We start from the raw sequence: 57,017 nt of genomic DNA, 5'->3' as shown, positions 1-57,017 counted from the left end.
GATGCCAGGTGATCGCCTTGTGGTCGATGTACTGGAAGAGGCTATGCTCAGGCTTGGCGATTTCTGTCCCCAGCGTTTCACCCGGCGTCAGCCACCACCAAAAATTGGTCGGGCAGGGGTCAAAGCTAACGTTCGGCAGCCACTGCTCATTCTTGCTGCGGCCACTGGCGAACAGCGTCCCACCACGCTCCAGAAAATCGAGTAGAACTTGCTGCTTGGCCAAGATGCGATGCACCGGCGTGTGGCATGGAATGATGAGCACATCATGCCCTTCTAGCGCTTCTGCGGAGAGCTCTTCCGGACGCAAGGCCAGATCAAAATACTCGCGAAAGCGCGGGCCTTCGAGGCATTCGAGCTGGAAGCAGGCACCGGAGTTTACAAACACAACGCCCACTACATCTCTCCCTTACACCAAGCCACGAGCTTGGGTGCCATTGCCTTGCGCGCATCGGGCTGGTTGCCCACCACCCAAAGGTCATTGCCGGAGTGGTTGAACACCACGCCCCCCTGTGGACGTTCCCAAATCCAGTCGACGGGAACCTGTCGCTCACCAAAAACCTGAATGGCTTCTGCCCCTTCTGGCATGGGATTGTGGCCGCGCCCATAAAAGCCCACCACGCCCTTATTGGACTCAAGCGCTTCCGTGGGCACGTCCGCAAAGATGGCGTGCTCGCGCAGGCGGATGAGCTTAAAGTCTGGACGCTTCGGCTTTTCCATCGGCACGAAAATACCCGGACCATCGATGAAGGGGCGCAGCATGTGGCACATGATGGCGATGCGGCCGCCACGATCCAGCAGCGCCTCGAGCGCAGGCTTGATTTCCATCAGGGCAATCTGATCAACCGCGAGCGGCAGGATCAGACCTTTGGCGTCGGCGAGATCATCCGCTGTAACATCGGATTGACGCAGCCAGCGCAGATCACCGGCCGCAACGCTTGGCTCAAAGCTGGAGGCAACGCCTCCGTCTCCATTGTGCAGGAGGACCACTGGCGCTCTGGTCATTGTGAAAGCTCTCGTAGAATTTGAGTGTATTTAGGCGCGATCAGAACATCGCCATCGGCCGTGACGGATTTCGAAACCGGCACTGAGAACGTGTCTTCAAGCAACTGCTCGGTGAGGGTCGTGCCCACCGGTCCGAACACCGGTCCGCGTGTTTTGGACAAGACCAAAACCTGCCCGCCGCAAACCAAGGCATGCTCTGGATCATGGGTGGTGACGATCACGGTATTGCCGCGCTCGCGCAGGCGCTGGATTGCCGCGATCACCTGCATCTGATTGGCAATATCGAGGTGCGACGTCGGCTCGTCGAGCACCACCACTTGCGATTGTTGCGCCAACGCGCGCGCAATACGTACCATCTGCCGCTGACCACCGGACAAGGACGGCAGCTCACGATCGGCGAGGTCGGCAACGCCCATCACCTCGAGCACCGCCGAGGCGATTTCTTCGTCCTTCTTACCGGGGCGCTCAAACAGCCCCAAGTGCGGTGCGCGCCCGGTGAGCACGGTTTCGCGTACAGTCAGCGCAAAGGTCATGTTCTCACTCTGCGAAACCAAGGCAATGGCTTTGGCGCGATCGCGAATGCTCATATCTTTCAGCGGCTTGCCGAGAAGTGTCACGGTGCCGCTGATGGGGTTGGAGAGCCCGGTAATGGCGCGCAGCAGCGTCGTTTTACCAACGCCATTGGGCCCGAGAATATTGAGAACGTCGCCTTTTGCGAGTTCGCAATTGAGGTCGCGGACCAGCACGTTCTTGCCATAGCCGGTGGCGACTTTGCTGAGGCCGAGGGCGGTCATGACCACCCCTTTCCGCTACGCGCCAAAAGCACGGCAAAGAACGGCGCGCCGACGAGGGCGGTGACGATGCCTAGCGGAATTTCCGCCATGACGAGGGTGCGGGCGAGCGTATCGACGATCAGCAAAAACGTCGCGCCTAGGGCCATCGACATCGGAATGAGTTTGACGTGGTCGGGGCCAACAATCATGCGCGCCAGATGCGGGGCAACAAGCCCAACCCAACCGACGATCCCGCAGGTCGAAACTGCGGCAGCACAGAGCAGGGTGCCAAGCGTAATGTGCAAAATGCGCTCGCGCTTGACGTTCACGCCAAGCAGCTGCGCCTGTTCATCGCCAGAGGTGAGCAGGTTCAGTCGCCAGCGCAGCAGATAGACCAGCACCATCGCCGGGATCGCCACGACGGCGATATTAATGAATGCATCCGTGCCAGCAGCGGAGAGCGAACCGAGTAGCCAATATTCGATCACCGGCAGCTTGTTCTCGGTGTCGGCGGTATATTTCAGAAGGCCGAGGAGGGCGGTGAAAACCGAGCTCGTAATCGTGCCGGAGAGGATCAACACCAGTGTGTTGGAATTCTTATAAAGCCGCGCCAGAAGCACAGCCGCAATCACTGCCAGACCGCCAAAGGCAAAGGCATAAAGCTGAATGGTGAGCGTGCCGCCGCCCTGCAAAATCGCGACAGCCGCACCAAAACCGGCACCGGCGGAAACGCCGAGCAAGAAGGGACTGACCAGCGGATTGCGGAAGACGCCTTGGAAGCTCACGCCGCTCGACGCCAGACACGCGCCAACCAGCAAAGCCACACCAATGCGCGGCAGGCGAATATTGAAAATGACCGTTTCAACGCGCGCATTCCAATCGACGGGAATGTCGATGAAGCGCGACAGGATCACTTTGATAACAGTAACAGGATCAATGCCGTAGCGGCCTGCATTCATGGCGAAAAGGCTCGCCGCGATCATGCAAACGCAGGTGATAGGCAAGGCGGCGCCGGACAAAGTCCGGCGCACAAGGCTGTTGCGATTAGTCACGCGCGTAACCGATGCGGTAGAAGGTCTGGTAATAGTCCTGAACCATCGCTTCTAGGTCGAGATCGGCGTAGAGTTCTGGATAGAACAGCGAGCCGAGATAGGCTTCGCCGAGGCCAAGGCTTTCTGGAGCCGGATGGCCATTCGGACGCACGAATTCTGGCAGCAGGTAAACCTTGCCGTTCTTGACGGCGTCGATTTCGGCCCATTCGGCCTTGGTGGTGATCGCCTCATAGGCTTCCACCGAACGCTCTTCGACGATGATCACTTCCGGATTCCACGCCAGAACCTGCTCAAGCGTCACGGTTGCGTTGCCGTGCAACTCGCCAGCGACGTTAAAGCCCCCCGCCTGTTCAATGATCAGGCCGGTATACTTGCCCGCGCCACGGGTGCTGGTTTCGGACGAGGCGAGATAGACGCGGGTGCGGTCTTCTTCAGGGATGCCTGCGGTGCGTTCATCCGCAATCGCACGACCCTTTGCCATCGCCGCAACAAGCTTTTCGGCCTGGTCTTCCTTGCCGTAAATCTCGCCGAGCAGTTCCACAGCCCCGGTCACGCCAGCGGTGTAGGCGGCCTTCTCGTCTTCCAGCTCTGGGTCGGTCTTGCCATATTGGCTTTCCGGCAGGTCCGCAAAGGCAAGCGCGATGGTTGGGATATTGGCGTCTTCAAGCTGCTTGATAACGGCCGCATCCATAAAGTGCGGGATGATCACCAGGTCAGGGTCCAACTCTAGCAGGCTTTCCATGTTCACTGCGCGCAGCTCGCCCGGCTTGGCGATGTCGATGAACTCGGGCGTGATCTTGCGGAAGCCGGGGCTCAGGCGCTTGTCCCAATCAACCAGAACGCCCGCCACCTGCGCTGTCGCATCCAGCTGTGCAACCACATCGAGCGCCTGATGGAAGAGAACGACCGAGCGCTCAATCTTATCAGCGACAACAACTTCACGACCCATCTGATCGGTAAAGCTACGGTCGGCGAAAGCCGGGGTGGAGATCAAAGCGATGGCAGTTGCGAGCGTAAGGGAGCGTGCGAAGGGGAGACGCATAATACAAACCTGATTTAGGAACTCAGATTTGCGTGCTCTAGTGCCATTCGCCGCCGAGTCCAAGCCCCGGCCTAGCCGATTTAAGCCATTGGTTTTGAAATGATTGTTGATAACATGATGGAGTGGTTCATGTTTTCGGTCGACAGCGCCCCGCGCCGAGACCTTCTGACGCACAAACACTACGCAGCGTGGAAAAGCCCCCGCGCCATAAAAATAGCCCCGCCGTTGGGCGAGGCTAAAAACCTTGTGGTGCCGTGCGAGCGGGGTGGCCCGCGAAAGGTTTGCGTTATTCAGCGGCGAGAATGTTCAGGCTGATGGGCTCGAGGCCTTCAACGCCGCCTTCGATGCTCTGACCGGCAACGATAGCGCCAACACCGGCAGGGGTGCCCGTGTAGATCACGTCGCCGGGCTGCAGGTGATAGTAGTGCGAGAGGTGCGAGAGCAGCTCTGGAACCGACCAGACCAGATCGGAGAGCTTTGCGTCTTGGCGGGTTTCGCCGTCGACCTTGAGCCAGATCGACTGCTCGCCAATCGCACCAAATTCCGCAGCCGGGGTGATCGCTGTCAAAACAGCTGACTGTTCAAAATCCTTGCCGAAATCCCACGGACGACCCTTGGCGCGTGCGACGAGCTGGAGGTCGCGGCGGGTCATGTCGAGGCCACAGGCGTAGCCGAACACCGCATCACTGACCTCATCGATAGACGCCTTAAACAGCGGCTTCCCGATGACCACGACGAATTCCATCTCGTAGTGGTAGTTCTCAGTGCCCGGCGGATAAGGGATCGACGAGCCATTGGCTGTCAAAGCCAGTGGGTTCTTGAGGAAGTAAAATGGGGTCTCGCGATCGACCTCAACACCCATTTCCTTGGCGTGGTCGGCATAGTTGCGACCCACGCAGAAGATACGGTGAACCGGATAGAGATCGTCGGTTCCGAGAACTGGAACTGCCGGGAAAGACGGGTCAGCAAAGAGACGATTAGACATAGAAAACCTTATTTATCAGTCGTTTCCGCGACGGTTCTGCCAGAAGACAACGCGCTTCTCGGTGAACATGACGATGGCGTACATCGATAGCCCGACGAGGCTTAGATAGATGATGAGGGCAAACACGCGCGCCGTATCAAGCTGCGATGCGGCCACACGGATCAGCTCACCAAACCCCTTGCCGCCACCGAGGAATTCCGCGGTGATTGCGCCCGCCATGACCGACAGAGCCCCGATCTTCAGACCCGTAAAGATCTGCGGCAGACCAAAGGGGAACTTCATGCGGATGAGCGTTTGCAGGCGGTTAGCGCCCATGGTGCGGAACAGCATGTGAGCATTTTCGTCCGCAGATTGCAGGCCCGAGGCCGTGCCGACGATGATCGGGAATACCGACACGAAGGTTGCCAGAGCAATCTTGCTTTCAAGGCCGAAACCCAGCCAGGCGACAAACAGCGGCGCAAAGGCAATCTTGGGCATGGTGTCGATGGCAACCAGATACGGCATCACCGCGCGTTCGCCGAACTTGGTTTCACCAACCAGCGTGCCGAGCCCGATACCGATGATTGCGGCGAGCAAAAATCCGATCAGCACTTCCTGAGTGGTGATCCACAGCGCGGCCAGCATATAGCCACCCGTCGCCAAATTGAGCCCGACGGTGATGATCTGGTTCCACACCTGAAACGGCGTGGGCAGGATGACAGTGTTGATCAGGCCCGACATGGTCACGAGATGCCAGAGCGCAAAGATAATCGCGCCCAAGCCGAGAATGGCGACAGAGCGGGGCAGGCGGTCGATGAGCGATACTTTTTCGGTCCAAACGGTCGAGGGAAACTCAGTTGTATCAACCAGCGGCGGGAGGACCTTGATATTACTTGCCATGGTTCACACCCATATCTAGTCGGTTGCGGATGTAAGCAACGAGCTCGCCAAAATGAGGATCAAGCATCATCTCCAGCGTGCGCGGACGCGGCAGGTCGATGATCACTTCTTCCATGATACGACCAGGGCGTGCGCCCATGACAAAAACCTTGTCCGACAGCAGAACCGCTTCGGGGATCGAGTGGGTGATCAGGAATGTCGTGGCATTGCGCGCCATGCAGATGCGCTGCAATTCCATGTTCATGTGGTCACGCACCAATTCGTCGAGCGCCGAGAACGGCTCGTCGAGCAGCAGGATTTGCGGTTCCGTGATCAGCATTCTGCAGATCGAAGCGCGTTGCTGCATCCCGCCCGAAAGCTCTTTGGGATAAGCGTTTTCAAATCCCTGCAGACCAACCAGCTCCATCAGCGCTTCGGCATTGCTCCGCTGGGCGCGTGCAGCAGCTTTCCCGTGACGGATTTCAATTGGTTGAAGAATGTTCTCGATCGTGGTCATCCACGGCAGTAGCACCGCCTGCTGGAACATCATCCCGATGTCCGGGCGCGTGCCCAAAACGGGTGAGCCAGCCAGCATCACTGAGCCCGCCGTTGGCGAAACCAGACCAGCCATGATCTTGAGCAAAGTAGATTTGCCGCAACCCGACGCGCCGATCACCGAGGTGAAACTGCCACGCGGCAGGTCAAAGCTCACATTTTCAAGCGCGGTAACGGCCTGTCGAGCGAAGGCCTTTTGGAGGTTGCGGACCTGATAGACCGCAGGAGCCGAAGCTCCTGCGTTTGTTGTTTCCAGACCCACAGAAGGGGACTGCGTCATTTGCCGTTCCAAGTGTCGATGAAGTCATTGGTGTAGACGACGCTGAGGTCTTCCAGTGGCTTTTCCAGCTCGCCGGAAGCCACAAGGCTTTCTTCCCAGGCCTTCCAGGCGTCGAGGTCCTGATAGCCATAACCGAGCGAAGCATCGAACGGGGTCTGACGAATGATGATCTGGTCGATCAGCGCATTCGCGAACTCTTTGTCCTCAACTTCCTGCGGGTTTTCAGCGCCAATGTGCTGGATCAGAGCTTCGCGGTTTGCCGGATCAGCAGCCCACTTTGCACCCTTGACCAGAGCGCGGCCGAAGGCTTCAACGTCCGACTTGTTCTCATCCAGATACGGCTGCATGGCTGCGAGCGCGTTGCCGAAGAAAGTCTTGAACTTGTCCGGTGTGATGTTGGTCAGCTTGACGCCACGCGCGTTCAGAATTGCCGCGTCGTTGGTCGCTGCCGCATAGGCATCAATATCGCCGCGCAGGAAACCGGCCGTTGCCTGGCCGCCATCACCAACCACGAGGAAGGTGAAGTCCTTACCTTCTTCAAGGCCGGCTTCGGTCAAGATCGAGCGCGCAAACGCCGATTCAGACCCGTCAGCGGTACCGATACCGATGACTTTCCCCTTCAGCTGATCAGCCGAAGTGATTTCCGAACCTTCTTTGACCACGATCGAGAACGAGCTGAGTGGGTTGAGGCGGTAGATATTGGTGATTTCTACGCCACGCGAACGCGCCTGCAGCAGCGGGCCTGCACCCGGATTGCCGATCTGTGCCTGACCTGCGGCCAGTGCCTGAATAACGGCACCCGAGCCGTTCAGGGCTTCGATGGTGACGTTGACGCCTTCGTCTTCAAAATAGCCTTCGCCCTGCGCGGCAATAATTGGCAGGAGCAGAACAGCCGATGGATTAGGGACCGCAACGGTGATGTCACCGGCAAATGCTGCTTGGCTGCTCAAAATTGCGAAAGCCGATGCAGCGATCCAACCCTTGAAATGATCCATGATTTCTCCTCCAAACAAGATAATGGATTATTCTTATAAATTCGAATAGAATTCCATTTTGCGACTTTGTCAACCTGCGCTAGAACAGATCTGTCTGGGGGACGCCATGAACGAAGAAAAACCTGATGAGCCGACCAAGCTGACGGCCGCGAGCCAAATCGCCTTGGAGTTACGTCAAGAAATATTGCAGGGCTCATTGCCGCCCGGCAGTCGTTTGCGCATAGAAGTGCTTCGCCAGCGCTTTTCGACTGCGATCAATCCGGTTCGAGAAGCGCTCAATCGCCTTGTTGCAGAAGGCTTAGTTGATTTGCAGGACCACAAAGGGTTCTCGGTCAGCCAGGTATCTTTGGAAGTATGGCGTGATCTGCTCGAGGCCCGGTGTATTCTCGAGGTTGAGGCGCTTCGCCGGTCCATCGCCAATGGCACCGAAGAGTGGCGCGACGAGATTGTCGTAAGCCTGCATCGGCTGACCCGCACGCCGCGATTCTTGGATGATGCGCGCAAAGTCCGGAATGATAAGTGGGAGGTCTACCACCACCGGTTCCACCGGGCGCTGGTGTCCTGCTGTGGCTCAGACAAAATTATGGCGATCTGCGACGACCTTCGGGAACAGTCGGACCGCTATCGCGCGGTCGCCGCTTCTTCCCATAAGCCCCGCACCGATTATGATGATGAGCACAAAGCGATCGCTGAAGCCGCAATGGCCGGAAATGGTGATGAGGCCGCAGGGCTATTGGAGCGTCACTACCGAAAAACGCTCAAGGTTATTGAGCAATATTTCTCTGAGCAGCACTGATCTCAATCGGCGCGGACGGCTGTTTCGTCCAGAACAAAAACCGCGTTGATCACCACGTCGATAGACTCGGCAATTTTCTGCATCACCGGATTATTGCCGGTGAGCATGGCGGTCATCAGATTGACGCTGCAGGTCGCGCCGAACAGCATCCCAGCGATGAGGTTGGAGCTGAGAGCAACGCGTCTGCGCTGTTCGGGTATCCGGTCAATCGCCTCCACCAGCGACGCGCGACTTTGATAAATACCCAGCTCCAGAAACGTATCCGCAATCCCGTTCTTGGAAATGCTCTCTCCAACAGCGAGCCGACACAAATTGATGTGGCGGGGCGACAGCACATGTTTTGAAATAATGCGCAATCGTTGGCGCACCTCGTCAACCGGGTCATGTGCCACGGCTTGCGATGCGCCGGCGTCCCACAAGTAAGAGGACGACACCAGCTCGCGCAGCAGTTCCTCTTTATCGGCGAACATCACATAGAGCGTCTTCTTGCTCATGCCCGCTGCCTTGGCGATTTCGGTCATCGTTACGCCGGAATAGCCCTTGTCACAGAACAGACGTTCCGCATGTTCAAAGACCAGTTCACGTCGTTCTTCTGCTGCCATCGTCACTGGCCGGCCGACACGTGCCATACTCACTGCCTTCGCTTTATTCGCCGCTCTTTTCACCGACTGTGCACGGTAAGACACCGCCCGAACCTATTCTTGTCCATATACTGGAAAAGTCTCAAGATCGTTGGTGAAGACCCAAAACTTTGTGTGTCGCCAAACCTGACACTCCGACCTCTCCTATAAGTATCTGAAATTAAGATATTTTCTGTCCATCCTTTGAGGCGCTGCATCTGCTCCCACAGATGGACTTTCAGGCCCATGGTTTTGCCTTTTCGTCCGCGAAATCCGCGCGGAAAATACGGAAATCCAGCCAGTTTTTCCGCGCTGCACCCGCACCTTAGCGCCAAAACCCACCCTCACTCGATCCAAAGAATTCCCCGATACCCGATACTTGACTTGGGAAACTGTCAGGTTTCCTAATGGCGGCAACAAAGGAACTCTAGGGAGGAGGTTTCCGATGAAGGAAATCAAGGTTCTCGTTGTCGGGGGCGGGATCGGTGGACTCGCAACGGCTATTGCAATGCGTGGCAAGGGCTTTGCTGTCGACGTTATCGAACGCAGCTCAGACATGCATGCATCGGTTTTTGGCGTCGGCATTATTCAGCCATTCAACGCCTTGCGCGCTCTGGACGCCATTGGTTGCGCACAGCAGTGTTTAGAATTTGGCTATTCCACTCGCGCATGGGGCAAGACCCTCAATGCCGAAGGCGTAGAAGTTCGTCAGATGCCGGGTGCGACCATTCCGGGTTCTAACCTTCCGCCCATGAATGGCATTACCCGTCCAAAGCTGCACGAAATTCTGACCACGCGGGCCAATGACGTCGGCGTCAACATTGCCTATTCGACCACTGTTTCCAGCTATGAGCAGGGCGCGAATGGCGTTGACGTGGTGTTCTCGAACGACACAGCTGCCCATTATGATGTGATGGTTGCGGCGGACGGCACCTATTCCAAGCTCCGTGAAGACATCACCGGCGACGACACCAAGCCCGCGTACAACGGCCAGTCGGCATTCCGCGTCAACATTCCACGCGTCATCGACGGCGAGATGGAGATTGACCGCATCATTCTGCAACACGCATCCCACGGCATGGCCGGGTTCGTGCCCATTGGTCCAGACTTGGCCTACATGTTCTTCAACACCAGTTGGGACAAGTCGGTTCGCTATGAGGCCGCGGAATTGCCAGCGGTCCTGCGCGAGCAGCTTAAGGGCTTTGGCGGCCTGACCGGCGCGGTGCGCGATCGTTACATCTCCGATGATGCCAATATCGTGCTGCGCCCCATCGAGTGGATGATCGCTGATGGCCCATGGCACCGCGACCGTCTCGTGATGATCGGCGATGCCGCGCACGCATTCCTTCCGCACATGGGGCAGGGCGCTGCTCAGGCCATCGAAGATGGCGTCGTGCTCGCGGAAGCACTCGCCGAACACGACGATTACGAAGCCGCTTTCGCCAGCTACTTCGGGCGCCGTTACGACCGGTGCCGCCGGGTTATTCAGGCCTGTGTGGACATCGGCGAATGGGAGAAGGGCCGTCTTAAAGACTTCGACAACGTGGCCACCACGCAGTCGATCATCGAGACCTTGGTCCAGCCCATCTAAATCCATCAACCTGTCATTCAAGGAGGAGAGAATGACACTACTAAAGCGCTTGGCTGTTTTGGCTGCGCTGGGGGCGTTTTCGTCCCCAGTCGCTGCCCAAACGGAAATTATTTTCAACACTTACCTGCCGGTTTTTGAAGTCACTCAGCAAGTCGCTGTGCGCGAATTTGCTGAGCGTATCGAAGCGGAAAGCAAGGGCGACATCGACATCCACATCCCTGATGTGTCGTTGGCCCCGATTGATCGCCAGTATGAGATGATCCTTGATGGCATCTCCGACATGGCCTTCATTCCAACCAATACCGTGCCGCAGATCGTTGCGCTCAATCGCATTGCCGATCTGCCCGGTCACGCCCCATCGGCAACAGCCGCTTCGCAGGCGCTTTGGGCGACCTATAAAGAGCACTTTGAAGCCCTGAATGAATATCAGGGCCTCGTTGTTCTCTCGGTCCATGCCCTCCCAGGTCGCCAGTTCATGTCGATCAAGAAGCCTCTGGAAGAGGTTGCCGATTTCCAGGGCATGAAGCTGTGGACCCCACCGGGCGCGATGAGCGAAATCGTCACCGGTCTTGGTGGCGTGCCGGTTATGGAGCCCTTCACCAGTCTGCATGAGAACGTCAGCAAGGGCACTGTAGAGGGCTTGGTGATCACACCAGACTCGGCCAACTCGGCCCGCGTTCTCGAAGAAGCCCGGTTCCAGACCAAGATCGACGGTGGTCTGGGTTCGATCTCCTTCGCGGTGGTTATCCGTGAAGAGCGTTGGAACGAGCTGAACGACGAGCAGCGTGCTGCAATCGTCCGCGCTGCCGAAGGTCTACCCGCCCGCACCGGCGCTGCCGTTGACGCGCGTGAGGCTGAAGTCGCCGCCAAGTTTGATCACCTGGCCCAGGTTGAGCCTTCGGTTGAACTGGCAGAAGCCATTAAGCCGATCTTGGCCGGACAGATTGAGACGTGGAAGCAATTGGCCAAGGATAAGGGCTTGGCCGATCCAGACGCTGCAATTGCGACCTACCGCGCGGCCCTCGCTGCCGCCCAATAAGAACAAGCTCCCTCCCGGAGCTCGGGGCTCGATCTTCGGATCGGGCCCTATTCGTCTTTCTGGCAGCCAAAAGAGAAAGGCCCGATCTTCCGATCGAGCCCTGAGTGTCTACTTGCTGGCGACGGCCACAAAATCACATTGCACCAGCATTCCCCCTTGCAAATCCGCCTGCACAGCTTGCCGGGTTGGGCGGTTCTGCGGATCGGGGAACATCTTCACCCAATGCGGATTGACCATGTCGCGCTGCGAGCGGTCCTTCATCAAAATGGTGATTTTGATGATGTCATCGGTGGTCAGGCCAGCCGCTTCCACGATGCTCCGCACATGGCCGAACATCAGCTCGCATTGCTTTTCCATGCCCTCAGTCGAGGTTGCCATTGTTTCGGGGTCGAAGCCATGGATACCGCCCGAGTAAACAATGTCACCGATCCGGCACGCAGCCGGTGTGGGGTTTTTATGGACGAAGCTATCGACGTAGATGCTCTGACGTTTCGACACGTTTAGGGCTTCCTCTTCCCAATCTTGTTTGGTGCCAGCAGCAGTCACATTCGTTGATTGTTCAAGGCAAAAGCCCACGCTTTTTCACAATACGGACAGGCTCTTGTCGGTTGCGGGTAGCGAAAGGCCTGGTGCCAATTTAGTTTTCGCTATGTGAACAAAAACGCCAGCTTCAGTTGAGGCAAACTTCAGCACGGGCTCAACGTGCCTTCCAAGAAAAGTCAGCAATGACCCTGGGAGGCAGGTCCATGAGCATGGACGATATCGTTCTTCATCCGCCGTTCAACATCACGCGTTCGAGCCACATTGTGCTCACCGTGGCGGATCTCGACGCGTCTAAGGCATTCTACACCGATCTTTGCGGCTTGGTGGTCAGCGATGCCGATAGCGAAGCGGTCTATCTGCGCGGCATGGAAGAAGCGGCGCATCACTCGCTGGTTCTGCGCAAAGGCAATGATCCAGTCTGCCAGCGCGTTGGTTTCCGCGTGCAGACCGATGACGATATCCGCGCTGGTTATGACTACTTCCAGTCCAAGGGCGTTGAATCGTCCATCGTTGAAGTCCCGTTTCAGGGCCTGACCTTGCATGTGCGTGACGCGGTGGGCGTGCCACTGGAGTTCACCTCTAGCATGGAACTGCGTCCGCGCCTGATGACCGCTTACGATCAATACCGCGGTGCTTCGGCCCAGCGCCTTGATCACTACCAGCTGCAGTCGGCCAAGGTTCGCAAGAGCTACGAATTCTATCAGCCCCTCGGCTTCCGTACCTCCGAATACACCTTCTCGGAAAACGAAGACGGCTCTGAACACCTCTGGGGCGTGTGGATGCAGCGCAAGGGCAATCCGCACGATATCGTCTTTACCCATGGTCCTGGCCCGCGTCTGCACCACTTTGCCTACACCCTTCGCGATGCCTCGGACATGATCCGTGCTTGCGACGTTGCCGGTGCTCTTGGTTTGGGCCAGCGCCTCGAACGCGGTCCGGGTCGTCACGGCATTTCCGGTGCCATGTTCATCTACTTCCGCGATCCGGACGGGCACCGCATCGAGCTCTTCAATACCCATTACCAGCACATCGACATCGAACCCGCTGTGGGTTGGTCACTGTCCAATCCCAAGCGTGCGGATCAGTGGGGCCTGCCGGCTCAGGAGCAGTGGTTTGCAGAAGCCACGCGCTTTGCTGGCGCCGACCCGAGCCAGCCAGACGAAAACATCCCGCTGCCAACTCTTGAAAAGTTCTTGGCGCGCAAGGCGGCCGAACGCGCCTGACGCGCGGCCAATAGAGGAGAAATGACATGCTGAACATTGCCATTATCGGCGCTGGCCCCGGCGGCCTCGCACTGGCTCTGCGCTTGCAGCAGAAGGGTTTTAACCCCACGATTTATGAAGGCGCACCCGAGCTGAAGCCGCTCGGCGTTGGTGTCGACATCAAGATCTATGGCGTCAAGGAAATCACCGAAATGGGGCTCCTTGAAGAGTTCCAGTCGATCTCGGTGGAAGCCATCGACAGCATTTTCTACACGCGCTACGGCCAGATGATCTATGGCGAAAAGTGCGGCAAGCACATGGGCTATCCCCATGAGCAGCGCTTCGTTCATCGCGGCGATCTACAGATGATGTTCTACCGTGCGGTCCTGGATCGTCTCGGCCCGAACTCTGTTCAGCTGGGCAAGCGTTGCACGGGCTTCGAACAGAATGAAACCGGCGTCACCATTCACTTCGAGGGTCTGGACGGCACCAAGTCCTCGGCCCGCCACGATGTGCTCATCGGCGCCGATGGCATCAAGTCCGCTGTCCGTAACCAGCTCGTTCCCTCGTCCTCGGCCAGCCACTATTCGGGCGTTGCCATGTGGCGCGGCGTCACCGTCATGCCTCCATTCCGCAATGGCGGCACCATCCTGCACATCGGCGATCCAATCGCTCAGGGTTCGATGATCGTTTATCCGATCACCAACAATGTCGACGGCAAGGGCAACCAGCTCGTCAACTGGGTGGTCGAACAGAACGGCCAGCCAAAGTCGCTGGAAGACTGGAACCAGCGCATGGACCAGGGCGAAATCGCCCACAATTTCGACGAGTGCAAACTCGATTTCGTCAACGTGGGTGAGATCATCCGCAATGCGCGCGAAGTCTATCTGTATCCGTTGATCGACCGCGATCCTCTCGACCAATGGTCGTTTGATCGTGTCACCCTCATCGGCGACGCCGCCCACGCCATGTATCCGCGTGGTGGCAATGGCCTGTGTCAGGCGCTGGTTGATGCCCGCGTTCTGGCTGAAAAGCTCGCTGAGATCGACAATCCCGCTGAAGCCTTCAAGGCCTATGAAGGCGTTCGCCGGGAATTCGCCAACCGTCTCGTCATTGCCAACCGCGGGGAAGGCCCCGAGGTCGTCCGTCGCATTGTCGAAGAACGCTCTGGCGGCAAGCCCTTCGACAATATCGAGGACATTTTCCCCATCGCCGAATGCGAGAAAATCTTCCTCGAATACCACCGCATGGCCGGCATGCAGCGTCCCGACGACGCTGGCCCGCTCGGCTTCCGTGACGAGGGCTTCTTCAACGAGGATCGCGCCAAGAAAGCCGCTGTCGAAAACGACATCGCTGGCGCCAAGGGCTCGGCGCGCGCTTAACGCGCGCCCTCCCGCTGTAGAGATTTGAAAGGACCACCCATGACCGTTATCGACGCCAATATGCACTGGCTGCCAGACACGCTCTTCACCGATGAGAGCCTGCGTGATCTGATGATGAGCTGCATTCCACGCCAGCACGGCATCCACGTTTCGATGGTGCCAGTTGAAGGCAAGGACATTCGTCAGATCATAATCGAAGAGCCAAAGGGCGTAGTGAACATCAACTACGCTGAAGGTCAGTACAACATTGAAAGCCAGCTGGCGGACATGGACAAGGCTGGCATCGACCAGGCTGTGTTCCGTATTCCAGTGTGGCAGGAATGGCTGAACCTTGAAGCCTCCAAGCGCCTCAACGATGGCCTTGCCGAATACATCTCGCGCTCCAATGGCCGCTTCACCGCGCTGGCGGTTTGCCCACCTTGGGGTTCCAAGGACATGATCCGCGAAGTCGAACGTTGCGTTGACGATCTCGGCTTCAAGGGCGTTCAGCTCGCTTGTAAGTATGGCAACATCTACCTCGATGACGAGGCCTTCTTCCCATACTTCGAATTCCTCAACGACCGTAAGCTGCCAGCAGTTGTGCACCACACCCCGCTGCCAGTCGATCACGGCTCGATCCTGACCTTCAACAACATGCGTCGCCAGTACGGTCGTTCGATCGCACAGGGCACCGCTATCGGTCGCGAACTCTTCTCGGGTCTGTTCGATCGCTTCCCAGAGCTGCGCCTGTCGCACTCCATGCTCGGCGGTGGTTTCTTCGCTTTCGTCGACATGCTGGTACCAAAGCCAAAGCACACCTATGGCGATGCTGTTGATCGTTTCGACACCGGTCGTTCCGATCTGCGCGCCCAGCTGCGCAAGAACCTCTTCTTCGATATCTCGGGTGCACCGCAGTGGGGCAAGGCCCAGCTTGAATGCGCTATCGAAGTGCTTGGCGAAGACAACATTCTGTACGGCGGTTCCTACCCGATCCGTAAGGACTGGTTCTTCGACGGCGTTCCAACCGTCAATGGTCTGAACGTTTCTGACGAGATCAAGACCAAGGTTCTGTCGGGCAACGCCAAGAAGCTCTTCAATATCTGATAAAAATACAGCCGACGCCTGCTTTTGGGCGGGCGTCGGCGTTATGTTTTCCTTTGGAAACACGAAACACCTCCCAAAGGAGCGGGATATGACCCTGAAAGATCCGAGCCTTTTCCGTCAGGCTGCCCTTGTTGGCGACCGTTGGATTGAAGGCACAGCCGAAAACGGCTCTCCGGTAAATAACCCCGCCACCGGGGAAATCATTGGCTACACGCCAAAGCTGGGCGTTGCCGAAACGCGCGAGGCCATTCTTGCCGCCGAAAAGGCGCAGAAGGCTTGGGCCGCCCGCACCGCCAAAGACCGCTCGAACATATTGCGCAAGTGGTTCGACCTGATGATCGCCAATAAGGAAGATCTCGGGGCGATCCTGACCATGGAGCAGGGCAAGCCGCTTGCTGAAGCCATTGGCGAAATCACCTATGGCGCAAGCTTTATTGAGTGGTTCGCCGAAGAAGCGCGCCGCGTTTACGGCGATCTCATTCCCGGCCATCGTCCCGATGCGCGCATCATGGTGATGAAGCAGCCTATTGGCGTTGTCGCGGCCATTACCCCATGGAATTTCCCCAATGCCATGATCACCCGCAAGGCGGGTCCGGCATTGGCCGCTGGCTGCGCTATGGTGCTCAAGCCCGCAGCCCAAACCCCATTCTCCGCCATTGCCCTCGCCGTTTTGGCTGAGCGCGCAGGGCTACCGTCGGGCCTCTTCTCGGTCATCACCGGCTCCTCGCGCGAAATTGGTGGCGAACTCACCGCCAGCCCAATCGTGCGCAAGCTCACCTTCACCGGCTCCACCGAAGTCGGCGCTGAACTCTATAAGCAAAGCGCCCCGACCATTAAAAAGCTCGGCCTCGAGCTGGGCGGCAATGCCCCCTTCATCGTCTTCGATGATGCCGATGTGGACGCCGCCATCGAAGGCGCTTTGATCGCTAAATTCCGTAACAATGGGCAAACCTGTGTCTGCGCCAACCGCATCTATGTGCAGGATGGTGTCTACGAAGAATTCGCCGAAAAGCTCGCCAAGGCGGTGGGTGGTCTCAAGGTCGGCAATGGCTTTGACGAAGGCGTCAACCTCGGCCCGCTGATCGACGAAAAAGCTATGGCCAAGGTCGATGAACACGTCTCTGACGCGGTCAGCAAGGGCGCTCGCCTCCTCCAGGGCGGCAAGGCCCATAAGCTTGGCGGCACCTTCTATGAACCCACCGTCATCGCCGATGTGACGCAGGACATGGCCGTCGCCCGCGAAGAAACTTTTGGGCCACTGGCCCCGATCTTCCGCTTCACCGACGAGGCCGATGTCATCCATCAGGCCAACGACACCGAGTTTGGTCTGGCGTCCTATTTCTACGCCCGCGATCTCTCGCGCGTCTTCCGCGTCGCCGAAGCGCTCGAATACGGCATGGTCGGGGTCAACACCGGCCTTGTCTCAACCGCCGAAGCGCCCTTTGGCGGGGTCAAGGCATCCGGCCTTGGCCGCGAAGGCTCGCGCTACGGCATCGATGACTTCGTTGAAATTAAATACGTCTGCTTGGGCGGCATCGCCTAAGCCTATACTTCCCAGGGGGGACCCGATGAGGCCGAAATTTGCCAGCTTTGTAACACCAGAGGGGGCGTCTTTCGGCCTCGTCAGAGATGACGGTGTCGTCGACATTGGTCGTCGTGACCAGCGCTATGCTTCGCTCAAAACCGTTGTCGAGGCGGGGGCTCTGTCCTCCCTCGCAACCCAATATGCCGATATGCCTGTCGACCACGCGCTCGACGCGATCACCTATTCCATCCCGCTCGCCGATCCAGAAAAGATCATCTGCGTCGGCGTCAATTTCCCAGATCGCAACGAAGAGTACAAAGATGGGCAGGACAGTAAGCCCAACCCGTCGCTGTTCATCCGCTTCCCGCGCAGTTTTACGGGGCACGGCCAGCCGCTCATCCGCCCGCCCGAAAGTGTTCAGCTCGATTACGAAGGCGAAATCGCTATCGTCATTGGCAAAGCGGGCCGCCGTATCGCTGAGGCAGACGCTTACGATCACATCGCCGCACTAACCCTTTGCAACGAAGGCACGCTGCGCGATTGGGTCCGACACGCCAAGTTCAACGTTACCCAAGGCAAGAACTTTGACAATTCCGGCGCTATCGGCCCATGGCTTGTCCCCTTCGAGAACGCCGACCAGCTTGCAGACGTTCGCCTGACCACCAAGGTCAATGGCGAACTCCGTCAGGAAGATCGCACCAGCCGCATGATCTTCACCTTCCGCAAGATCATCGCCTACATCTCGACCTTCACCACACTCGTACCCGGCGACATCATTGTCTGCGGCACGCCCACCGGCGCCGGCGCACGCTTTGATCCCCCGACCTGGCTTAAGCCCGGCGACATCATCGAGGTCGAAGCCGAAGGCATCGGCCTGCTCCGCAACACAGTTGCCGATGAGGTATTTCCATGATGAACACGGCAGACGTCATCGACGCCGCTCAGTCGCTTGATGGGGCCGAAAAGTCCCGCCAGCAGATCGGCCTTTTGTCCCTAAAATACCCCGACATGACCATGGACGACGCCTATGCCGTCCAGGCCGAATGGGTGAAGCAAAAGATCGCCGCTGGCCGCAAGGTGATTGGCTGGAAGATCGGCCTCACCTCAAAGGCCATGCAATACGCGCTGAACATCGACATCCCGGATTCCGGCGTGTTGTTCGATGATATGCTCTTTGAAGACGGCGCGACCATCCCGCCAGATCGTTTCATCCAGCCACGCATCGAAGCCGAAATCGCCTTCATCATGAAGTCCGATCTTTCCGGCCCCAATGTCTCGACCTTCGACGTTCTCAACGCCACCGATTACATCACCCCGGCGCTTGAAATCCTCGACACCCGCATTCTGCGCGTCGATCCTGAGACCAAGAAAACCCGTACCATTGTCGATACCATTTCCGACAATGCCGCCAATGCTGGCATCGTCCTCGGCGGCCGCGCCATGCGTCCCAATGAGGTCGATATGCGCTGGATGGGCGCGATCGTCTCGCGCAATGCCGAGGTCGAAGAAACCGGCCTTGGGGCAGGGGTTCTCAATCACCCCGCGCGCGGCATCGCCTGGCTGGCCAATCGCCTGCACCAATATGGCGACAAAATTTCCGCTGGCGAGATCGTGCTCGCGGGCTCATTCATTCGCCCCGTCGAAGCGCGCCACGGCGACACCATCACCAGCGATTACGGTCCATTTGGCACCGTCAGCTGCCACTTCAAATAAGGCGCGCCATGCCCGCACCCATCAATAAATTTAAGCAGAACATCCGCTTAGGCAATCCGCAGATCGGCCTCTGGGCCGCTCTCGCCAATCCCTACACCACCGAAATCCTCGGCGGTGCCGGATATGATTGGTTGCTCTTGGATGCCGAGCACGCGCCCAACGATGTGCCGGTCCTCATGGCGCAATTGCAGGCTCTGAGCGCATCGCCCAGCCACGCCATTATTCGCCCACCGATCGGGGAAACCTGGGTCATCAAGCAGCTCCTCGATATTGGCGCGCAGACCCTGCTCGTGCCCATGGTCGAAAGCGCTGCTCAAGCCGCTGAACTGGCTCGCGCCATGCGTTACCCACCCTTTGGCGTGCGTGGCGTTGGCGCTGCCTTGGCCCGCGCCTCCAACTTCAATCGTATCCCCGATTATCTGCAAACCGCCAATGATCAGGTCTGCCTTCTCGTCCAGCTCGAAAGCCAAAAGGGCATCGCCGCGCTCGATGAAATCGCCGCTGTCGACGGCGTCGATGGCGTCTTCATCGGCCCCTCCGATCTCGCCGCTGACATGGGCTTTTTAGGCAAACCCGGCGCGCCGGAAGTGCAAGCCGTGGTCGAATCCGCAATTCTGCGCCTCGTCAAACTCGGCAAGCCAGCGGGCATTCTCATCGGCGATCAGGCTCTCGCCCGCCGCTATCTCGAACTCGGCGCCACATTCGTTGCTATCGGCAATGACGTCACCCTGTTCTCGACCGCCGCCTCAAAGCTGCTCACTGAGTTCAAAGCCGGAGCGCCCATCGTCTCCGCAGGCTCCAAAGACCCTTACGGCTAAGGCGAGCACTCCAAATGCAAAAGGCCTCCAACGGGAGGCCTTTTTCTTTGTTGAAATGACTACTTCCCCCACCGTCATTGCCGGGCTTGTCCCGACAATCCAGTCAAACTTAGCGCCGCACTGGATCACCGGGACAAGCCCAGTGATGACGAGAGCTCGCAACCGAATATACCCGAAAAGTCAGCCCTGCCTGAGCATTTCTCACCAGCCCCTCGTTCCTTCGTCTCCCTCCCCTTTGAGGGGAGGGACTAAGGGTGGGGGTAAATCCCCCCAACAGAACTCTCCTCGTGACGACAAAAATTCGTCACCAGCCCAGCGCTCCTTCGTCTCCCTCCCCCTTGAGGGGAGGGATTAAGGGTGGGGGATAAAATCCCCCCAAAACGACTACCCCTGTTTCGCTTCCCAAGCCCGCAGCAGCGCCCGTCCATAATCATTCCCGTTCGGAATACGGGTAATGTGATGGATATGGAATTTGGCTGGCTGTTCATTGGTCAGCCACATGCCGGAGTGATGGTCAAATTCCAGCATGATCACCGGGCTCTGGATACGGAAATAGAACGGGTCTTCGTCCCCGTGTCCGCCGATCCAGCACCAATAGGTTTCATCCAAATGTTTGGAGATCAGCGCCATCTGCGCTTCACGCGCCGCATCCGGCACATGTTCGATAAATGTCTCGATCAGCTTGAGCAGTGCAGCCTGTTGTTCTGCTGAGAACTCACTGGCCCTCACCCCCTCATAGGGGATCACGCGGTTGTCCTGAAACGCCCCGCCAAGGTGGCGTTGGTCGGCGAAGTTGAACCGATCCGGCCCCATCTTTGGGTCTTCCATCAGCTCAAAAATCGTCGCGCGCTGCTTCTGCTCGGCGCTCAGCGATTGCATCAGCGCTAGGCCCTGCCGCTCTTCTTCGGTGAACAGCGCAAAGCAATTGCCATTGCCGCGATCGATCACATTGGGCTCAACGCCCATGAACGTCGGTGAAATCACCATCTGATTGCCCACGATCAGACAGTTGAAGGCAACGTGGTGGCCATAGATATTCCAGCCCCAAGGCGCGGTAAGCGACGGCGTACCAAACATCAGGAAGTGGAAGCTCCACTCGTTCATGATGTTGAGCAGGTCATAAATCTCGCCCAGATAGCGATTGGCCGAGAGCAGGTTCTGCACCTTGGTAAAGCCTACTTCACTCGTGCAGGCCTTAAGCAGCTCTAGGAAAGCATCGCGCGCCGCCTCCGGCATATATTCAAGCCGGACCCCATGGTCGTTGAATGGGATTTCCGGATTATACCAGCCGCGCCATTTGTCATCGTCGCTCTTGTGCGCAATTCCGGCCTGATGCTCGGGCGATAGCGCTGCCAGCATCTTTTCCATAGCCGCGACAGCAGGGGCGGGGTCGAACCCCTGATCTTCCAGCGCAAACAAATCTTCAATGACCGTGCCGTCGGCCGTTACGCCTTTGAACGGCTGGTTGTATCGGCTCTGCCATTCGGCATTGAGCGCAATCGCCCGCTCCGTTTTCAGAATCGGCTGGGCGTAAACGAACGGGTCCAGCCCGCGCGCATTGGCAATTCGAGGCGTATCCAGCGCCAGCATGTAGTCGCGGAAGTTGTTGCTCGCCATGGTTTTCCTCCCAATCTCTGCGTCTAATCGATGGTCTTATACAAAATCGATTTTTTATGCAAAATAGTTTTGCTTGCATCTGATCCCATTTTAGAGGAACAAATAGACCCAATGGAGACTGCCTATGGCGCAAAGCAAAACCGCTGCTGTTTATGAAACCCTCAAAACCGAGCTGCTCGACGGCATGCATACGCCTGGCCAAAAGCTGGCGATTGACCAATTGGCTGCGCGCTTTGGGGTAAACATCGGCGCGGTTCGCGAAGCGCTCTCGCGTCTCACCTCCGATCATTTGGTCACCTCGCAACCGCAAAAGGGGTTTCTCGTCGCCAAGGTGTCGGTGGCCGACATGCTCGACCTCACCGCTGTCAGAACCGACATTGAAACCCGCTGCCTGCGCCGGTCGATTGAGCTGGGGACTTTGGAGTGGGAAGGTCAGATGCTGGGCACATGGCATCAGCTGTCACGCACCACGCCCCTTATTGGCGGCGAGCCCAATATCGAATGGTCGCGTCTCCACCAGAAATTCCACGACGATCTGATTTCCGCTTGTGATTCAGTGTGGTGGCTGCGGTTGCGTTCGCAATTGTTTACCCAAGCTGAGCGCTATCGTCGGATGATCCAGCCCCATCGTCGGGGGGGCCGCGATGTCGATGCCGAACACCGCCAATTGATCGAACTCTGTCTGGCGCGTGACGCCGACGGCGCCTGCGCCGCGCTCACCGAGCACCTGAACAGAACCGCTCAGACGCTGATCACTTATGGCGCACGCTATTTAGACGAAGCTGAAGACGTAACGAAAAAGAACGCTGCATCAGCAGCATAACAGGGAGGCGACTATGTCTGAGGAGACCGTTACCAAGCCCCGCGCACGTCGGGATGAATCGGGTACGCAGTGCATTCACCGCTCCATTGGCGTCATGCGTCTTTTGGCGTCTAGCCCGCGCGAGGGGCTCAAGCTGGTCGACATCGCCTCGATGCTCGATCTTTCGCACCCCACGGCGCATCGCATCCTGAAAGCCCTCGAAGAAGAAGGCGTCGTCGAGCGCGTTCAAGGTTCGCGCCGCTACACCGTTGGCACCGAAGCCGCTTGGCTTGGCCTTGCCGCCAATGAGCGCTTCCCGATCACCTCGGTCGCCGCTCCTGTTCTCGATGGGCTTTCGGCCTCCATCAAGGACACGGTGTTCCTTGCCGTTCCCAGCATCAATGACTCGGTCTATGCCGACCGTCGCACCGGCTCTTATCCGGTGCAGGTGACCACTCTTGCCGTTGGTGCGCGTCGCCCGCTCGGCATCAGCGTTGCCGGTCGCGCCATGATGGCCTTCATGGGAGATCGCAAGATCGAGGCGGTTCTCGCCCAAAACAGCGCTCGCTACGAACCCTATCGCATGACTGCCGAAACCGTCAGCGCCAGTGTTCGGGAAGCGCGCAATGCTGGCTTTCTCTGGGCCGATAGTGTCACCGCCAAGGATCGCCGCGCCCTCTCGGTTCCTGTGCTGAATATGGCCGGAAACCCTGTTGCTGCGCTCAGCGTCATCGCGCCGATCCACCGTCTGCCAGAGGGGCGTATTCCCTCCATCGTGCCTATTCTCAAGCAAGCCGCGGCCGAGATTTCTCAGTCGCTGGTCAAGCGGTCGATAGCCGCCTGATAGACTTATAAAAATTCCACAGGGCGGCCTTCGGGTCGCCCTTTTTTGTGTCGTTGGTGGCTTTGTTTTCGCAATGTGAACAAAGCCCCAAGCGCAAGTTGCGAGCAAGCCGCCCTCACGGAAAAAGTCGTTTCTAAAATACGGCTTACCGCATGGGAGGGGTTCGTATGGCCCAGACGATCGCCAGCGATCTCGAATATAGTTTTGATGGCACACGCATGATTGGCCGCCGCTTTGCGCCTGTTGGGGCAGGGGATGCGCCGGGCGTATTGGTCATTCACGCCGCTCACGGTCTAGGCGAACAGGTTCTCGGCTGCGCCGAACGTGTCGCCGCTTTAGGCTATGCGGTTCTCGCCATCGATCTTTGGGGTGAGCGCAAGCAGATCACCAATCCGGCCGAAATCGGCCCCATGCTGGGCGCGTTTAATGCCAATCCCGACATGTGGATGGGGCGTATCGAAGCTGCGCGTCAGGCGCTGATCGCTTCGGGCAATGTCGATGCCAATCGTATTGCTGTCATGGGCTATTGCTTTGGTGGCTCGTCATCCATCGAATTCGTCCGCTCCGGCGCGCCAATTGCTGGCGCAGTGAGCTTCCACGGTGGTCTCGACAATGTCGGCGATGATTTCACCAAAGCTGGTGCAGATGCCCGCGTTCTCATCCTGACCGGCTCTCAAGATCCGCTCGCCTCCGCAGCCGATCTTGCGCGCATTGAAGCCGGGATGAGTGCTGTTGGCCTCAATTGGGAAACCAATGTCTACGCCAACACCAAGCACGGGTTTACCGAGCCGGATCGCGGTCCCCGCCCACCCTTCGCCGCTTACAATGCCATCGCAGACCGTCGGTCGTGGTCGGCTATGACCGCCTTCCTCGCCGATCTTTTCGCCCACTAAGGATAGCACAATGGATCTTGGTATTGCTGGGCGTAAGGCCCTGGTTTGTGCGTCTTCTCAGGGGTTAGGCTTTGCCTGCGCCACCTCGCTCGCGCGTGAAGGTGTGGCCGTTACCCTCAATGGTCGCAACGCCGAAAAACTTGCCGCCGCAGTTGAAAAGCTCCGCGCTGAAGTGCCGGGCGCTGTGGTTGACTTCATCACCGCCGATCTCACAACTACTGAAGGACGGGCTGCGATCCTATCTGCCCTGCCGCAGGTCGATATCCTGGTCAATAACAACGCTGGCCCCGCGCCTGGCGCTTTGGCCGATTGGTCCGAAGAGGCCATCCTCGGCGCCATCAACGCCAATATGCTTCCCGCTGTGCAGCTCATCCGTGCCTATGTTCCGGGCATGCGCGAGCGCAAGTTTGGCCGCATCATCAACATCACATCGGCCATGGTGAAGTCACCCCATTACATGATGGGCCTCTCGACCTCAGCCCGCGCTGGCCTGACCGCCATTTCCAAAGCCATCAGCCGTGAAGTTGTGGTCGACAACGTCACCATCAACAACATCCTACCCGAGCGTATCGATACGCCGCGTCAGGAGTTCATGGCCGAAAAGCTCTCCAAGATGCATGGCATCACCAAGGAAGAAGCGCGCGCCCGCTCGGTCTCCGAGATCGCTGCCAAGCGCTTTGGTCGACCCGAAGAGTTTGGCGATGCCTGCGCCTATCTCTGCAGCGCTCAGGCCAGCTTTATTTCTGGCCAGAACCTGCAGCTCGACGGCGGCTCTTACGACGGGTTGATCTAATGAACACGCTCGAAAAAGACCTCGCCGACGTCCTCGAAACTGAAGAAGCGCGCCAGCACGCGCTCGTGAAAAACGATCAAGGCGCGCTCGAATGGCTCCTCGCTGACGATCTCGTTCACGTCCATTCCTCGGGTCAGGTCCACACCAAGCCCGAGTTCATGGCGCACCTTAATCGCATGGGCGGCTTCCGCTCCATTGAGCGCGGGCCACTAGACATTCGCGTCGAAGGCGACATCGCCATCGTCACCGGCTCGACCATCAATGGCGTCACCAAGCCCGACACCAGAGAACCGGTCACACTCGAAGGTTTCGCCACCCAAATTCTGCGCCGCGGGCCGAAGGGCTGGCAGATCGTGCTTTCACAACTCACGCCATTTCGCGACGGACCGCAGGGCAAATAGCCCCGTTCCCCGCACAGCTCATTAGCAAGGAATAGACATGAAACTCGCTCGCTTCTCACAAGCGTCGGTCGACGGGGTCCGCATCGGTCGGGTCGAGGGTGACACCATCATCGACCTCTCGGCACTTCTGGGTGTGAATGCCTCGATGCGCCACCTGATTGCCAATCTGGAGGCCCTTAAAGGCCAGCTAGATGCCATCAAAACGCCCATCCACAAACTCTCTGATGTGACGCTTGAAGCGCCCATCAACGACCCGCAAAAATACCTCGCTATCGGCATGAATTATAAGGAACATGCCGAGGAAGCGCGCGCTGCCGGGATCACCATTCCCACCAGCCAGATGTGGTTCAACAAGCAGGTCTCCTGCATCAACGGTCCCTTCGCCCCGGTGGTGAAGTGGGATGCCGTCGAGAAATGCGACTACGAAATCGAACTCGCAGTCGTAATTGGCAAGAAATGTCATCAGGTTAAGCGCGAAGACGCACGTTCCGTCGTCGCTGGTTACATGGTCTCCAACGACGTTTCCGCCCGCGATTGGCTCCCGAAATCCCCGACCTTCACCCTCGGCAAATCCTGGGACACCCATGGCCCAATCGGCCCGTGGATCACCACCGATGATGAAATCGAAGATCCGCTCAACCTTGAGATGAAACTCTGGATTAACAACGAGTTACGCCAGAACCATCGCACCAACGACATGATCTACAACATCTGGGATCAGATCGCTTATCTCACCCAAGTCATGACCCTTGAGCCGGGCGACATCATCGCCACCGGCACGCCGTCCGGCATCGGTGCTCCAAAGGGAATTTTCCTTCAGCCAGGCGATGTTATGCGTCTTGAGATTGAAGGACTTGGCACGATCGAAAACCCTGTCGTCGCCGAAAAGGCCTAAGCTCGAAAACGCCAATTCCGCATTGTGAAATTTTGGTCGCGCGCCGATTGCGGTGGACGCGGCCAATTAACACTATTCAAATTGCCGGTCTGTGTTTTTTATAAATCTGACAGGCACTAACGGGAGGAAGTACCATGTTATCCATTCGCAAGATCGCTCTTGCATCCATCTTCAGTCTGACCCCAGCCGTGGCTTTTGGTCAGGCGATCGAGCTGATTTACAACAACACGCTGCCGCCGTTCAATGAGACCTATCAGGTCGGCATTCGCGATTTTGCATCAGCCATCAACGAAGCCTCCGGCGGCGAAATCAAGGTCACCATCCCAGATGCGCAGCTGGCGCCAGTGGACCGCCAGTACGAAGCCGTCCGTGACGGCATCGTTGATATGGCCCTGATCGACGTGAGCGCGGTCACCCAGCACGTTGTTCTCAACGGCATTGGTGAACTGCCAGGTTTCGCTCCAACCTCCGAGGCCGGCTCGGTTGCTCTTTGGGAAACCTACAAGCAATTCTTTGAAACTGTTGGCGAATGGGACGGCGTGAAGGTTCTGTCGACCCACGTTCTGCCGGGCCGTCAGATCCTCTCGGTGAGCGAATTTGTGCCTGATACTCCAGAAGGCATGCGCGGCGCACGCACTTGGGCGACCTCTGCTACCTTGGCTGTTATCGCGCAGGCATTCGGCGGCGTACCAATGGATACCGCCTATCCCGAACTGCAAGAAAACGTTGAACGCGGTAACCTCGACGTCCTGTTCATCACCCCAGGTTCAGCTGATGGCGCGGGCGTTCGCCCAAGCGTAAAGCACGTGACTAAGATCCCAGGCGGTATCGGCACAGGCTCGTTTGCGGTCATCATTTCCGAAGAGCGTTGGAACGAGTTGACACCTGCTCAACAAGAAATCGTTCTCGCCACTGCTGAAGGTCTGCCACGTCGTCTTGGTCAGGCCAATGACGTCGAAGAAATCGAAACGGCTCCACTCTATGCCGACATTCCAACGACGGAAGTCGAAGGCGAAGCGCTGGCAGCATTCCACGAGGTCCTCGACGCGCAGGAAGCGATGTGGGTTCAACGCGCTGAAGCGGCAGGCCTTGCTGATCCGCAGGCCGCAATCGACTTTTACCAGAGCGTCCTAAAGCGTGAAGCTGGCGAATAAGCCTCACGTTCTCCATTCGGCTCTTCAGGCCTTTGACCTGAGGAGCCGGCCCTTCGGCACAAGCCATGCGCTCTGTGTCCATTCCAGGCAATTTCGCGATGTGGATACGTGCAATGGCTTGGTCTCTAAGGAAAAACCGTAATGATTGACAAGATCAATCACTGGCTGATCGTCCTGCTGAAGTTAGTGTCAGGCTGTGCCATCGTGTTTATGGCGGTGATCGCCTTCGTTGACGCAGGCGGGCGCCAGTTGCACATGCCCATCTTGGGTGCCTATGAGTTCGTCAAGCTCGCCCTCATGCTCTTCTTTTTCGCGTCGATCGGCCTCGTCGTTCGCGACGACTCCCAGATCCGCGTTGGCCTGATGGCAGAACTCTACAAGCCACTGGCGGCCAAGATTGAAGGGCGCATCACCCTCGTCGTTGAGGTGATCGCGATGGCTGGCCTCTCATGGATGATTTTTGACCAAGCCAGCCGCCTTACCCGCTTTGGCACGGTTTCGTCCTTCTTCCACTTCCCCATGGGCCCTTGGGTCTACCTCGGCGCTGTCATGACGCTGATTGGGGTGTGGTTCGCAATATTGAATTTGGGTCGCTGGCGCACGATCGGGGAAAAACCCGTTCGGCAACTGCAGCCCGGTGAGGAGATTTGACGTGGGGGATTCCCTAATTATCGAAATTCTCGTGATCGGAAGCCTACTTGGGCTTATGGTGTTCACGCGAATTCCGCTCGGCTTTATTATGATGTTCTGCGGTGCTGCCGGCATCGCTGCCATGCACCCTCGCGGTATTGGCGCAGGACTCGCCGTAGCCGAACAGCAGATCATGGATCTCGCCCTCAACTATAACTTCTCGGTTCTGCCGCTGTTTATTCTGATGGGCATTTTCGTGGTGAAGGCGGGTCTAGCCGACGAAATGTTCGACGCCGCTCGCGCTTGGCTTGGCCATTATCGGGGTGGCTTGGGCATGGCGACCATTGTTGCCTGCGGTGGCTTCTCGGCCATCTCCACCTCGTCCACTGCCGGTGCGGCCACCATGGGCCACATCTCCATCCCGGCCATGATCAAGGCTAAGTACAACACTGGTCTTGCTGCGGGCGCTGTTGCCGCAGGCGGAACGCTCCTCATTCCACCATCTGGTGCGCTGATCGTTTATGGTCTGGTGACCGAAGAAAGCATCACTGAGCTCTATATCGCGTCGCTGATCCCAGGCTTGCTGCAGCTCGCCTTCTATCTCGTCGTCATGCTGCTCTTTGCTTACATCGTCCCATCCTGGGCTCCTGCTGACTCGCGCGTCAGCTGGAAGGAAAGACTGCGTGCATTGGGCAAAGTCTGGGGCATTGCGGTATTGTTCCTGCTCATTATGGGTGGGCTCATGGCCGGTTGGTTCTCCCCAACAGAGGCAGGTGGTATTGGTGCCGGTGGCGCGCTGATCTTCGCTCTGGCCCGTCGTAAGCTCAACTGGGCCAGCTTTGTCGATGCACTGGCTGACACCGCCAAAATTTCGACCATGATCTTCCTCGTGGCGGCGGGCGCTATGGTGCTGAACCAGTTCATCAATATCTCCGGTATTTCCGGCGATACGGTGAATTTCATCCAGTCGCTCAACCTTGAGCCTTGGCAAGTTATCCTCGGTCTCGTGTTCTTCTATATAGTGCTTGGCACGTTGATGGACGGCTATGCGATGATCCTTCTGACCGTGCCAGTAATTGTACCAGTGGTTCAGGAACTCGGCTTCGATCTCGTCTGGTGGGGCGTGATCACGGTCATTCTGGTCGAGTTGAGCCTCATCTCTCCACCGGTTGGCCTCAACGTGTTCGTCCTGCGCTCTGTCTTACCAAACGTACCGCTGAGTGCGCTGTGGCGCGGCATGTATGCCTTCATCGCCGCCGACACGGTCCGCGTGCTCCTGCTGATCGCGTTCCCGGCTCTTGTGCTGTGGTTGCCGTCGTTTACCGGTGGCAACGGGTAGCGCTATCAAACAGCGTAACGCACTTAAGGATGCGGCCATCTTGGTGGTCGCATCCTTTGTTTTTCAAGGACTTAGCTTCTATCGCGAGCTTGCATGGCTGCATTCCGCCAGATCGCCTCAGAGGCCTCACGAGAGCCCGCGTTCAGCGCGTCAATAATGTGAGGAAGGCGGCCGTCGTCGAGGCGGGACCGCGTCCCGATCACGCTAATCGCGGCGATAGCATTGCCCGCCATATCTCTTACGGGCGCAGTGATCGCACGTGTATCGCGGACGGTCAGCCCTTCGCTTACCAAATGGCCTCGCTCCCGCACAGAAGCGATCTGATGGCGGAGCCCATTTTGCTCGTCTGCGTCCGCTGCCGCGATAATGGGTTCAACCAGACGGTCCGGCAAATAAGCGAGCATTGTTAGGCCGGCGGGGGTGGTTTGTAAGGGCATTCTGGAGCCCACAGCGGCAGACGTGACTCGAATTGGCAGCTTGCCATTCCGTCGCTCAACGCAAACGGAATAGACGCCACTGCGCACACTCATGATGACGGTGTCGCCGACCCCATTGGCGATAGTGCTCAGTGCTGGCGCGACAAGCGAGAGAAGCGGGAAGCGTTGCGCGGCACGTAGCCCGAGCCACACCATCTCGACACCAATCACATAGCGCCGAGAATCTGCGCTGCGCTCCACCAGCCCTTGCTCTTCTAAGGCGCGCAAAATGCGATAGGCAGTCGGGTGCGACAGGCCTGTGGCCTCGGCAATATCGATCAGTTTCATACCGTTACGCGGTCCTGCCGATAGGACTCGGACGATATGCAGTGCGCGGTGAATAGCTTGCGCCCCGCCAGAACTTGTATCTGGTTTCAGTTGGGCCAATGGCGGCTTCCGCTCGCCATCTTCAGTATGTTCGCTCATGCGTTTCGTTCCTCCCGCGCCGCTGCGTGGCATGGCCACAGCGCGATCCCTAAGGCATCGTATCAGCAGCGCTCGGCTCTGCCATACATGCTTTCAGGAATTCTGCTCATTCCCCATACCTATTTCCAGCCAACTCAATGGGCTCACGCGACCGACCTTGTCAGTCTCCGTCGTGATGAAGTCTTCAATGTGAAGGGGGAAGGGGGCGCTCGACGCACTCTTTGGCGGAGCCGAATGGTGACGGTGCCCAGTGTGTTGCCGGGCACCGTTAAAGTCATTTAGTCAGAGACGAGGTCTCAGTCGTTGTCGTTCTCGAGGCGGAACATCTTGTCGCCTTCGCGCGACGACAGCAGGCCAGTCTTAGAGTAGAGGTCCAGCTTGGCGCGGGTGTCGACGATGTCGAGATTGCGCATGGTCAACTGACCGATACGGTCCGCAGGTGAGAACGGCGCGTCTTCGACCTTTTCCATGCTCAGGCGTTCTGGAGCATAGGTCAGGTTCGGGCTCTCGGTGTTGAGGATCGAATAGTCGTTGCCACGACGCAGTTCGAGCGTCACTTCACCAGTAATCGCCTGTGCAACCCAGCGCTGAGCGGTTTCGCGCAGCATGAGGGCCTGCGAGTCAAACCAACGGCCCTGATAGAGCAGGCGACCGAGACGCAGCCCATTGATGCGATACTGCTCAATGGTGTCTTCGTTGTGAATGCCGGTGACGAGGCGTTCGTATGCAATGTGCAGCAGCGCCATGCCTGGTGCTTCGTAGATGCCGCGGCTCTTGGCTTCGATGATGCGGTTTTCGATCTGGTCGCTCATCCCGAGGCCGTGACGGCCACCGATGGCATTGGCTTCGTAGAAGAGGGCGACTGGATCGGTGAAGGTCTGACCGTTGAGTGCAACAGGCTGGCCTTCAACGAAGCGGACCACAACCTTCTCGGCCTTGACGGGCTCTTCGTCCTTCCAGAACGGCACGCCCATGATCGGGCTAACGATTTTGATGCCGCTATCGAGGCTTTCGAGATCCTTGGCTTCGTGGGTGGCGCCCAGCAGATTGCTGTCGGTCGAATAGGCCTTCTCGGCGCTCATCTTGTAAGCAAAGCCGCTGGATGTCATGAACGCCGACATTTCAGCGCGACCGCCGAGCTCGTCGATGAATTGCTGATCCAGCCAAGGCTTGTAGATGCGCAGGTTCGGGTTGGTCAGCAGGCCATAGCGATAGAAACGCTCAATGTCATTGCCCTTGAAGGTCGAGCCGTCGCCCCAAATGTTGACGCCATCTTCCTTCATCGCCGACACCAGCATGGTGCCGGTTACGGCGCGGCCAAGCGGGGTGGTGTTGAAATAGGTAACGCCGCCGGTCGAAACGTGGAACGCGTTAGCCTGAATGGCCGCGATGCCTTCGTGAACGAGCTGGGTCCGGCAATCAACGAGGCGTGCTTCCTCGGCGCCAAATTCCATGGCCTTGCGCGGAATCTCGTCATAATCGGCTTCGTCTGGCTGGCCGAGGTTCGCGGTGTAGGCGTAAACCTTCGCGCCCTTTTGCTTCATCCAAAGCAGGGCAGCGCTGGTGTCCAGACCACCGGAGAAAGCGATACCAACTTTCTCACCCTTGGGCAGGTTTTTAAGAATTGTACTCACGGGTGGATTCCAGTCGGCTTGATTGAAATGATGTTCGCCGCGAATACCAAATCTCGCGCCACCCGCCAAGGGTGCGTATGGCCGCGTTGCATGATCAATACGTGTGATGGCCGCTGACGGGATGCCGTGGCTGAGGTGATCAAGCCACGGCAAATGGTACAAGCGCGTTTAGGAAGCAGCTTCTAATACGTGCAGCGACCGCCGGAGAGGTCGAACACCGACGCCGTCGTAAAGCTATTGTCCTTCGAAACCAGCCAAGCCACCATGGCGGCCGCTTCATCGACTTCAAGGAACCGCCCACGCGGAATGCGCACGAGCATGTAGTTGATAAACTCCTCGGTCAGCGTTTCGAGGATGCGGGTTTTGGCTGTCGCAGGGGTAATGCAGTTCACTGCAATGTCGTACTTCGCCAGTTCCTTGCCGAGTGACTTGGTCAAGCCAATGACCCCTGCCTTGGCCGCAGAATAGGCCGACAGATTGGGATTTCCTTCCTTACCGGCCACGGAGGAAATGTTGACGATACGCCCGTAATTCCGCGCTTTCATCGAGGGTATAACGACCTTGTTGACGTAAAAGGTGCCATTGAGGTTGATCTCGACTACCCGCCGCCATTCATCGGGATCATAGTCCTCCAATGGTGCGTTGTTTCCGGCAATGCCTGCGGAATTGACGAGGATCGAAACGGGTCCGACTTCGCCTTCGACTTCCGCATGAACCTTCATCAGGCCCGCCAGATCGGTGATGTCGACGACCTTACTCGACGCGCCCGCGCCGAGCGCTGTGACTGCCTTGTCGAGAAGCGCCGCATCGCGGTCCCACAAGCTCACCTTAGCGCCGGAGGCCAGAATGCGTTGGGCCATAGCAAAGCCGAGCCCTTGCGCCCCGCCGGTGATCACGGCGACTTGGCCGTTAAGATCAATGTTGTTCAATTTTCTCTTCCCAAAACGAGGAGGCCCGGTTGACCCGGGCCTTTAGTGTTTAGAGGCGTACGACTTCGCCAGTATGGATTGACTCATCTGCAGCCAGAACGATGCGCAGGCTATTCACCCCGTCGTTCATATGTGCGCTCAAGTCCAAATCTTCGGTGATGGCCTTGAGCAGGTAGCGCTGCTCGCGTTCACACAGGTCATCGTGATCTGGTTCATCGGTCATGTCGATCCGCTCGTCTGGGCGGGTCATGTCGGCGTAGTGGCGCAGGATTTGATTGGTCTTAGTGTGGGCGTTGATATCGTCCGATTTCACGCCCGAAGCATTCTCTGCCATGACGATGGAGACCGAACCCTTTGGCCCGAACACGTCTTTCACAAAGAATGCTGTCTCGCTGACCATCGGGCCCCAGCCAGCTTCGTACCAGCCAACGGACCCATCATCGAACTGCACCTGCAGCATGCCGTAGTTTTGCTTGGCCACTTCGTCGGTCAGACGAGCGCCAATGGCGTGGACTTTCACCGGCTTGGCGTCAGTCATCTGACACATGACGTCAACATAGTGCACGCCGCAGTCAACGATTGGCGGGAAGCTGTCCATAAGCCGCTTGTGCCACGACCAGGTTTCGCCATTCGACTGTTGGTTGAGGTTCATGCGGAAAACCAGCGGCGTGCCCAATTCGCGCGCGATTTCAATGAACTTCGTCCAACTCGGGTGCTGGCGGAGAATATAACCGATGACGAGTTTCTTGCCGGTCTGTCGTGCGACCTCGACCACCTTTTCTGCGTCAGCCACGGTGAGCGCCATTGGCTTTTCGACAAAGACATGGGCGCCAGCCTGCATGGCTTTGATGGCATAAGGAGCATGGGTGTCGGGCAGGGTGTTGATCGAGACAACATCTGGTTTGAGTTCCGCCAGCGCGGTCTCAAAATCATTGTAGCGTGCCGCGCCTGACAGCGCGTCAGGCAGTGACAGGCTTTCAATATGCCGCGTGCAAACGCCAGCCACCTCAAAGCCATCAATACGCGTGTAGGCGAGAGCATGGCTCATGCCCATATTGCCTAATCCTACAACCAGAACACGCAAAGCGCTCATGGTTAGCCTCCTCAACGAATATGAATAATAGTTCCCGTTCGGGCGGACTCCTCAGCCGCCAGACAGGCTTGCAATGCACCGGCGGCGTCCTCTGGTCGACCAACATCAGGTTGTTCGCCAGCAAGCGCTTTCCGAGTGAAGTAGTCGAACTCGTCTCGTAGCGCTCCTCCTCGAACGCCGTCGAACATCGGCCAATAGGTCGTGTCCGGACTGTGCAATTTGTTGTTATCGACTATCGCCAGATTGGGGAAGGTATCCTGAATATGGATGATGCCTTCCGTGCCGATAATCGACATGCGCTCGTCGATGTCGAAGGGGGTCTTTTCCGGCATGCACCACACGGTTTCCAGTGTTGCCGTCGCGCCGCCTGCAAAGCGGAACATCGTCTGGCCGATATCGGGATGCTTGAGATTGCGCAGCGAGGTGGTTTGAGCATAGGCGGAGACGATCTTGTCGCCCGTCAGCCAAAGCATGATGTCCGTGTCGTGGATCGCATCGCCAACGATGGGACCAATCTTTTGCAGGATCGTCGGCGTCCAAGAGGCCGGAATATTGCGGCGTGAGGAGAGGGCAATGATCTTGCCGATGCGCCCCTCGTCGATCGCTTGCTTGGCCATACGATAGCGCGGATTGAACCGAACCACGTGGCCAATGAACAAAATGCCCTTGGACGTTTTGGACGCTTCCACGATTTTCTGTGCGTCTTCGACGTTAGAGGCAATCGGCTTTTCCAGGAAGACGTGCTTGCCAGCCTTGAGTGCCGCGATTGCAGGTTCGGTATGTTGGTCCCACATCGTGCAGATTGAGACGGCGTCGATGTCTGGGTCGGCGAGCATGTCGTTGTAGTCAGCGTAGAGCTTGCTAACGCCAAACTTTTTGCCCAGTTCAGCCAATCGATCCGGCGTGCGCGTGCACAGCGCGTCGAGCTTTAGGTTGGGGATGCCCATGATCGTTTCGGCGTGGATCTCCCCAAACCAGCCCAGCCCAATAATGCCAATTCGTAATTGTGACATTGTTCGTCTCCCCTCAAAGATCCTCGAGCGTAAGCTCGCGAGTCATCACGATATTTCCTGAACTGAGGCCGCAATCGACCGGGATGACGGCCCCTGAAACGGCGCTCGCTGCATCCGACGCCAAAAAGCCCACCACAGAAGCGACCTCTTCAGGTTCGACAATCCGTCCCAAGGGATACCAACGCTCTAGGGTCTTGAGGACATCAGGGTCCTTTTGCGCTCGTTCCCGCCACAGCGGCGTGCGCACTGTCCCCGGCATGACGCAGTTGGAGCGGATGCCGAACTTGCCCAATTCTTGCGCAAGCGTCCGGGTCATGGAGATCATGCCCGCCTTGGCGGCGGAATACGCCGGGTCGCCGAGAGCACTTTGGCCGTTGACCGAGGCAACGTTGATAATAACGCCGGACTTCTGCCGCTTCATCCGCTCTGCCGCGGCGTGGGCGCAAAAGAAAGCGCCGTTGAGATTGCCATTGATCTCTTCGGTCCAGCTCTCTGGGTTTGTGAGCCGTAAAACGTGATGATTGGAATAGCCCGCATTGTTGATCAGCACGTCGACCTGCGGGATTTCGCTGAAGGCCGTCTCCACAGCCTCTGCATCGCCAATGTCGAGCCGCAGAAAGCGGGCTTTCGCTCCGGCATCCTCGAGTGAACTCATGGCGCCGCCCGAGGTTATGGATTTGTCGATCCCCACAACCTCGGCACCTCGGGCCCCGAACCAGTGGGCAAGGCAAAGGCCTATCCCGCCAGCCGCTCCAGTGATCACGACAGTTTTGTTCGAAAACTCAGCCATCACGGAACCCGCGCCAAAGCTTCGCCGATCCACTCAAGGTTGCGGCGGCGCTGGTGGCCCCAATTGTAGAACGCGATGTCGGTCACTCCACCGGCAACCAGAATATCGACGGCCGAAAGGAATTCCGCTTTGCTTTCAATGTCCGGATAGCTCGGGCGAAGAATGCCGCGGATCGTCGTGTTCGTTGGAACTCTATGTTTCAGGTCGAACAGGTCAGTGGCTATCCGAGCAGCTTTGGGCTCGTAAAAGCACGCTTCGATAATGCCTGTCGTTTCGCCAATGGCCTTGAGGTCGGTCCCTTCGTACCACGCCCCACCCGTGGGGCGAGCGACAGATGGGATGATGGCAACATCGACGTCCTGCCGAACCGCCTCGCGTATCTCCGCGATAAGGCTGGTGACCTGGCCGGCGCGAAAATCGAGATAGGTGCGAAGATCTTTATTGGTCGCGATTTCCGCCAACCAGAAGGCTCGGCCCATATCGTCGGGAATATCGACATCGCTCTGCAAAAAGCTATCGATGCGGTTTGCGACATAGGCTTTCAAGCGGTGCGCATCAAAACCCTGTTTGGACGCAGCGCTGACGCAGTGATCGCAAAAGCACAGACCCATCAGACCCTCAAACATAGGGTCCTGACGCACAAAGCTCATCTCGTGGTGATAGCCATGGGCATAAGGCGTAAAGCCGGGCGCTTCGAGGGAGAGACCGGTAACAGAGTAGTTTTCTGTCACATCGACGCAAAGGCCTACCGCATAGGCTCTGGCCTCTGGGGCGCTAGGGCATAGATTGTAGAAATAGGGGTCGCCGAAGGCGTTCCGGACCACTGCATTCGGGTGCTTCATGCCCAAGGCCGTGTTGTGCAGCAGCACCATCCAGACGTTGATGTCTAGTCTGCCGTCGTCACAAAGCTCTTGAAGAATGTCCCGCTCGGCCAAAAGCGAGTTCGGCAAAGGCTTAATCTCACCATAGCGATCATCGTCGTGGCGGAAGTAAGCAGTTCCGTCTTCAGGGAAATAGACCTTCCCCGATTTGCCCTGTGGCCGCAGAAACTTCCCAGCGTGGTAGGTGCCTGCGATCGAGATCGTGTTGAGACCCATATTTTTGAACGCAGAGATGGACTCGGTGACACCGTGGTCCGCAAAATCCCAAGCATAGGTCAGAATGGCTTTGTAGCTCATTGTCCGAACCAGCCGTCCTTGAGGTAACGCATATATTCAAAGACCATTCCGTGCTTGAGCACGAAAGCGACTTGAAGAAAGTCCCCGACGACGAAAGGCGGGATCAGCACTTCGTCAGCCTCAGCGAGACGTTTCTCCATATCGTCGATCCGATAGGCAACATGAGGATTGTTTTTGACAATCTCTGGGGTTGGGCTATCCGGCTCGTAGCGCAGAAACTCGATATGTTCCGGGTGATTGCGCGGGTTTGTCACCCACAAGCGCGATTGCTCGACCCAGTCTTCTTTCGGCTGTTTTGTGGTTGTTGTGATGCCAACATGGTCAAATTCGAACACAGCGATGCCTCGTCGGTTTAGAAGGGGCGGGGAGTGACCCCGCCCTCAGGCTTGATCAGAGGGTGGCTTCAATCGCTGCGATGTCGACGGCTTTGTACTCGTCGCGCAGCTCAAAACCTTCGGCATCGGCTTTGACCTTGGCGTGGTCAAAGTCATTAGCGCCGTCAATCAACGCATTGGTCACGACATCACCGGCCTTCAATGGCTGCGATATCTGACCGATCTTGTGGATGGCGTCGAAATACGACTGCCAGCTGTCCTCGAGGTGGAGACCCCACTTGCCGCGCTTGTCCCAGTGAGCGTGCATCAAGCCACTCTGCTGCATAAGGGACTCGACGGCGGTTGCAGGATCCATCTGAGTTGCCAAACCAGGGAACTCATCCATTGCGATCTGGGTCGCTGCGGCAGGGTTCAACCAGCCAAACTCAAGGCCCATCGACCAGCCACGCAGATACTTCGTATAGGTCTCGACTAGCGCTGGGTCGTCGAGGTCTTTCGCGCGAATAACGAAGCTGTTGGCAGGGAAAACCGAAGCGTTTTTGCCGAGCAGATAGTCGAAGTCGAAGCCTTGTCCACGCCACTGGGCGCGCAAGCCTTCCCAAGTCAGAGCTGCGTCCGCCTGGCCTTGGGCGAGCGACTGTCCCCAACCGGCCACTTCCACATACTTGATCGTGGAGAGGTCGACACCGGCTGCCGCCAACATTGGGTCGGCGATAGACTGCCAGCCAGCAGAACCCAGAACGATGGTCATGCCTTCCATGCCCTTGAGGTCGGCAGGGGCCTTGCCCTTTTGGAACGCAAAGTCGAACACGTCGCCAGCCATGATGTGGAAGACGGACTTGAGCTTCATGCCTTGTTCTAGGCCAAGAGAAAGCACGCCGGGCGATGGGTAACCGAAATCGGACTGGTTCTGGTCAACCAACTTGATTGCCGCTGTTGCGTCTGGTGGACCAGCTTCAACGGAGGTGTCGAGATCGCCGAAGTAGCCCATGCGCTTTGCCACCCAATAGGCGAAGTCGTCGACGACTTCCAAAGAGCCGCGTGGCGAAACCCAACGGATTGGACCGCTTTGCGCGAAGGCGCGAGTGTTCATTCCGATCGCCGACAAGGCAACGCCTGCGGCGGAGATTTGAAGCATGCGGCGACGGTTTAGCGTAGTTGTAGTCAGCAGATTGGACATAGATTTCCTCCCATATGTCCGGTTGACGCCCGTGTTCGGTTGTCACGCTGGGCCCATCAGGACTCCCAGCTGGTCCATTTCTTCCCGATCTGGAAGAAGATGACGTAGATGCTGATGCCGATGGTCGCGAGAAGCACGATCACAGCGAAGAACTGCGGCATGCGGATCATCGACGAATAGTAGTTGAGGCGGTTCCCGAGCCCTTCCGCGCCGCCGACCATCTCTGCGCCGACGGTCGTCAGGAGTCCAAAGATCGAGCCGATCATCAGGCCAACCATGATCATCGGCATGGCCATCGGGATGCGGATCTTCGTGAAGATTTGGAAGGTCGATGCACCGAAGGACTTTGCCAGTGCGATTTTCGCGAGGTCGACACGACGGAAACCCGTCGCCGAGTTAATCATCACCATGGGGCCAGATGCGAGCGCCACAGCGATAATGCGTGGTTCCCACCCAAAGCCGAACCGCAGCACCAAGAGTGGGACGAGCGCCAGCATGGGTGTTGTGACCAGAAGCAAGATGTAGGGCGTGATGATCTTTTCAGCGAACGGGAATTGAGTGATCACCGCCGCGAGAATGAACCCTATGGATGCCCCGATTGAAAACCCAATGAGCAGCTCGCAAATAGTGGTGACGAGGTGTGGCCACAGGAATGGCCATTCCGTAATCAAAGCCGATCCGATCGCGCTCGGCGGTGGCAGAATGTAGAGCGGAACTTCAAACAGGCGTATCAGCAGTTCAGCGCCGCCAATGATGACAACAGCGACCAGTGCGATAATCGCGGTTTCGAATGCGGTGCGGTTTGAGTTGCCCAAGAGCGCACCTGCGCCTCCGGCCAACCCTGCCTCTGTCTTCTGCCCCTTGTTCCCAAAGCTCGGGATTTTGTCGTGCAAGGCGTCACTCATTTCAATCTCCTTGCGCGCTCAGGTGGCCGGACGGTGGTCGATCATGCCCTTGATGGCTTCGACCCGTTCGAGAAATTCGGGGGTTGTCTGGAGCTTCACCGGGCGAGGGCGCGGCAAGTCGACATCAACAATAGTGGAGATGCGCCCAGGGCGGGCAGACATGACAACGATCCGGTCCGCCAAGAACACCGCCTCGGCGATGGAATGGGTAATGAAAATGATCGTCTTGCCCGTCTCCATCCAAATCTCTTGAATGAGAAGGTTCATCTCGTCGCGCGTGAAGGCATCGAGTGCGCCAAATGGCTCGTCCATTAAGAGAACTGATGGGTCCACAGCCAAGCTGCGAACGATCGATGCACGTTGTTGCATGCCACCGGACAGTTCGCGCGGATATTTGTTCTCAAAGCCTTCGAGGCCAACACGCTTGAGCAGCTTTTTAATCAGCTCCCGATTGGGCGGCTGCTTTTTGATCTCAAAAGGCAATTCGATATTGCTGCCCAAATTGCGCCAAGGCAGCAAATTGGCTTCCTGAAAGATCATAGCGATTTCAGGATGAGGCTTGGTAATAACGTCAGAGCCGAGGCGTATCTCGCCGCTGGTGAGACCGTGCAAGCCGGCCATGGACCAGAGCAAGGTAGACTTGCCGCAGCCCGACGGTCCGAGCAGACACAGGAATTCCCCTTCGCGAACGTCTATCGAAACATTGTCCAGGGCATGTACGCCCCCTGACTTCGTTTGATAGATTTTCGTTGCCTGCGATATTCTCATTTTGGCTGGCATATGGGCGTCAGATATCGCCCCTGCTGCATTAGTCATGCAGCGTCCTCCCTCAGCAAGCTGTCGTGTAAAGCATGCTCGCCTCCTCTGGCAGAGCACACGTTCTCCTGATGTGACTGAAACAGAATTTCATGATCCAGCGTATTATACTTTAGTCGTATTCTAGAGGTGATTTTTGGTCTAAATCGGCTGTCTGAAACCGAAAATGGTGAAATTCCTCAAGCGTGTTAGGGATAGCTCTGACCGCTCGAGCTTCCTGTTTCAAAAATTTCTTGCTTAAAAAGCGGAAGGCTGTAATTCAATTTCATAACAGTGAAGGGGTGTTTGGCCGTATGACTGCTAAGTCGGCGAGTGTTGTTCAGTCGGATGTCATTGATATCGTCTCGCGCATGCAACGCGTGGAGGGCGGGCTGTCCCCAGCTGAGCAGCAGGTTCTTAAAGCCGTGCGCGCAGACTTCGAAGCCACGACGCGTATGACCATCGCTGAACTTGCCAAAGCGGCTGATGTCAGTCAGCCCACTGTGACGCGTTTTTGTCGGTCTATCGGTAGCGCTTCCTTTGCCGATTTTAAGATCAACCTCGCCACGACTTTGACCGTCGCCGCCGCCTATTTGCAGCCAGACCGCCAGTTTGACGATGATGCAGGGCAGCTTGCGCAATCGATCATGTCGCGTGCGATCAACGCCATGCGAGATGCGCTGAATGGGCTCGATACTGACGCCGTAACCCGCGCTATCGCAGCACTATCCAATGCGCGTCGCGTGGATATTTACGGGCAGGGCGGGGGCTCGGCGAGCCTGGTCGAGGACGCAAAACTGCGGCTTTTCCGCATTGGCTTGCCTGTGTCAGCCTATATCGACGGACATCAGCAACGCATGTCGGCAGCGACCCTGAGCAAGGGTGATGTTGTCATCGCCATTTCGAACAGCGGGCGTTCGAAGGCGGTGGCAGAAGCCGTTCAAATTGCGTCGTCTTTCGGCGCGACGACAATTGTGTTGACCCGACCTGATACGCCCGTGGCAGAGGGCGCCACGATCCTCATTCCTATCGTTATCGCAGAGGACGAAAACGTCCTCGCGCCAACGCCTTCCAGATACGCCCACATGATGGTGATCGATACGATTGCCGCAGGTGTCGCCTCAGAGCGAGGCGCTCTGGCGCGCGAAATCTTGCGTCGCGTTCGATACACGGTCGCCAGCATTGGCATAGCCATTCCCGCGCCATCCACTGACCCAACGATCTTGATGAAGACCATCAAACCGCACGAGTGATCCCATGACCTTGGCCAGCAACAATACGCCCGATTGGGTGTTCCGGAACGCGCGCATCATCGATGGCACGGGAGGAGCGTCCTATCACGGGGAGTTGGCAATCGTTGGCGACACGATTTCTGCAGTGGGGCCGGTCGGGTCAATTAGCCAGACGGGACGCAATGAAGTCTATCTGCAAGGGCTAGCACTGGCGCCTGGTTTTATCGACTCGCATACTCATGATGATCGTATCGTGCTCGATGCGCCGGAAATGCTCCCAAAAATCAGCCAGGGTGTGACTACCGTTGTGGTTGGGAACTGTGGTGTTTCCCTTGCGCCGGTCACCTTTAAGGGTGATCCACCACCGCCAATGAATCTGTTGGGTGGCAATCGTTCCTATGAATTTGTCACCTTCGCGTCTTACGCGCGGGCGGTGGCCGAGGTTGTACCCGCTGTAAACGTCGCCGCACTGGTCGGCCATTCAGCACTGCGATTGGCCGTGATGGCTGACGTTAACGCGAAAGCGAGTGACAGCGAGATCGAGCGCATGGGGGCAATGCTGTCCGAGGCAATGGAAAATGGGGCAGTGGGGTGGTCGACAGGCTTGTTCTATCCCACAAATGCAGCAGCAGATGCTGACGAGGTGTCACGGTTGGGGCGCTATGTTGCGCGACACAGCGGCGTCTACGCGACCCACATGCGGGACGAATTCGAGCATGTTCTCGAGAGCATCGATGAGTCTGCTGACACCGCTAAAGCGGCGGGTACAGCATTGGTCATCTCGCATCATAAATGTGCGGGGGTCGAGAACTGGGGGCGATCGCAGCAGACACTGCCCAAGATTACGCGATTGGCCCAAGATCAGACGATTAATATCGACGTTTACCCCTATGCGGCTGGCTCGACCAATCTGCGCGCGGATCTGATCACCGATACATATCCGATCATGATCTCGTGGTCCGGGCCGCATCCGGAAATGACGGGTCGTTACCTTATCGACATTGCCGCAGAGTGGGGCCTCGACCTGAGTTCCGCTGCCGCGAAGCTGCAACCTGCAGGTGCGATTTACTTTCAGATGGATGAAGCCGATGTGCGGCGTGTCCTCGCCTCGCCGCTCTCGATGATCGGTTCGGACGGTTTACCGCATGACGTCCATCCGCATCCGCGTTTGTGGGGAACATTCCCGCGCGTACTGGGGCACTATGCACGAGACGAGAATTTGTTCGATCTGGAGACTGCGGTCCACAAGATGACGGGCAAGACTGCAAAGGTCTTCGGGCTGACGCGGCGCGGTCAGCTCAAAGCCGGTTGCTTTGCCGACCTCGTCGCATTCCGCCCGGACGCCATTGCGGATTTGGCGACATACGAAAAGCCAGTCCAACAATCGGTTGGCATCGAACTGGTCATGGTGAATGGCAAAATGAGCTTTGGCCAAAGTGGTGCGTCGGTCACGCGTGCTGGACGACTTGTCTACCGCGACAGGTAATGGTGTTTCTTGGGCCGGTGGTGGAGTTACGAGGCGACGTGCAATCTGAGCACAATGTCCTGATCGTAATTGCCAAAACCCTTGCCAAAAATATTGATGCCGCCGGGATGCTTGGCGTCGTCTTTGACCGCGATGCGTAAGCGGATCGAGTGGTGCGTGTCCAAATCAAGGTCGGCCATCGACACCGGCGAGATTTTCATCCCGTCAACGTAAGTGCCGGCGGCTGTCACGCGCCAGCTTTTCAGCTTGCCATATTGGCTGCCCTTAAGCTTCCACCAGTCGGGCGTGTAGACGCCTCGTTTGTCGCCATAGTCGCCAGTCGACATCCAAGTGCCGACTTCGATGCCATTGATCGAAAGGGTAATGTCGCTTGGCCAATCGGCGGACGTGCCGGGCACCTCTGAGCTCAACTCAATTGCGAATTCTAGGGTTTCTACAGTTGTTTTGGAGAGGCGGGCATTATTGGGAAATTGGTATTCTAGATAGCCGCGCGTGAACCATATCAGGCCGGCCTTCATGCGGTCGGGGTCGAGGAATGTGTCTGGCACGTCCAAGAGCCCAATGATGCTTTCCGTAGAACACAATCCGCATGGCGCCGTGACCTCACAACTGGTGTAAAGCCCCAAGGGCATGGACACTTCTATGACGCTGTCACGCTTGTCACTTTTGTCCTCGTTGAACATGACAAGGATCTCGTCAAAAGTGGAGTGGCAGATCTTTTGATTGCCCTTCCGCGCCTTTTGCGTTTCGAGCCGCAAGAGGCCTGCGGCCTCTAAGATCTGCACATTTGTGGAGACGGTCGATTGCGGCAGGCCCAAGTGGTCGGCAATGTCGTTGCCATTGAGCGGGCCTTCGGTCCGCAGAAGTTTCAAGATTTTGACGCGAATAGGGGAGGCTAGGCCTCTGATGATGTCTTGGCCTTCTTCCGGGTCAACCACTAGAAAATTGCGGCTCATCAGGTCCTCGAGGCCCAGATCGGCGAATGTATATCAGATAGACTGATACGTATTGGCTGGCAACTCTGGCGCGGGCTTGCCGCTAAAACAAAAGAGACGCGCGCCGCTCCAGACGCACGTCCCTTTTGCGCGGCCATACTTCGGTGAGGATGGCCAGCTATTACCTACCCTTTGTGTCCCTCAGAAATCTGATCACGCAGGTTTTGGCCATGGCTCTGTCGATCGTGACTCGGTCGTGAGTGTGGCCAATCTGTCAAATGGCGACTAACCCCTCTGACGGTGTAGGTAATGTATTCCGTTCGTCTGTGATCGGACTGTCAGACCGTAGTTCTCCGCCAGTTTTGCAACTGTGCCATCTGCCTTAAGGTCAGCAAGGGTTGCGTCCATTTGACGGCGTAGGGTTGTGTCACCCTTCCAGAAACCGAAGCTCAGCCCTGTGGCGGCGGGCCCGTTTGGGACGGGGCTGAGGCTGAACTCGCTCGCGTCAAAATGGGCGGCAGCGATCGTGCTTTCGGTGATTGCAGAGCTGATTTCGCCTTGGTTGAAAGCGTCGACCAAGTCATCGACGTTTTGCATTGGCAGAGCGTCGACACCGTTCCGAATAAGGCTTTGAGCCAGCGCGACGCGATCCAGCGCGAAGGTGCCCGGTGCGAAAGCAACGCTCTCGGGTGGCCACGCTGCCTCGCCTTTGTGAACCCATGTCCATTCGCTCAAAAGGTAAGGGGCGCTTAGCTCCAAAAGGCTTCTGCTCCAAACATTGTCGCGGATGCCGCCAACAATAACGCGGCAGTTGGCGCGCGAGATCCGCCAGTTGGTCGGATTGTATTCCCGGTTCATCGCCGCGTTCTGTGTCACCGTGATGGTGAGACCCATCCGACTGGCCGCCTCACGGAGCAGTTCGATCTCAAAGCCCGGCTTCTCGCGGTCGCGCGTTACCAGGGGGCCCATCTCACGTGGGGCGCAAACGGTGAGGCGTTCAGCCTGATGAATTTCAGACCAAGACTCGTCGGACGGCAGAAAGCTAACGCCGAACAGAATGGCGAAAGACACTGCGAGCGGTACGAGGGGGCGAAGAGAGATCATCGCCTATACCTTGCGGAATTCGTACATGGCGACGAGAAAGAGAACGATAGCCATGCCACCCGCGACCTGCCAGCCCAGCATAAGGGGGAAGGAGTGAAAGCCGATGAGGATGCCGCGTAAGCTATCGACGGCATACGTAATCGGATTGGCTTCAACCAGCGCCACGAGCCAGCGCGGATAGACGACCAACGTCTGAGCACGAGTAAGAGCCGGATCAAGCGGAAACACCGAGGACGAGGTGAAGTAGAGCGGGAGCACGAGCGCGTTTGAAAACACGCCAAAGCCCTCAAACCCTTTCACATGGTTGGCAATGACGATGCCAAGCGATGTCATGCCAAAGGAGATGACGAACATCAGTCCCAAGGCGGCAATGAAGTCCTCCAAGCTGATGTGGATATTGGCAAAGCGCGCTACGGCCAAAACCAGCATGCCGTGAACCACAGCTGTGGTGGCTCCGCCTAAGACTTTGCCCAAAAGGATGAAATTGCGCGGCAGCGGCGAGACGAGAACTTCACGCAGGAAGCCAAACTCACGATCCCAGATTAACGAAACCGCCGATTGGATGGAGGTGTAGAGGATGTTGAGGACGATCACGCCGGGAAAGATGTACTGCAAATAGGTGAAGGGGACGATGAACTTAACGTCGCCCATGACTTCGCCCCGGAAGAACGGGTTGAGGCCAACGCCGAGAATAAGCACCCAGAGGAGCGGCCGAGAGACGCCACCGATCAGCTGTCCCCGATCGGTGAGTGAGCGCTTCACTTCGCGCCACCAAATGACCTGCACACCGCATGCGATGTCCCACATATTGCGCAGGGCCGATGGGTTGTACTGACGGCGCGCGCGCGGAGTTGGGGTTTTCTGGCTCATTTGCGAGCTCCTTTGCCAGCGGGCTTGCCGCGTCCAGAGTTCGGTGCTTCTTCGCGCAAAGCGCGGCCGGTGAGGCTGAGGAAGACACTTTCGAGGCTTGGCGGTTCAAGGGTAGCCAGCGCAACTTTGCCACGCAGGGCTGCAAGCGCCGCCTCAGCCTCAGGTAGAGAGGCGAAGCGTACGAGCATCTGGCCGTCCGGCATTGTCATGGCGTCGGGATGAGCAGAAACAATGGCTTGGCGGCCAGCGCTACCTTCCGGCTGCAGCCGCAAGAGCGTCGTGCCATGCTTGGCTTTTAGATCTGCCGGCGTGCCCTCAACGAGGATTTTGCCACGGTCGATAACACAGACGTCGTCGGCTTCTGCCACTTCGTCGATGTAGTGCGTGGTGACGACAACCGTCAGTCCGGTCTGCTCGCGCAGGTCCGTGAGGTGCTGCCAGATATTGGCGCGGGACTGAGGGTCGAGACCAACAGTGGGTTCATCCATAAAGAGAATTTCTGGGTCGTGGAGCAGGCCGCGGGCGATCTCGAGGCGGCGCTTCATACCCGCGGAAAGGGCGCGAACGGGCGCTTTGCGCCATTCTTCCAAGCGGACGAGTTCGAGCATTTCATCAATGCGGCGATTGCGTTCGGAACGCCCCATGGCGTGAACGCGCGCGTGAAAGTCGAGGTTGTCGAAAACCGACAGTCGTGTGTCCAGCGTAGAGTTCTGAAATATAACGCCAATCCGGCGACGTACGTCGCGCGGCTGGCGCGCAACGTCGATCCCCGCGACGACAGCACGCCCGGCGACTGGCTTGCGAATGGTTGAGACAATATCGATAAGGGTCGACTTGCCTGCGCCATTGGGGCCGATCAGGGCAAAGAGGCTACCGTTAGGAACGGTGAGGCTGACATTGTCCAAAGCCAGGGTGCGGCCATAGCGCTGGGAGATGCCGTCCACAACAATGGCGGCGTTGTCACTGACGGGCGCTGACGGATATTGGGTCATGCGATGACTCCTGCTTGAGGCAAGGTCTCAAAACACAGTGTGCTGAGACTGTCCTCGGCATGCAGAGTGAGGAAAATATTGCGTGGGTTGACCGCGGTGCGGAGCGATAGCTGTAATGTATCAAGGGCTTGCCTGTATTGGCTAAGCATTGTTTCGTCGATGGTGATGTCGCGCTCTTGCCCTGTTTCAGCGTCGACAAAGCGGTGAACGCCTTCGCCATAGGCACCGGGATCACGCTCGACAGCGCTAAGTATTTGAAGGGCGGCTATACTCGCTGGAGTGGCTGCCAAACTGCCCAAGCTCTGCGCCGCACCGGGCTCCCAGAAATCTGAAAGCACAATGCAGACCGTGCCTGCATCGGCCGTTGCACGAAGAGATTCAATGCTTTGGGCAAGGCTAGACAGTGCGGGCCTGGGTTCGCCGACTTCACGGTCGTGGACTGGCCTTAGGTCTGTTTGCGCGAATGCGAACAGCTCTGGTGCACGGCTGCGACCCTGCCAAACAGGGGAGCGACGGATGGCGTTGTCGCCCTCTAGCACGAGTATTTGAACGCGATCTTGACCGACCAGCGCGACAAAACCGAGGGCTGATGCCAGGGCTGAGGCAAGGCGAGCCTTCGCAGGAACGCTGACCATAGAAGGGGTTAGGTCGAGAACAATGGTAACAAGGAGCTGACGACGTTGCACATAGCTACGGGTCAGCGGCGCGCCAAGGGCTAGGCTGCGCGGATCAACATGGCGCAGATCATCACCAGCGCGATAGGCGCGGTATTCGGCAAACTCCATGCCCGCGCCGCTCGTTTTTGATTGACGCTCGCCAACACCGCGCGTGGCCCGTGAAGAGCCCGCTACGATGTGCATTGCTGAAAGCTGATCCATCAATGCAGGCGTGAGTGCCGCCTGCGCTTGATTTGCCTCTAAGCTCATGAAATCGAACCGAGATGTTTGTCAAAGAGGCGGTTGAGCAGCTTGGTCACGGCCAGCGGATCTGCCTTGGCTTCAAAGCGAGCGTGGAGGCGATGGAGCAGGGTCGGGCCCATGACAGCACGGAGGTCCTCCACGGCAACGTGGTTGCGACCGGCGAGGAAGGCGTGGGCCTTGGCCCCGAGGAGCATTGACTGGGCCCCACGTGGGCTGATGCCATAGCGCAGAATGCGATTGGCTTCGGCATCGCTATCGGGGCTGCCCGGCTGGGTTGCTGTCGCGAGTTTGGCGACGGCCAGCGGGATGGAGGAATGAACTGGCATGTCTCGGACCAGCGCGCGCAGGACAAGAATTTGCTCTGGCGTTAGAACAGATTGCAGCTTTGGCTTCTCGGTGCCGGTGGTGGCAATGAGGATTTCAGCGAGACTTTCTGGGGTCGGGTATTTGACTTCGATGCGCAGCATGAAGCGGTCAACCTGCGCCTCGGGGAGGGTGTAAGTCCCTTCCATTTCAATCGGATTTTGGGTCGCGAGAACCGTGAATGGTTGCGGCAGCTGTTCGGTGCGGCCATTGTGGGAAATGGCCCCGTCCTGCATCGCTTCCAAGAGGGCGGACTGGGTGCGTGGGGTGGCGCGGTTGATTTCGTCGGCCAAGAGGAGCTGGGTGAAAATCGGGCCCTTCTGGTAGTCGACGCGGGGGCGGCCGGTCTCGTCTTCCACCAGTGTCATGCCGCCAGTGATGTCGGCGGGCATAAGGTCAGGTGTGAACTGAATGCGCGCGAAATCGAGCCCGGTTGCAGCGTGAAGGCTTTGAACGAGAAGAGTTTTTCCGGTTCCCGGAGGACCTTCAAGGAGAACGTGGCCGCCTGAAATAATGCCGATCAGGGTCAGCAAAATGGTCTCGTCCTGACCGCGCACGGCCTTGGCAATCTCGCTGCGTGCAGCGCTGAGGGCAGTGCGGAGCGTTTCAATATCTGAAGCAATTGGGGCGTGAGCGGTCACGATGCCAGTCCTTGATTGGTGGGGGCTTGCATACCGGCCTTGGCGCGTGGGCGCGGGGGACGCATGTAGAAGAATAGGGTGATGAGGAAGGCGAGGAGCGCCAGGGCAGTCCAAGGCGTGGTGAGGCCGGGGACGAGGCGCAGGGCCATGCCTTCGGGGGCTTTTTCGATGCCGCCAACAAAGCGTGGAGCGACGTCTGAAATCGGCTCTGCCCAATAAGCTCGATTGATGAAGGTAGCAGATTCTGCAATTAAATCAGAGGTATCGCGTGCGGCCGCGCCGAAACGCTTCGGCGGGGCGATAGCGACGCGGGCGTGAACGCGGCCGGTTTTCTCGGTGAGAACATTGGCCGTGTAGGTGCCGGGAGCACTTTCTTGCAAAGCGATGTGTTGGACCGCTCCATCGGCGAAGGTCACTTCGGCGATAGGGGCGAGACCAAATCGTGGCGCGCCGTCATCGTCCAGAACGTTGAGTGTGAGCGCGATGGTTTCGCCTTGGCCTCGAATGGCCAAAAATGGGCCGCTGGCCGGCACTATTGGGCGTATCTGGCGCAAAACATGGGCCCAGAAGGGGCCTATCGTGGCGTCATTTCGCCAGTTCCGTGTCCATTCGCCGGTGGCATCACTTGCAAAAGCGAGAACGGAACCATTGCCATAACGCCAGCTCGCCATGAGGGGCGCTTCTTCGCCCTCGGCATTGGTCGAGGTCATGCTGACGAGTGCCTCCGGCTTTTCGGTGGTGAGCACCAAGCCAGAAATACTCGGTGGGGTCGCGGACAAGCCGCGCATCAGATCGGCGCTGAGCTGTTTAACGCGCGGCTGTTCTACGCCCTCACGTACGGGCGAGGACAGCAGCATAGCCTCTTGCGAGAGGATGGAGGGTAAACTTGCGAAATCGTCCGAGGCGTGGACCGAACCGCCACCCGCTTGCGCGATTTCGATGACGGCACGGGTATCGGCTTCGGTGCCGACAGCGACGGCCGACACGGTAATGCCTTGGTCTCGCATTTGGCCAGCGATGCCAGCGAAATCGCCGGGCAGGCTGAGACCATCGGACATGACAATCATGTGGCGCGCTTGCGCTTCGGAATTTTGAAGCAGACCCCAGCCAGCTTCGAGACCGGGCACGATGGCAGTGCCGCCGCCGGTATCGACCTCGGCGAGGGCCGCGCGAATAGCATCGCTTTCGCTTGCAGCAGTGAGCGGGAGAATGACACGGGCTTCTGTGTCGAAGACCACAATGCCGACCTGGCTGGCTGGATTGAGCAACTCAATCGCGCCAGCTGTTGCCTGCCGGGCGAGTTCAAGACGCGTGCCGCTACCAACGGTCTGGTTCATGCTGCCCGAACGGTCAAGGACGAAGACCATTGTTACCTCTGGCGCTTCGCGGGGTACGCGGGCCGAAAGAGGGGAGAGGTTCTCAAATGGCGTGGCGTAATAGCCGCCGGGTCCAAAGGCCTTGTTGCCGCCAAGGGCGATTAGGCCGAGGCCGTGTTCGGAGACTGCTGTTTCAACCAGACCAGCCTCGCGGGAGGTGATCGCGCGCGCAGGCATGTTGACCAGAACCACGGCGTCATAGTTCAGCCAGCCGCGCAGATAGTCCGGTGCGGAAGCTGGGTCGAGTACGGCGACGTCCGCTTCCGTGTGGCCGGGCAGCGCCATTTCGGCAAAGGCCTCGCCGTGCGAGAGGGCAGGCGCGAGGAGAAGAATAGGGCGACCGGCACGGGCCGTGGTGATCGCCGACATTTTGCTGGCGAAGCCGCGCTCGGTGGAGACGTTGACCGTAAACAGAGTTTCGCCCAATGCCAGCGGAGGGAGTTCAGTCTCAATCCGGTTCATGCCCGGCAAGAGGGCGATGTTTTCTGCGGCAAGCTGGGTGCCGTTGGCATGGAAGGAAACTTCCGCGGGGAGTTCCACGGGAGTGCTGACGAGAGCCGTTAGCACAATGCGATCGCCGGGCTTGGCGTCGGCGGGGACGGCGAGCGCTACGAGTTCAGGCTGCTGTGCTTCTGGCACTGAGGCATCAGTGTGGGTGATGGCGGTCCGGCCGGATAAGGCGAAGCTGTTGCTTGCCGACATCTCGGTGCGGATCGGTGCGCTGATGGTGATCGCTGCGTGTTGATGGGGCGGAACGAGCGCTTCAGCGAGGGCGAGAGCAGGGCCCAAATGGGTTACGCGCGTGGCGGGCTGTGCGGAGGTATCTGATGACGCTAAGCGCGGAACTGGCCCGGCAGTAATTGTCGTGGTGCCCGGCACTGACGCCGCGCCCTGAGGAGCGATGGTCACAGCAACACTGCGCACGAATGGCAAGGGCAAAGCGAGGCCGATCACTGCAGCACTCAGCAAAGCCATGGGTATGAGAGCGGTCAGCGCGCGTCGGCCACTTCTGCGATAGCGGAGGGCCGCATCGGCAGCCATGAGCGCCAAGGCGAGTAGGATCAACCACGGCAACAATGCCAAGGGAGCCGACCCAGAATCTGGCTCAACATTTTCAGCTGAAACCGCTGGTGCGCGGCTCGGAGCGCCGTTGATGGCAATGAACTGGCCAGTTCCGGACGTGAAGACGCCTGCGTTGCTTGGGATGAACGCGGCGGCTGAGACCGAGAACGGCTCCGCGCCCGTTACGGAGGTGTACGACCCAGGCTGTGCGCCACACGGCAAACCGACCTGACAGTTGAGCAGCGGAAGGCCGGAGAGGCCAAGCCAATCGGTGATCTGGCCCGAAAGGAGTGGCAGAACATCTGAGCCCTTCCAGTCAACTGTGCGCGGGTCAAAACGGACGAAGAGATCGCGATAGGTTTCGCGCTCGATTGTTGCAAGGAGCGGAAGGGTATTGCCGGCAACCAAGACTTCGGCACCAGCCGGGAGCGAACGCGTGGACACCTGAGCATAGTCGGGAATATGCCAATCCAACCCATGGGTGAGGGGGTGTACCGGGTGCCAGTAATCAGCGTCATGCGCTGCGGCAGTGGCGTCGCTGGTTTCAGCAATTCCGGCCGAGCCAAGCCAGATTGTGTGTGCGGCGGGCGCATTTGGAAGTGTGAGATTATCGACCACGACGAGAGCAAACTCGCTTAGGTCCGACGGCAGTTCTGAGGTCTTGAAAACCTCAACATTGTCTTGCGCCAGCAATGCGCGAATGAGCGGCTGATCGGCGCTGGTCGGCTCGGCAACGTAGAGAACACGCTGCGGCACTGAGCTCGTGGTTAGCGTGTAATGGGTCGAGCCAGCCCAAGGTTGTGTATCTTCGGCTGAGACGCTGACGGTGATCAGACCCAGATCTTTGAGCGTGATGGTTTCGTCGATTGACGAAACGCCATCGACAAACTTGAGACGGAAACTGGTCCACGGAAGGGGCTGATGTTCGCCAATGTCAACGAGGCTGGTGAACCCAATTTCGAGGCGCGCTTCTTCTACGGTGGCGGCCGCGGTCGCGCTGCCCTGAATGCGCCACTTGCCGTCTGCTGTGGGCGATAGACGCAGATCAAGACGCGGCGCGAGGGCTGGAAGCGTGATTGGCGTGTCCGCGAAGCTTGGCAAGGCTTCGTCCGAACGAAGCGCCTGGGGCAGGTGCGCACCGATATAGAGGCCTTCCACCGTCTCATTGGGGAGGAGGGTTTGGCGAATGAGGTCCAAGACTTGCGCGGTGTTTGCGGGACCGTCGCTTGGCAAGGTGGCAGCGACGAGGGGCGCTGCCATTTCGGGCTCATAAGGATGGCGTGCTGCCAGCAATTGTGGCGCGGGACCCGATAGAATGATGGAGACACGCTGAGGCGCTGCGCCGTTGCGCGTACGTAAGCTCGACTCTAGCGCGGCACGGGCCTTGTCGAATGTGCGCACGCCATCGGTCGAGACATTCATCTCGGCGGAGCCATCGAGAACGACCACTAAATGGTCAGCCGGACGCGCGCCGAGGAAAGGCTGCGCGAGCGCCAGGACGAGTGCGGCCAAGGCTGCCAGTTGCAAGAACAGCAGGGCCGAAGGCTTGGGCAGGCGGCGGCGACGCTTGGACACGCCCGCCATGTCTGGCAGGGAGAGCCAAATTTGCATGCTGGGCACGATGCGACGCACAGGCTGGGTGCTGTGCAGCCATATGATCAGTGCGCCAAGCGCGAGAAGGAGGAGCATCGCGGGAGCGAGAATGCCTGGGGTCACGACGTAATGGTCCCGGATAGTCTAGGGAGAGAGTTCATTCCGACACCTTCTCGAAATAACGCGACAAGGTAGATCGGTGGCTGGCGCTGATGGTTGACCGGGTGACCGGGACAGGCGCATGGGCGCTGACTGTCGCTCCGGCTTCACCTGAACCGGCACCTGCAAGTCCTTGTTCTGACTCAGAAGGGGGCAGGCTGATGCGAATGCGACGGCCTGTTTCCTGTGTCGACTGGGGCAGGGAGAAATCTTCGGCTCCGTTGGCGCCAAGGGCAAAGCTTTCGCCCAAAAGATCGCTGCTGCCACCACCGGCTTGATCGGCAGGTCCCTTGCCAGAATCCGCCGATGCGCCGACCGCTTCACGAGCCGCGATCTGCAATTGCTTGGGTTCAAGCTTTTGCATCGACATAGCGGCACTCGGCGGTGCTTCAGCAGTCCCCGGCGTGATCTCACCGCCCGGATTATCCATCTCGTTGCTGGCGACGTTGGCGGCATCTAGGATGTCCAGAGCCTCCCAATCTCGACGAATTTGCTCCACGGCGTCGAGGTCCATTGCGTACATGTCGATGCCATCGCGGAGCGAAGCGTCCGCGCGATTAGCGATTGCAGCGTCAGCGTTGGAGCCTTGCGCTTGATCGTTCGTGAACCTGTCCGCGTTCAGCCAGCTTGGGGGCCTGTCGCCGAATGCTGTAGACGCTTGATCGAGTAGAGCAGCAAGCGCTTCCTGGAGTTGGTCTTGAGTGGCGTCGGGCTCGGCTTGCACGATGCGCTCGCGGATTGCGCGTGCAATGGCCTCAAGCACTGGCTCATCGCGTAATACAGCCTCTTGGCGAAGGCGGTCGGAGAGGTCCTGTGCTGATTTTCGTAGGTCTTCGATCTCAGTCGGCGAGACGATGTGTGTGCTTGGTTGGGCGTTGAGTGGGCCCAGGTAAAGAGCGCTCGTTAAACTGCCGATAACAAAGGTAGCCGCAACAAATGAGATGATCGGGCGGGTCAGGAGTGGCCAAGCACTCGCGACGTCAAATGCCGCCGCCGCGGCATCGGCGCTGGCAAGGAGGTTTTGGGCGAGTGGACGAGTGGCGTGTTCGCCCTTTACGTCTACGGCGGTCGCGTAGGCGAGGTTAAGGTTGGCCTTTTTGTCTACGGCCAACGCCAAATGCGTTCGGCTGATGAGCGCGCGCCAATCTCCCCAAAGTGCGATGGCAAAAGCTGCAAAGGCAGAGGCCGCAATGGGTGCTGCAAAAGGCAGGGAGGATTGAATGACGTTGACGTTAGCAAAGCCTACGAACTGCCAAGACGCGTCAAAAAATGCGGCGCTCGTTGCGCCCGTAGCGGCACCGGCCGCCCCAAGCAATATCGTGCGTTGGCGCAGCCGAGCAGCGCTCGCCTCAAGAAGCCTGTCTCGAGCGTCAGCCATCACCAAACCCAAATTTCGAGTGCGCAGACAAAGGCGAGGGTAAGGGGCGAACTCCAGCGCGCATGAGCGGTGATGAAGCCCGGCAGATATGGCCGGAGCAAATGGGCGCCGGTTAATGCGAAAATGGGTAGCAGATTGATCAAGGCGACGCGGTCAGAGAGCAGGACGAACGTGGCGAACCAGGCCTGGGTCCCTTGCAACAAATCGGGTGGGGTGAGCGCCAGGATAATCGGCCGGGAGGCAGCAACTACGCGCCCCAGCATGAAGGTCGCGAGCAGCGCTGAAGCGACAGCAATACCAATGCCCCAAAAGCCACGGCCAATATCGCCGGGACGAATATCCATCGGCTTGACCCACGCGACATTCGCCAAGACCATCCCAAGCAGGGAAAAAACGTCAACGTGTGGGGTAGGGTCCAGAGTGAGCCGACCGTCATAGGTTGGGCCGTTATCGCCGAGCAGCTTAGCTGCCAGTGCGAGGAAGTAGCCGTGCAGCACGATGACGACCAGTCCGGCGCTGGCGTCTAGTGCCATGCGCGATGGATAGAGTTCGGAAATCAGAGGGATCACTTCTCGTCCCTCCACACCAGATTATGGCGCTCCGCCAAGGCCCGTAGCGTGCCGTTTGCTTCCAGCGCGGCAATCGCCTCATCAATCAACGCGCCCAGGAATGTATCTGGTGTGCGCACCGCCCCGCCAACCATGACCTCGGTTATGGGGAACGGGAGTTGGTCAAGGCGATGAAACTGTTGTTGGTGCTCGTCCATGCCCGCGAGAGCCGCGCCTTCCCAGATGAGGGCGGCGTCGATTGATCCTTCGGCAAGTGCAGTAACCAGAGCCTCATTGGTGCGGAATGTGACGCGCTGGGGAACTTTGTCGGCGGGCAGTGTTTTGAAATGGCTTACCAGCGCGGCGTCGCCAGCGGCATTGCTCTGAGTGCCGATACTTTTGGTGGCATCGAGATCATCGAGCGTTCGGACACCGGGATCGCGCGAAACGGCAATAATCTCAGAGGTTAAATACGGTCGGCTAATGCGCAACCATTCCGGCACGAAAGAGGTGAGGTGCATACCCATCACGACGTCGCACTGCTCCGCCATCATTATGAACATCTGCTCGTCAGTCATGCCCAGGATATAATCGTAGGCCGTTGGGCGGACTGGAAAGCCCCGCAGGTTTGGCGTGAACGTGCGAACCTGTGTCAGAAGCATCTGGCCGATTTTCTCAGCTACTTCCGTTTCAAATCTGGCAAGTGGTCCGACAGGGCGGATGCAAAAGGCGATGCGATTGCCTTCTCTGCGTGGGCGCTCTTCATAAAGGCCGCGGTTCTCCACGTCGATCTGCGCGACGGAGGGCGTGGTCGCCAGAAACCCAACGCAAATTAGTGCAGTAGCTGCGCGAAACGTCCCCCTCATGGATCGCGCAATCAGCCTGCGAAATCTGATATTTAAAACGTTCACTTGTGAGGAGACTTTGTGATGAGGTGACCAGCAGGCACCGCCAAAAATAATGGGTTGGCGCGGGAAACCCGCGCCAACCGCTTGTCCGAATGTATTAGTTCGGGAGAGCGAAGACGTGAACAGCCGAACCCGAGCTATTCATGTCAACCTTGATGCCGAGGCTGGAGTTCAGCGTGCTGCCGTAAGCGGCGTTACCGGTTACGACTGCAATGTACTGATTGCCATCGACTTCATAGGAGATCGGAGTGCCCATGGCCGAAGCGGCCAGACGGGTCTGCCAGATCAGTTCACCAGTGGTCTGGCTGATAGCCTTCAGGTAACGGTCAGCGCCGCCCGAGAAGACCAGATCGCCAGCGGTGCTGAGCAGGGAAGCGTAGTTTACGGCTTCCTGTTCGTAGCGCCATACGGTTTCACCGGTTTCCATGTTGATCGCGTCGATACGACCACCGTTGACCTGACCTTCTGGCAGGCGCCAGTTCAGCGCAACGTTGTAGGCCTTAGCTGGTACAGGTGCGTCAGCATTTGCAGTCACAGTCGCACACGCATTGGTGAGCGGCACAAACATGATCTTGGTTTCAGGGTTGTAGGCCGTACGTGGAACGTCGCGGCCGCCCAAGAAGGTTGGGCACATATCAACAACGCCGTCTTCCTTGAACACAACGTCTTCGTTGACGGTCACGAGACCGTTTTCGTCGATGTTGTCGATCAGGTTTTCTTCAACGGTGTCACGAGCGTAGATGAACTCGCCGGTAGCTGCGTCGAACTGCCAAACCAGACCAGTCTTACATGGAACGCCGGTCAGAACGGTGCGTTCGCCCGTTGCTGCGTTCGGGTTGATTGCCTCAAGACCTTCCATGGTTGGGCTTGGGTTCACGTTGAGCGTGTCCACAACCATTTCGAAGGTGCATTCCTGGTCCCAGTTATCGCGGGGCAGGGTCTGGTGACGCCATACGATTTCACCAGTCGATGGCTTAACCGCAAAGCGGGTGTTTGTGCCGTACTGGGTGCCGCCAACGGTGCCGCGCTGTACTTCGGAAGCAGGACCGGTACCGGTCGAGCCGTAGAACACCAGATCGAGTTCTGGGTTGTAGGTCATCTGACCCCAAGCGCCAGTCATCCAACGGGATTCGTATGGAGCGCCACCCCAAGTGTCGTCGCCTTCTTCACCTGGCTTAGGAATGAAGTAGTTGCGCCACAGTTCTTCACCGGTGTTCGCATCGTGGCCGGTTACGTAGCAACCAAAGCCCGAGTACTGGCAGGTGGAGCCCAGAACGATCACGCCATTGGCGATGATTGGACCGGACGAGTTGGAGATGCCTTCATCGCCCTGGCCACGGTCGATGTCGAACGCAACCTGGCCGGTCTTCATGTTGACCGCTACGAGGTGGTTATCCCAAGTCGCGTAATAGACGTTTTCGCCGTAGATCGCGATGCCGCGCTTACGGTCACGAGCAACAGTGCTCAGATCCTG

Annotated in this window: 55 protein-coding genes (2 of these 55 only partly in view); 21 read left to right on the top strand and 34 right to left on the bottom strand. The window is 58.0% G+C overall.

Annotated features, from left to right (window positions below; genetic code table 11):
* From JHC09_RS02930 to JHC09_RS02890, 9 genes are all read right to left on the bottom strand, one after another.
* Positions 1-394: the 5' portion of a hypothetical protein gene (locus tag JHC09_RS02930; protein ID WP_199530720.1), read on the bottom strand. The gene continues 224 nt to the left of window position 1, outside the view; the window shows 394 of its 618 coding nt (coding positions 1-394); it begins with the start codon at positions 392-394; the stop codon falls past the left edge of the window.
* Positions 394-1,002 carry a hypothetical protein gene (locus JHC09_RS02925; protein ID WP_199530719.1) on the bottom strand — a complete coding sequence of 203 codons (609 nt, stop codon included), beginning with the start codon at positions 1,000-1,002 and terminating at the stop codon, positions 394-396. Before JHC09_RS02925 ends, JHC09_RS02930 begins: the two co-directional genes overlap by 1 nt.
* Positions 999-1,796, bottom strand: coding sequence for an ABC transporter ATP-binding protein (locus JHC09_RS02920; RefSeq protein WP_169196267.1), 798 nt, complete (start codon positions 1,794-1,796; stop codon positions 999-1,001). Before JHC09_RS02920 ends, JHC09_RS02925 begins: the two co-directional genes overlap by 4 nt.
* Positions 1,793-2,827, bottom strand: coding sequence for an iron ABC transporter permease (locus JHC09_RS02915; protein WP_199530718.1), 1,035 nt, complete (start codon positions 2,825-2,827; stop codon positions 1,793-1,795). Before JHC09_RS02915 ends, JHC09_RS02920 begins: the two co-directional genes overlap by 4 nt.
* A complete protein-coding gene (locus JHC09_RS02910; RefSeq protein ID WP_169196269.1) occupies positions 2,820-3,869 on the bottom strand; it encodes an ABC transporter substrate-binding protein in 1,050 nt (349 codons plus the stop codon). Before JHC09_RS02910 ends, JHC09_RS02915 begins: the two co-directional genes overlap by 8 nt.
* Positions 3,870-4,155: 286 nt before the next feature.
* On the bottom strand, positions 4,156-4,854 hold the full coding sequence (locus tag JHC09_RS02905; RefSeq protein WP_199530717.1) for a fumarylacetoacetate hydrolase family protein: 699 nt from the start codon (positions 4,852-4,854) through the stop codon (positions 4,156-4,158).
* Between the two features lie 15 nt (positions 4,855-4,869).
* On the bottom strand, positions 4,870-5,733 hold the full coding sequence (locus JHC09_RS02900) for an ABC transporter permease (protein ID WP_199530716.1): 864 nt from the start codon (positions 5,731-5,733) through the stop codon (positions 4,870-4,872).
* Positions 5,723-6,547: an ABC transporter ATP-binding protein gene (locus JHC09_RS02895; RefSeq protein ID WP_169196272.1), complete on the bottom strand. Its 825-nt coding sequence runs from the start codon at positions 6,545-6,547 to the stop codon at positions 5,723-5,725. The genes JHC09_RS02900 and JHC09_RS02895 overlap by 11 nt, the downstream gene beginning before the upstream one ends.
* Entirely contained in the window at positions 6,544-7,542 is a 999-nt protein-coding gene (locus JHC09_RS02890; RefSeq protein WP_199530715.1) for an ABC transporter substrate-binding protein, read from the bottom strand. The genes JHC09_RS02895 and JHC09_RS02890 overlap by 4 nt, the downstream gene beginning before the upstream one ends.
* Before the next feature lie 106 nt (positions 7,543-7,648).
* On the opposite strand from JHC09_RS02890, the gene JHC09_RS02885 reads away from it, so the two are divergent.
* A complete protein-coding gene (locus tag JHC09_RS02885) occupies positions 7,649-8,338 on the top strand; it encodes a GntR family transcriptional regulator (protein WP_199530714.1) in 690 nt (229 codons plus the stop codon).
* Positions 8,339-8,340: 2 nt separating this feature from the next.
* Here the strand turns inward: JHC09_RS02885 and JHC09_RS02880 are convergent, their stop codons facing one another.
* Positions 8,341-8,967 carry a TetR/AcrR family transcriptional regulator gene (locus JHC09_RS02880; RefSeq protein WP_199530713.1) on the bottom strand — a complete coding sequence of 209 codons (627 nt, stop codon included), beginning with the start codon at positions 8,965-8,967 and terminating at the stop codon, positions 8,341-8,343.
* A 436-nt stretch (positions 8,968-9,403) separates the two neighbouring features.
* On the opposite strand from JHC09_RS02880, the gene JHC09_RS02875 reads away from it, so the two are divergent.
* The gene (locus JHC09_RS02875; RefSeq protein ID WP_199530712.1) at positions 9,404-10,549 is read left to right on the top strand and encodes an FAD-dependent monooxygenase; all 1,146 of its coding nucleotides are present in this window, start codon (positions 9,404-9,406) and stop codon (positions 10,547-10,549) included.
* Between the two features lie 31 nt (positions 10,550-10,580).
* Entirely contained in the window at positions 10,581-11,588 is a 1,008-nt protein-coding gene (gene dctP / locus JHC09_RS02870) for a TRAP transporter substrate-binding protein DctP (RefSeq protein ID WP_199530711.1), read from the top strand.
* A gap of 108 nt (positions 11,589-11,696) precedes the next feature.
* Here dctP and JHC09_RS02865 read toward each other — a convergent pair whose 3' ends face one another.
* On the bottom strand, positions 11,697-12,086 hold the full coding sequence (locus JHC09_RS02865) for a RidA family protein (protein WP_199530710.1): 390 nt from the start codon (positions 12,084-12,086) through the stop codon (positions 11,697-11,699).
* Positions 12,087-12,334: 248 nt separating this feature from the next.
* Here JHC09_RS02865 and hpaD point away from each other — a divergent pair, with 248 nt between their 5' ends.
* The 7 genes from hpaD (at position 12,335) to hpaI (ending at position 19,854) form a co-directional block, all read left to right on the top strand.
* Complete coding sequence (gene hpaD / locus JHC09_RS02860; RefSeq protein ID WP_199530709.1) at positions 12,335-13,354, top strand: 3,4-dihydroxyphenylacetate 2,3-dioxygenase; 1,020 nt, start codon at positions 12,335-12,337, stop codon at positions 13,352-13,354.
* A 26-nt stretch (positions 13,355-13,380) separates the two neighbouring features.
* A complete protein-coding gene (locus JHC09_RS02855) occupies positions 13,381-14,715 on the top strand; it encodes an FAD-dependent monooxygenase (protein WP_199530708.1) in 1,335 nt (444 codons plus the stop codon).
* Between the two features lie 39 nt (positions 14,716-14,754).
* Entirely contained in the window at positions 14,755-15,798 is a 1,044-nt protein-coding gene (locus JHC09_RS02850) for an amidohydrolase family protein (protein ID WP_169196280.1), read from the top strand.
* 88 nt (positions 15,799-15,886) lie between these two features.
* Positions 15,887-17,341, top strand: coding sequence for an NADP-dependent succinate-semialdehyde dehydrogenase (gabD, locus tag JHC09_RS02845; RefSeq protein WP_182395340.1), 1,455 nt, complete (start codon positions 15,887-15,889; stop codon positions 17,339-17,341).
* A gap of 25 nt (positions 17,342-17,366) precedes the next feature.
* Positions 17,367-18,236: a fumarylacetoacetate hydrolase family protein gene (locus JHC09_RS02840; protein ID WP_199530707.1), complete on the top strand. Its 870-nt coding sequence runs from the start codon at positions 17,367-17,369 to the stop codon at positions 18,234-18,236.
* Positions 18,236-19,036, top strand: coding sequence for a 2-oxo-hept-4-ene-1,7-dioate hydratase (gene hpaH / locus JHC09_RS02835; RefSeq protein ID WP_199530766.1), 801 nt, complete (start codon positions 18,236-18,238; stop codon positions 19,034-19,036). The genes JHC09_RS02840 and hpaH overlap by 1 nt, the downstream gene beginning before the upstream one ends.
* 8 nt (positions 19,037-19,044) lie before the next feature.
* Entirely contained in the window at positions 19,045-19,854 is an 810-nt protein-coding gene (hpaI, locus tag JHC09_RS02830; RefSeq protein WP_199530706.1) for a 4-hydroxy-2-oxoheptanedioate aldolase, read from the top strand.
* A 384-nt stretch (positions 19,855-20,238) separates the two neighbouring features.
* Here the strand turns inward: hpaI and JHC09_RS02825 are convergent, their stop codons facing one another.
* The gene (locus tag JHC09_RS02825; RefSeq protein ID WP_199530705.1) at positions 20,239-21,471 is read right to left on the bottom strand and encodes a DUF3500 domain-containing protein; all 1,233 of its coding nucleotides are present in this window, start codon (positions 21,469-21,471) and stop codon (positions 20,239-20,241) included.
* Positions 21,472-21,595: 124 nt separating this feature from the next.
* On the opposite strand from JHC09_RS02825, the gene JHC09_RS02820 reads away from it, so the two are divergent.
* The 9 genes from JHC09_RS02820 to JHC09_RS02780 all read left to right on the top strand — a co-directional run bounded on the left by JHC09_RS02820 (position 21,596) and on the right by JHC09_RS02780 (position 29,222).
* Complete coding sequence (locus JHC09_RS02820; protein ID WP_169196286.1) at positions 21,596-22,294, top strand: FCD domain-containing protein; 699 nt, start codon at positions 21,596-21,598, stop codon at positions 22,292-22,294.
* Positions 22,295-22,307: 13 nt separating this feature from the next.
* Positions 22,308-23,117 carry an IclR family transcriptional regulator gene (locus tag JHC09_RS02815; protein WP_199530704.1) on the top strand — a complete coding sequence of 270 codons (810 nt, stop codon included), beginning with the start codon at positions 22,308-22,310 and terminating at the stop codon, positions 23,115-23,117.
* 167 nt (positions 23,118-23,284) lie between these two features.
* Positions 23,285-24,010: a dienelactone hydrolase family protein gene (locus JHC09_RS02810; RefSeq protein WP_199530703.1), complete on the top strand. Its 726-nt coding sequence runs from the start codon at positions 23,285-23,287 to the stop codon at positions 24,008-24,010.
* Positions 24,011-24,020: 10 nt separating this feature from the next.
* Positions 24,021-24,803, top strand: coding sequence for an SDR family oxidoreductase (locus tag JHC09_RS02805; RefSeq protein WP_199530702.1), 783 nt, complete (start codon positions 24,021-24,023; stop codon positions 24,801-24,803).
* Positions 24,803-25,204, top strand: a complete 402-nt coding sequence (locus JHC09_RS02800; protein ID WP_199530701.1) for a nuclear transport factor 2 family protein — start codon at positions 24,803-24,805, stop codon at positions 25,202-25,204. The genes JHC09_RS02805 and JHC09_RS02800 overlap by 1 nt, the downstream gene beginning before the upstream one ends.
* Before the next feature lie 37 nt (positions 25,205-25,241).
* Positions 25,242-26,099, top strand: coding sequence for a fumarylacetoacetate hydrolase family protein (locus JHC09_RS02795; protein ID WP_199530700.1), 858 nt, complete (start codon positions 25,242-25,244; stop codon positions 26,097-26,099).
* 134 nt (positions 26,100-26,233) lie between these two features.
* Positions 26,234-27,253 carry a hypothetical protein gene (locus JHC09_RS02790; protein ID WP_199530699.1) on the top strand — a complete coding sequence of 340 codons (1,020 nt, stop codon included), beginning with the start codon at positions 26,234-26,236 and terminating at the stop codon, positions 27,251-27,253.
* 141 nt (positions 27,254-27,394) lie between these two features.
* Complete coding sequence (locus JHC09_RS02785; RefSeq protein ID WP_199530698.1) at positions 27,395-27,904, top strand: TRAP transporter small permease subunit; 510 nt, start codon at positions 27,395-27,397, stop codon at positions 27,902-27,904.
* A gap of 1 nt (position 27,905) precedes the next feature.
* Positions 27,906-29,222 (top strand): TRAP transporter large permease, encoded by a 1,317-nt coding sequence (locus JHC09_RS02780; protein ID WP_199530697.1) that lies wholly within the window; start codon positions 27,906-27,908, stop codon positions 29,220-29,222.
* A gap of 71 nt (positions 29,223-29,293) precedes the next feature.
* Here JHC09_RS02780 and JHC09_RS02775 read toward each other — a convergent pair whose 3' ends face one another.
* From JHC09_RS02775 to JHC09_RS02725, 11 genes are all read right to left on the bottom strand, one after another.
* Positions 29,294-30,124: an IclR family transcriptional regulator gene (locus JHC09_RS02775; protein WP_199530696.1), complete on the bottom strand. Its 831-nt coding sequence runs from the start codon at positions 30,122-30,124 to the stop codon at positions 29,294-29,296.
* Positions 30,125-30,420: 296 nt separating this feature from the next.
* Positions 30,421-31,758, bottom strand: coding sequence for an argininosuccinate synthase (gene argG, locus JHC09_RS02770; RefSeq protein WP_169196296.1), 1,338 nt, complete (start codon positions 31,756-31,758; stop codon positions 30,421-30,423).
* A 182-nt stretch (positions 31,759-31,940) separates the two neighbouring features.
* Positions 31,941-32,687 carry an SDR family NAD(P)-dependent oxidoreductase gene (locus tag JHC09_RS02765; RefSeq protein WP_199530695.1) on the bottom strand — a complete coding sequence of 249 codons (747 nt, stop codon included), beginning with the start codon at positions 32,685-32,687 and terminating at the stop codon, positions 31,941-31,943.
* Positions 32,688-32,736: 49 nt separating this feature from the next.
* Positions 32,737-33,780: a Gfo/Idh/MocA family oxidoreductase gene (locus JHC09_RS02760; RefSeq protein ID WP_169196298.1), complete on the bottom strand. Its 1,044-nt coding sequence runs from the start codon at positions 33,778-33,780 to the stop codon at positions 32,737-32,739.
* An 11-nt stretch (positions 33,781-33,791) separates the two neighbouring features.
* A complete protein-coding gene (locus JHC09_RS02755; RefSeq protein WP_199530694.1) occupies positions 33,792-34,793 on the bottom strand; it encodes a Gfo/Idh/MocA family oxidoreductase in 1,002 nt (333 codons plus the stop codon).
* A 13-nt stretch (positions 34,794-34,806) separates the two neighbouring features.
* Entirely contained in the window at positions 34,807-35,583 is a 777-nt protein-coding gene (locus JHC09_RS02750) for an SDR family oxidoreductase (RefSeq protein ID WP_199530693.1), read from the bottom strand.
* On the bottom strand, positions 35,583-36,761 hold the full coding sequence (locus tag JHC09_RS02745; RefSeq protein WP_199530692.1) for a hypothetical protein: 1,179 nt from the start codon (positions 36,759-36,761) through the stop codon (positions 35,583-35,585). The genes JHC09_RS02750 and JHC09_RS02745 overlap by 1 nt, the downstream gene beginning before the upstream one ends.
* The gene (locus tag JHC09_RS02740) at positions 36,758-37,096 is read right to left on the bottom strand and encodes a hypothetical protein (RefSeq protein ID WP_169196302.1); all 339 of its coding nucleotides are present in this window, start codon (positions 37,094-37,096) and stop codon (positions 36,758-36,760) included. The genes JHC09_RS02745 and JHC09_RS02740 overlap by 4 nt, the downstream gene beginning before the upstream one ends.
* Before the next feature lie 55 nt (positions 37,097-37,151).
* Positions 37,152-38,276: an ABC transporter substrate-binding protein gene (locus tag JHC09_RS02735; RefSeq protein WP_199530691.1), complete on the bottom strand. Its 1,125-nt coding sequence runs from the start codon at positions 38,274-38,276 to the stop codon at positions 37,152-37,154.
* 56 nt (positions 38,277-38,332) lie between these two features.
* The gene (locus JHC09_RS02730) at positions 38,333-39,181 is read right to left on the bottom strand and encodes an ABC transporter permease (RefSeq protein ID WP_169196304.1); all 849 of its coding nucleotides are present in this window, start codon (positions 39,179-39,181) and stop codon (positions 38,333-38,335) included.
* 18 nt (positions 39,182-39,199) lie between these two features.
* Complete coding sequence (locus tag JHC09_RS02725) at positions 39,200-39,997, bottom strand: ABC transporter ATP-binding protein (RefSeq protein WP_248308839.1); 798 nt, start codon at positions 39,995-39,997, stop codon at positions 39,200-39,202.
* Between the two features lie 293 nt (positions 39,998-40,290).
* Here JHC09_RS02725 and JHC09_RS02720 point away from each other — a divergent pair, with 293 nt between their 5' ends.
* Positions 40,291-41,229 carry a MurR/RpiR family transcriptional regulator gene (locus tag JHC09_RS02720; protein WP_199530690.1) on the top strand — a complete coding sequence of 313 codons (939 nt, stop codon included), beginning with the start codon at positions 40,291-40,293 and terminating at the stop codon, positions 41,227-41,229.
* A 4-nt stretch (positions 41,230-41,233) separates the two neighbouring features.
* Positions 41,234-42,694 (top strand): D-aminoacylase, encoded by a 1,461-nt coding sequence (locus tag JHC09_RS02715; RefSeq protein WP_199530689.1) that lies wholly within the window; start codon positions 41,234-41,236, stop codon positions 42,692-42,694.
* A gap of 26 nt (positions 42,695-42,720) precedes the next feature.
* Here the strand turns inward: JHC09_RS02715 and JHC09_RS02710 are convergent, their stop codons facing one another.
* The 11 genes from JHC09_RS02710 to JHC09_RS02660 form a co-directional block, all read right to left on the bottom strand.
* Positions 42,721-43,650 carry a helix-turn-helix domain-containing protein gene (locus tag JHC09_RS02710; protein WP_199530688.1) on the bottom strand — a complete coding sequence of 310 codons (930 nt, stop codon included), beginning with the start codon at positions 43,648-43,650 and terminating at the stop codon, positions 42,721-42,723.
* 264 nt (positions 43,651-43,914) lie between these two features.
* On the bottom strand, positions 43,915-44,733 hold the full coding sequence (locus JHC09_RS02705; protein ID WP_199530687.1) for a transporter substrate-binding domain-containing protein: 819 nt from the start codon (positions 44,731-44,733) through the stop codon (positions 43,915-43,917).
* A 3-nt stretch (positions 44,734-44,736) separates the two neighbouring features.
* Positions 44,737-45,603 (bottom strand): ABC transporter permease, encoded by an 867-nt coding sequence (locus tag JHC09_RS02700; RefSeq protein WP_248306066.1) that lies wholly within the window; start codon positions 45,601-45,603, stop codon positions 44,737-44,739.
* Complete coding sequence (locus tag JHC09_RS02695) at positions 45,600-46,595, bottom strand: ABC transporter ATP-binding protein (protein WP_199530686.1); 996 nt, start codon at positions 46,593-46,595, stop codon at positions 45,600-45,602. Before JHC09_RS02695 ends, JHC09_RS02700 begins: the two co-directional genes overlap by 4 nt.
* Positions 46,592-47,521: a DUF58 domain-containing protein gene (locus tag JHC09_RS02690; protein ID WP_199530685.1), complete on the bottom strand. Its 930-nt coding sequence runs from the start codon at positions 47,519-47,521 to the stop codon at positions 46,592-46,594. The genes JHC09_RS02695 and JHC09_RS02690 overlap by 4 nt, the downstream gene beginning before the upstream one ends.
* Positions 47,518-48,519, bottom strand: coding sequence for a MoxR family ATPase (locus JHC09_RS02685; RefSeq protein WP_349236499.1), 1,002 nt, complete (start codon positions 48,517-48,519; stop codon positions 47,518-47,520). The genes JHC09_RS02690 and JHC09_RS02685 overlap by 4 nt, the downstream gene beginning before the upstream one ends.
* The gene (locus JHC09_RS02680) at positions 48,516-52,673 is read right to left on the bottom strand and encodes a VWA domain-containing protein (protein ID WP_199530684.1); all 4,158 of its coding nucleotides are present in this window, start codon (positions 52,671-52,673) and stop codon (positions 48,516-48,518) included. The genes JHC09_RS02685 and JHC09_RS02680 overlap by 4 nt, the downstream gene beginning before the upstream one ends.
* A gap of 34 nt (positions 52,674-52,707) precedes the next feature.
* The gene (locus JHC09_RS02675) at positions 52,708-54,087 is read right to left on the bottom strand and encodes a hypothetical protein (RefSeq protein ID WP_199530683.1); all 1,380 of its coding nucleotides are present in this window, start codon (positions 54,085-54,087) and stop codon (positions 52,708-52,710) included.
* Complete coding sequence (locus tag JHC09_RS02670) at positions 54,087-54,656, bottom strand: hypothetical protein (protein ID WP_199530682.1); 570 nt, start codon at positions 54,654-54,656, stop codon at positions 54,087-54,089. The genes JHC09_RS02675 and JHC09_RS02670 overlap by 1 nt, the downstream gene beginning before the upstream one ends.
* Positions 54,653-55,501 carry a transporter substrate-binding domain-containing protein gene (locus tag JHC09_RS02665; RefSeq protein WP_199530681.1) on the bottom strand — a complete coding sequence of 283 codons (849 nt, stop codon included), beginning with the start codon at positions 55,499-55,501 and terminating at the stop codon, positions 54,653-54,655. Before JHC09_RS02665 ends, JHC09_RS02670 begins: the two co-directional genes overlap by 4 nt.
* A 139-nt stretch (positions 55,502-55,640) precedes the next feature.
* Positions 55,641-57,017, bottom strand: partial view of a PQQ-binding-like beta-propeller repeat protein gene (locus JHC09_RS02660; protein WP_248308838.1) — the 3' portion only. The gene runs 378 nt beyond the window's last position; the window shows 1,377 of its 1,755 coding nt (coding positions 379-1,755); its start codon lies beyond the right edge, outside the window; its stop codon occupies positions 55,641-55,643.

This window comes from Devosia sp. MC532, assembly GCF_016461625.1.
Taxonomy (GTDB): domain Bacteria; phylum Pseudomonadota; class Alphaproteobacteria; order Rhizobiales; family Devosiaceae; genus Devosia.
The sequence above is the reverse complement of the archived record's forward strand: the minus strand, read 5'-3'. Positions and strand labels throughout refer to the sequence as shown.

What these genes read in the sequence shown, in the direction of transcription:
- JHC09_RS02925 (WP_199530719.1), bottom strand. Translation starts at nt 1,002, where the DNA reads ATGACCAGAGCGCCAGTGGTCCTCCTGCACAATGGAGACGGAGGCGTT.
- JHC09_RS02920 (WP_169196267.1), bottom strand. Translation starts at nt 1,796, where the DNA reads ATGACCGCCCTCGGCCTCAGCAAAGTCGCCACCGGCTATGGCAAGAAC.
- JHC09_RS02910 (WP_169196269.1), bottom strand. Translation starts at nt 3,869, where the DNA reads ATGCGTCTCCCCTTCGCACGCTCCCTTACGCTCGCAACTGCCATCGCT.
- JHC09_RS02905 (WP_199530717.1), bottom strand. Translation starts at nt 4,854, where the DNA reads ATGTCTAATCGTCTCTTTGCTGACCCGTCTTTCCCGGCAGTTCCAGTT.
- JHC09_RS02900 (WP_199530716.1), bottom strand. Translation starts at nt 5,733, where the DNA reads ATGGCAAGTAATATCAAGGTCCTCCCGCCGCTGGTTGATACAACTGAG.
- JHC09_RS02895 (WP_169196272.1), bottom strand. Translation starts at nt 6,547, where the DNA reads ATGACGCAGTCCCCTTCTGTGGGTCTGGAAACAACAAACGCAGGAGCT.
- JHC09_RS02890 (WP_199530715.1), bottom strand. Translation starts at nt 7,542, where the DNA reads ATGGATCATTTCAAGGGTTGGATCGCTGCATCGGCTTTCGCAATTTTG.
- JHC09_RS02885 (WP_199530714.1), top strand. Translation starts at nt 7,649, where the DNA reads ATGAACGAAGAAAAACCTGATGAGCCGACCAAGCTGACGGCCGCGAGC.
- JHC09_RS02880 (WP_199530713.1), bottom strand. Translation starts at nt 8,967, where the DNA reads ATGGCACGTGTCGGCCGGCCAGTGACGATGGCAGCAGAAGAACGACGT.
- JHC09_RS02875 (WP_199530712.1), top strand. Translation starts at nt 9,404, where the DNA reads ATGAAGGAAATCAAGGTTCTCGTTGTCGGGGGCGGGATCGGTGGACTC.
- dctP (WP_199530711.1), top strand. Translation starts at nt 10,581, where the DNA reads ATGACACTACTAAAGCGCTTGGCTGTTTTGGCTGCGCTGGGGGCGTTT.
- hpaD (WP_199530709.1), top strand. Translation starts at nt 12,335, where the DNA reads ATGAGCATGGACGATATCGTTCTTCATCCGCCGTTCAACATCACGCGT.
- JHC09_RS02855 (WP_199530708.1), top strand. Translation starts at nt 13,381, where the DNA reads ATGCTGAACATTGCCATTATCGGCGCTGGCCCCGGCGGCCTCGCACTG.
- JHC09_RS02850 (WP_169196280.1), top strand. Translation starts at nt 14,755, where the DNA reads ATGACCGTTATCGACGCCAATATGCACTGGCTGCCAGACACGCTCTTC.
- gabD (WP_182395340.1), top strand. Translation starts at nt 15,887, where the DNA reads ATGACCCTGAAAGATCCGAGCCTTTTCCGTCAGGCTGCCCTTGTTGGC.
- JHC09_RS02840 (WP_199530707.1), top strand. Translation starts at nt 17,367, where the DNA reads ATGAGGCCGAAATTTGCCAGCTTTGTAACACCAGAGGGGGCGTCTTTC.
- hpaH (WP_199530766.1), top strand. Translation starts at nt 18,236, where the DNA reads ATGAACACGGCAGACGTCATCGACGCCGCTCAGTCGCTTGATGGGGCC.
- hpaI (WP_199530706.1), top strand. Translation starts at nt 19,045, where the DNA reads ATGCCCGCACCCATCAATAAATTTAAGCAGAACATCCGCTTAGGCAAT.
- JHC09_RS02825 (WP_199530705.1), bottom strand. Translation starts at nt 21,471, where the DNA reads ATGGCGAGCAACAACTTCCGCGACTACATGCTGGCGCTGGATACGCCT.
- JHC09_RS02820 (WP_169196286.1), top strand. Translation starts at nt 21,596, where the DNA reads ATGGCGCAAAGCAAAACCGCTGCTGTTTATGAAACCCTCAAAACCGAG.
- JHC09_RS02815 (WP_199530704.1), top strand. Translation starts at nt 22,308, where the DNA reads ATGTCTGAGGAGACCGTTACCAAGCCCCGCGCACGTCGGGATGAATCG.
- JHC09_RS02810 (WP_199530703.1), top strand. Translation starts at nt 23,285, where the DNA reads ATGGCCCAGACGATCGCCAGCGATCTCGAATATAGTTTTGATGGCACA.
- JHC09_RS02805 (WP_199530702.1), top strand. Translation starts at nt 24,021, where the DNA reads ATGGATCTTGGTATTGCTGGGCGTAAGGCCCTGGTTTGTGCGTCTTCT.
- JHC09_RS02800 (WP_199530701.1), top strand. Translation starts at nt 24,803, where the DNA reads ATGAACACGCTCGAAAAAGACCTCGCCGACGTCCTCGAAACTGAAGAA.
- JHC09_RS02795 (WP_199530700.1), top strand. Translation starts at nt 25,242, where the DNA reads ATGAAACTCGCTCGCTTCTCACAAGCGTCGGTCGACGGGGTCCGCATC.
- JHC09_RS02790 (WP_199530699.1), top strand. Translation starts at nt 26,234, where the DNA reads ATGTTATCCATTCGCAAGATCGCTCTTGCATCCATCTTCAGTCTGACC.
- JHC09_RS02785 (WP_199530698.1), top strand. Translation starts at nt 27,395, where the DNA reads ATGATTGACAAGATCAATCACTGGCTGATCGTCCTGCTGAAGTTAGTG.
- JHC09_RS02775 (WP_199530696.1), bottom strand. Translation starts at nt 30,124, where the DNA reads ATGAGCGAACATACTGAAGATGGCGAGCGGAAGCCGCCATTGGCCCAA.
- JHC09_RS02760 (WP_169196298.1), bottom strand. Translation starts at nt 33,780, where the DNA reads ATGAGCGCTTTGCGTGTTCTGGTTGTAGGATTAGGCAATATGGGCATG.
- JHC09_RS02755 (WP_199530694.1), bottom strand. Translation starts at nt 34,793, where the DNA reads ATGTCACAATTACGAATTGGCATTATTGGGCTGGGCTGGTTTGGGGAG.
- JHC09_RS02750 (WP_199530693.1), bottom strand. Translation starts at nt 35,583, where the DNA reads ATGGCTGAGTTTTCGAACAAAACTGTCGTGATCACTGGAGCGGCTGGC.
- JHC09_RS02745 (WP_199530692.1), bottom strand. Translation starts at nt 36,761, where the DNA reads ATGAGCTACAAAGCCATTCTGACCTATGCTTGGGATTTTGCGGACCAC.
- JHC09_RS02735 (WP_199530691.1), bottom strand. Translation starts at nt 38,276, where the DNA reads ATGTCCAATCTGCTGACTACAACTACGCTAAACCGTCGCCGCATGCTT.
- JHC09_RS02730 (WP_169196304.1), bottom strand. Translation starts at nt 39,181, where the DNA reads ATGAGTGACGCCTTGCACGACAAAATCCCGAGCTTTGGGAACAAGGGG.
- JHC09_RS02725 (WP_248308839.1), bottom strand. Translation starts at nt 39,997, where the DNA reads ATGACTAATGCAGCAGGGGCGATATCTGACGCCCATATGCCAGCCAAA.
- JHC09_RS02720 (WP_199530690.1), top strand. Translation starts at nt 40,291, where the DNA reads ATGACTGCTAAGTCGGCGAGTGTTGTTCAGTCGGATGTCATTGATATC.
- JHC09_RS02715 (WP_199530689.1), top strand. Translation starts at nt 41,234, where the DNA reads ATGACCTTGGCCAGCAACAATACGCCCGATTGGGTGTTCCGGAACGCG.
- JHC09_RS02710 (WP_199530688.1), bottom strand. Translation starts at nt 43,650, where the DNA reads ATGAGCCGCAATTTTCTAGTGGTTGACCCGGAAGAAGGCCAAGACATC.
- JHC09_RS02705 (WP_199530687.1), bottom strand. Translation starts at nt 44,733, where the DNA reads ATGATCTCTCTTCGCCCCCTCGTACCGCTCGCAGTGTCTTTCGCCATT.
- JHC09_RS02700 (WP_248306066.1), bottom strand. Translation starts at nt 45,603, where the DNA reads ATGAGCCAGAAAACCCCAACTCCGCGCGCGCGCCGTCAGTACAACCCA.
- JHC09_RS02695 (WP_199530686.1), bottom strand. Translation starts at nt 46,595, where the DNA reads ATGACCCAATATCCGTCAGCGCCCGTCAGTGACAACGCCGCCATTGTT.
- JHC09_RS02690 (WP_199530685.1), bottom strand. Translation starts at nt 47,521, where the DNA reads ATGAGCTTAGAGGCAAATCAAGCGCAGGCGGCACTCACGCCTGCATTG.
- JHC09_RS02675 (WP_199530683.1), bottom strand. Translation starts at nt 54,087, where the DNA reads ATGGCTGACGCTCGAGACAGGCTTCTTGAGGCGAGCGCTGCTCGGCTG.
- JHC09_RS02665 (WP_199530681.1), bottom strand. Translation starts at nt 55,501, where the DNA reads ATGAGGGGGACGTTTCGCGCAGCTACTGCACTAATTTGCGTTGGGTTT.